Source organism: Lonsdalea quercina subsp. quercina, assembly GCF_000688695.1.
Lineage (GTDB): Bacteria > Pseudomonadota > Gammaproteobacteria > Enterobacterales > Enterobacteriaceae > Lonsdalea > Lonsdalea quercina_D.
Genome location: NZ_JIBQ01000015.1, coordinates 1 through 57,671, shown reverse-complemented (window position 1 = coordinate 57,671; position 57,671 = coordinate 1). Strand labels below are relative to the sequence as shown.

Sequence of the window (57,671 nt, the reverse complement as noted above, 5' to 3'; positions counted from 1 at the left end):
AGATGCCGCGCAGCGCGTCTTTCGCGCGCTTAGGGGTTCAAAAACAATGTGCGCATTTAACCTCATCCTAATAAATGGAATTTAAATAAAAACCAAACAAACTAAAAATCACACTGTTATTTCTCATCCCATAAATAAAGTCTCAACGAAAATGGACTATAACTCACAATATATTTATTCATGACTGAGTCCTTTTATACTTCACCTTACTCAGTGCTAATTACCTGCCGAAAATAGGCTTATATCTTTATTATTATTTGCCGCCGTACATTTTTTTATATTTGCGGTAATGAAATAAGGCTATCACCCTATTTTTCGAAAAAATATGACAAAAAATCGTTAAACATCGTGTGGAGCATATGAAAAAATTATCCCGAGCTTCGCTGTTCTTTCAGCTATTGAGCGGCCATTTTCGTTCTGAAAAAATAGAGTTTAAGAATAAGATAAAAGCGAAATTTTTGTTGCGATCGCTGATGCTGCCGTTCCCCACCTATTACTTCTTGGGCAGGATATGCTCGATGCCTTGCATGCAGAGATTGATTAAAACGCATCCCTGCCTGCCTACGAAAATTCATCGCCCTTATTTGCATGTCGGACTCAATGCGGCTGAGCGCGCTAAAGCGATTTGTCACCATTATACCTTTGTGGAAAGCCTGTCTTCGCCACGTCTGCATGATGCCTTTCTGAGCGAAACGCCCTTCCGACTGGCTGAATTTTACGGCAAAGGTGGCGAGAAATTCACCATCGTCAGCAGCGTGTGGCGTTATGACAAGGAGGGTGAAACGACCCTGCAAATTGTGATGGATGAAACGCCGTTAATCTCATTATCGTTCAGTATCATTAATGTCTTGGGGCAACCCGCCATTGTCATTGGCGGTCTGCAGGGTCAGGGCAAAAAAACGACCCGGGACCTGATCAAGCAAGCGACGAAAGCCTGCTACGGCTTATTCCCTAAGCGCATGCTGATTGAAAGCCTGCTGACGTTGGCCGAACTGGCGGGGATTCGCAGCGTGCTGGCCGTCGGCGATGGCAGTCATGTTTATCAGAGCCGACGCTATCATCGCAGCAAAAGAAGCGTACTGTTTTGCAGCTATGACGAATTCTGGACCTCGCTGGACGCGACCCAAACGCACGACAACCTGTACCAGCTGCCGCTGCACATCGCCCGTAAACCGCTGGAGGAAATACCCAGCAACAAGCGGGCGCAGTACAAGCGCCGCTATCAGTTGTTCGATGACCTGCACACGCAGTTGGCGGACAACCTAGGCGCCGTCACGCACTACAAAACGGACCCTGTGGAGCCACGGCTCATAAAAAAAGCCAGTGCAAACGCACTGGCCTGAATAAACGGGTGTCGAATCAGTTCGACGTTAACGCCAGCCTCTGCTGGCGTTATCACATTCTTAACCTCTCGGATCCTGGAAATGATGACCGCCGCCATGACCACCGCCGCCACCGTGACCGCCGCCCCACGGGGGTGGGAAGATGCATCCGCTCAGGGTTGTCAGCAGCGCCAGTACACTTACCAGTTTTAATACTCGTTTCATTTTAACCTCATCTGACTACTGTTTCGCTGCATCATAGTGAAGCCATCCCCCGGCCAACAAGCGTCCTATTCTTAAAAACCTGCCTATTAATAACGGGTTAGACTATTTACCTTCTATCACCACAAAACAAACAATTTCCTTACATTACAGCCCTTAAAAACAGGCGGTCCGCGAGCGGTTTTAGCCGCCGACACGCCATAACACGAGAAAGGCGGCAGGGGGATGATCCCCTGCCGCCTTTTCTCCGCCGCTCATATCCAGGCTGGGGTTTATGGCTGTTGGACGACGTTGTAGAGCACGTTGCGACGCTCTAGCATCTGGCCGCCGTCACGCGTCAGCGGCACCCAACCTACCGAACCACGATTCGTCGTCGGCGAGGCGAAGAGGAGATTGAACGGTATGGAGACATAGAACCCTTTGGTGAAGCTCCCTTCCCCATACTCTTTGGCGCTGACGTTGGTTTTTGTCGCAAAGGCGCCCGCAACAATACCGCTGTCAAAGCGGCGAGACAGATCGACGGTAACGCCTTTATCTCCCGCCAGATAGCGACCGACGCTGACCTTCGCCAGTCCGCCTTTGATAAACGGCAGCTCCCAGTAGGTGGTCAGATGGCCGGTGGCCACGCTGTAGTCCGCGAGACGCATCGTATCGTTCCAGTCACGTTGCTTGACGTAATTCACATCCAGCCCGACCGCCCAGCTTTTGCCGTATGGGCGATACAGCATTTCGCCGCCAACACCCGCGTACATCATCTCCAGATACCCGCCGTAAACCTGCGTGTACCAGTCCCGCGCCGGATGATCGGTGCGCGACAGCTGAAGATTGGTCAGCAACACGTCAGAGGAGGTGACATATTCACGTATCCAGGTGCGGACGCGCGGTAGCTTGGTGTCCTGAGGCGGAGCCGTATAGTTGAACTTGTCGTAGTTGTTGAACAAGTTGACGTTGACCGTACCGCCAACGCTCCAGTGATCGGAGAGGTACAGATCGGCGTTAGCGTTTGCCGAGACCTGATACATATAGAATGATTCGGCCCCACCGATAGACTGCGACAGCGCTGGCGCAAGGGAGTAAGTCAGCCGCCGGGGCTGGGTATGCAACACCTCTTGCCCGCGTGGCGGCGCGACCGGCTCAGCATGATAAGCATTCGGCTCCGGCTGCCCTAACGGGGTCGACGCTGTTTGCAGCTGACGGAAAGCGTTCGCGTCAACACGGGTGCTGTCGGTCGGCAGATGACGGCTTTCCCTCACGATGTGATATTCGCTGACGCTGTCCGGCACATGGTTGGCGAGGACGGTCGCCGCCCGACTGCTGTACTCCGCGCTATCCGGATATTTGTATTGCGGGCTGACGACGGTGACCTGTTTCGCGTCCGCGTAGATATCCGGTTGACCCAGACCCGCTTTCTCGTCCAGCTCCTTCGCCACGCGCTTCCAGTCAGTACCGCCCTGCGGATTGCTGACCGGCGCGTAGACCGGCGGCGCGTCGTCCACGAAATGCGGCCTCAGCTGATTGAAGTTGGTCCGGAGCGTAAAGCCCCACATCAACGTGTTGCCGCGTTCCCAGGAGAGCGACGTATCCAGAATATCGCCGACCCGATAGACCATGCCCACGTTGATCGGCGAGTCCTGCTTGATACGCTCGCTGCGCCCGCGATCTGCGGCTTCATCGCTGTAGTTGTTGCCGTCGTACTCCAGCTTAAGACGTAACGGATCCCACGGCGTCTGGTACTCAATCCCGCCGAATATCGCCGCCGGGCCGTGGAAGAAATTGTTCACCTCGAACTGCCCGGTTTCCGTAGAACTGGTGCGCTGGCAGAAGCTCTCCGTCAGCTTACAGGCGGGATTAGTGATATTGCCACTCTGGGCCATATTGCCCCAGCCGACGCCCAGCGTCAGGTCGAACGGTCCCCAGCGTTTGCTGGCCGCGAGATATTCGCTGTCGAACAAGCCGGTTCCCGCGATATCGCGCAGTCCAACAGAAACCTGGGGCAACCAGCGGTCTTCCTTCCACAACCGCGCCTTAACGTCGAACCCTTTGTCTTTATACGTTTGCGTGCCACTGAAGTTGGGGTCGGCGCTGTAAAGCCGGGTACGAATGTCGGTATAACGCACCGTGGTTTCCAGCCAGTCGAGCAACTGCAATGAGACGGAGTAACGTCGATATTGATCGTTATCGCGGTAGCTGGCGCTGAACTCGCCGGTTTCGGCCATGCGGGCGGTCGGCATTTGCAGCAACCCTACGCCGCCAAAGTCGGTTTGAGAGACGCCTGCTGGCTGGTAATAGTGATTCTGGTTAGTCGCATCGGCCATCTCATGAGCCGTGCCGCCTGCCCCATCCGCCAACGCCGACGTGCTGAAAACGCTGCCGATCGCCAGAGAGAGGCAATTCAGTCTGAAAGTATTGTTTTTAGCCATTAGTGTGGGATCCGGTTCGCAAGATAATCGGCAATCTGCTCATTGAGAGAGGACATCTCTTCGGGCAAAATCGCGGGATCAAAGCCAATAAACAGCGTTTCGCCCGCAGCGGGTTCGATATGTTGACGATTCCATATCGCCAGCGGCACCTTGCGCCACGTCCCCGTTCCAGAAATCAAATATCCCATGTTTTTATCGCCGCCGGGAAGAAAACGTCGGCCCTGTATATAGTTTTCAACCGACCAGCCGGAGCGCAGCGGAAGATCTTTGAACACGTGGGTCGTACCGATATCGATATCTGTTCGAATCAGTCCGAACAGGAACAGCTGTTTTGAATAGGGGGCAAGATAGAGCTGATATTCTCCCACCAGCGGGCGGTTGCTCTGAAGGTCCAGGCGCACTCGGTCCGGGTCAAGCGCCGTCGGAATTCGGCCCGCGATAGGTACCTGCTTGAGCGCCTGCGCGACATACCACGCCGCGATGGCGTAGTCGCCATCACCGCGATCGCGCCACCACAGCTGTAGACGATAGAGGTGATCCTGCAGCGTCTGGCCTTGCGCGGCCACGCGCGATGTCATCGCCGGGTTGGTGATTAGCGCATTCTGCCAATTAACGTCGGCGGGGAACGGCGTTTTCTCATAAAACTTATCCAAGCGAACGCCGTCTTCCAACACCACGGGGTCCAACGTGCGATCGCCATATTTTACCGTAAGCTGCGCTGCGCCCACCGTTCCGGTCATCAACATCAACATGGCGGCCAGCCGATTGTGTAGCAACATAGAAGCGTCCTTACAGTGACTGAGCGTAGGATTTCAAAGCAGTAAACTGAACCAGCGCCATATCCGGCCCCATGTATTGACGACTCTGCATCACCTGACCGGTGTTCGCATTCAGCCAATACTGGTTGGTATAGCGTTTGTTCAACGCGGGAACGGTCACGAGCTCGTCGAAGCGCACGGTTTGATAGGTTCTGCCGAGGATGACCAACGGCTCGCGGCCGCGGTTTTCGAATGAAGAGTTCAGTTCATAACTGCCCCGCATCACCTGCGACCAACTGACCTCGGTGCGCCAATGCATGGGCGTCCCCGCCTTCAGCAATCCTAAATGCAGCGGATCCTGCTGCTGATTGGCGACATGCTGAATGTCTTCGCCGAATCCCTGCGTTTTCACCACACGCCCATCACGGGTCGCGACCATGTTTTTATCCGCGGCCACCCACTTCAGCACGCCGTTTTCAACGAACGCCAGCACCATAAAGGCGCGAGGCGCTTCGCCGACTTTGATATAGGCGGAAGCATACGGCACCTTCGCCACCTGCTGCGGCGTTAGGTCGGTATCATCCTGCCCCCAGAAGGCCAGCTTCATTGTTTGACCCAACAAAGCGAATTGTTGCGAACACCCCATCAACATCAAAGAAAGTAGTGGAATAGTCATCAGCGCACGGGTTCTGCTACCTGATAGAATTTTTATCATCGCTCTGGTTCTCGCCTGAATCCCCTGAAGCAAAAGAAAGGCCACCTAAGTGGCCTTATTATTATCTCAATCCCATTAACCCTGGGTTGATGTGACTGTAGAGGTACTTGTGCCCGTGCTGTTGGACGTGCTGCTATCATTCGCAGTCGCCACGGTAGCAGCAGCAACGGCAGCCGCCGCTACGCCGACACCAACCGCCGTAGACGTACCGACGGCAGCTGAAGCGGCGCCAGCGCCACCCGCACCACCGAGCAATTCGCCCACAGCAGCATATGCACTGGAGGACATGGCCAAGGCCAGTACCGCAGTCATTAACGTTTTTTTCATCACAATTTCCTTCTTTCCTAGGAAGTACTACAGGACAGGAGAAGACCAAACTGACGGCCTTTCCTGCCCTACTTTTCAGCTGATTTCTCAGCCAAATCGGGCATTCACTGTCCTCAAACTCGGGGTATCACCATAATGAAAACGACGTTACATCATGATGCATGTAACAACTGCGTAGCCTTGAATTAAATAAATACAAAAATAGAGATGCGTGTTAACAACATACAGGAAGGGAATGACATTTCTCTGATTAGTTTTACTGCGTATTATTTTTTCGGAGCTGTCCGATAAGAAACGAGGGTAACGGCAAAAGGTGAAACAACCGGGCGATAGACGCCCGGCTGGAGAGTATCAACGCAGCGTTTAGTCCAACCATTCGGTGTGGAATACGCCTTCTTTATCAGTGCGTTTGTAGGTATGAGCGCCGAAATAGTCACGCTGAGCCTGAATCAGGTTCGCTGGCAGCACTTCAGAACGGTAGCTATCGTAATACGCGATGGCCGCCGAGAAGGTCGGCACCGGGATACCGTGCTGTACGGCGTAGGCGACCACGTCGCGCAGCGCCTGCTGGTATTCGTCCGCGATCTGCTTGAAGTACGGCGCCAGCAACAGGTTAGCGATGGCCGCATTCTGCGCGTAAGCGTCGGTGATTTTCTGCAGGAACTGGGCGCGAATAATACAACCAGCACGGAAGATCTTGGCGATTTCGCCGTAGTTCAAATCCCAGCTGTTCTCTTCTGACGCCGCTTTGAGCTGAGAGAAGCCCTGTGCATAAGAGACGATTTTGCCCAGATACAGCGCGCGACGAACTTTCTCGACGAACTCCGCCTTGTCGCCCGCAAAAGCCTGAGCGGCAGGGCCGGACAGCACTTTAGACGCGGCAACGCGCTGCGATTTCAGAGAGGACAGGTAGCGAGCGAAGACGGATTCGGTGATCAGCGACAGCGGTTCGCCCAGGTCCAGCGAGCTCTGGCTCGTCCATTTGCCGGTGCCTTTGTTCGCGGCTTCATCCAGAATGACGTCGACCAGATATTTTCCGTCTTCATCTTTTTTGGTGAAGATGTCGGCGGTGATCTCGATCAGATAGCTGCTCAGCTCGCCTTTGTTCCACTCGGAGAAGGTTTTCGCCAGCTCCTCGTTGCTCAGGTTAAGCGCCTGCTTCAACAGGGAATAGGCTTCCGCAATCAGCTGCATATCGCCGTATTCGATGCCGTTGTGCACCATTTTGACATAGTGACCCGCGCCGTCGGCGCCGATATAGGTCACACAAGCTTCGCCTTCCGCGCGTGCGGCAATTTTTTCCAGGATAGGCGCAACCAGTTCGTAAGCTTCTTTCTGACCACCAGGCATGATGGACGGGCCTTTCAACGCCCCTTCTTCACCGCCCGAAACGCCGGTGCCGATAAAGTTGAAACCTTCGGCAGACAGTTCACGGTTACGACGGATGGTGTCTTTGTAGAAGGTGTTGCCGCCGTCTATCAGAATGTCGCCTTTTTCCAGATAGGGTTTGAGAGAAGCGATGGTTTTATCCGTGGCTTCACCCGCTTTGACCATTAACAGGATACGACGTGGCTTCTCCAGGGATTCCACGAATTCCTGAACGGTGTAGCAAGGCACCAGTTTTTTACCGGGATTCTCTGCAATCACCTCATCGGTTTTATCAGCAGAACGGTTAAAGACTGAGACGGTATAGCCACGGCTTTCGATGTTCAGCGCCAGATTGCGCCCCATCACCGCCATACCGACAACGCCTATTTGCTGTTTGGACATTAAAGCAACTCCTGTTTGAAGGGTAACCTACCCGAGTCGCGGCTGGCGCGCCACAGGCAATCAAAAGCAGGCTGATATGGTAACTCAGCTCTTATCGAGTGGGTAGTAATTGGTTCGATAGGATAGGTCCCGCCCGGCACAAAACGGGCTCGGGCGGGAAGCTGTCGTCAGGCTGAGTGTTTTGCCAGCAGCTTTTCGATATTTTTCTTGAATGCCTTGCCCAGACTCGGATTACGCAATCCGTAGGAGACGAAAGCCTGAGCATAGCCCAGCTTACGACCACAGTTGAAGCTGCGGCCGGCCATCTCTACCGCGTCTACCTGCTGAGTTTTGATCAGCTCGGCAATCGCGTCCGTCAGCTGGATACGGCCCCACGCGCCCGGCAGGATGTTATTGATGATAGGCCAGGCATCCGCTGTCAACACGTAGCGGCCAACCGCAGACAGGTCTGAGCCTTCCACGCGCGCCAGCTTGGGTTTTTCGATCATCGACGTGATGGCCGACGTCGCGCCCGGCTGGGTCAACGGCTGTTTGCATTCAACCACCGAGTATTCCGGCAGCGCCTCATACGGGCGATGTTTCACCAGAACCTGGCTGTGGCCGGTCTCTTCGAAACGCGCCACCAGACGAGCCAGGTTTTCCGTGGACTGATCCGCTGAGCTTTCGTCCAGCACGACGTCCGGCAGGACGACGACGAACGGCGCGTCGCCTACGATCGGGTATGCGCAAGAAACCGCATGCCCCAATCCCAAGGTCTGCCCCTGACGCACATTCATGATGGTCACGCCCGGCGGGCAGATGGCCTGCACTTCCTCCAGCAGCTGACGCTTGGCGCGCTCTTCCAGCAAGGACTCCAGCTCGAACGACGTATCGAAATGGTTTTCGATGGCGTTTTTCGACGCGTGGGTCACCAGCACAATCTCTTTAATGCCCGCGTTGGCGCNCTCTTTTACGATTTTCTCGATTACCGGGCGATCCACCAGCGGCAGCATCTCTTTAGGAATTGCTTTGGTTACCGGCAACAGGTTCATACCCAGCCCGGCAACGGGAATCACTGCTTTTAATGTCGTCATCTATCGCTCTCTTAAACAGTCAGCCATTTCCGTGGCACTTCCCTAGCCGTGCCACACACTCTCTTAACCTTATACCTAATCTGAGCCAAAGAGATCGCGGGTAAAGACTTTTTCCACAACATCAGACAATTCCGGTGCCATGCGGTTGGACAGAATCACGTCGGAAATCTGTTTGAACTCTTCCAGATCCTTGATGACCTGAGAGTGGAAGAAGTTGTCTTCTTTCAGCGCAGGCTCGAAGACCACGACCTCGATCCCTTTCGCCTTGATACGCTTCATCACGCCCTGAATGGCCGAGGCGCGGAAGTTGTCGGAGCCGCTTTTCATCACCAGGCGGTAAACGCCCACAACGGTAGGATTACGCTTGATTACCGCATCGGCGATGAAATCTTTACGCGTGGTATTGGCATCCACAATCGCGCGGATCAGGTTGTTGGGCACCGCTTCGTAGTTAGCCAGCAGCTGCTTGGTATCCTTCGGCAGGCAGTAACCGCCGTAACCGAATGAAGGGTTGTTGTAGTGCTGTCCGATACGCGGATCCAGCCCCACGCCTTGAATGATCTGCTTGCTGTCCAACCCCAACGTCTGGGCGTAGGTGTCCAGCTCGTTGAAGTAAGCCACGCGCATCGCCAAGTAGGTATTGGCGAACAGCTTGATGGCCTCAGCCTCGGTGGAGTCGGTAAACAGCACCTGGATATCGGTTTTAATCGCGCCTTCCACCAGCAGATGCGCAAAGGTTTCTGCACGCTCTGAACGTTCGCCGATAACGATGCGCGAAGGATACAGGTTATCGTACAGCGCCTTGCCTTCCCGCAGGAATTCCGGCGAGAAGATGATGTTGTCGGTCTCGAACTCTTCCCGCAGCTGACGGGTATAGCCGACGGGAACGGTCGATTTGATGATCATCACCGTATCAGGATTGTGCGCCAGCACATCACGGATAACCGCTTCGACCGAACTGGTGTTGAAGTAGTTGGTCTTGGGATCGTAGTCCGTCGGGGTGGCGATGATGACGAAATCGGCGCCTTCATAAGCCGCTGCGGGATCCTGCGTGGCCCGGAAATTAAGCGCCGGATTACGCAGGAAATCTTCGATTTCCTTGTCGACGATAGGTGAAACACCTTTGTTGAGCATGTCGACCTTTTCGGCAACGATATCCAGCGCAACCACTTCATTGTGCTGCGCCAGCAGCATCGCATTCGACAAGCCGACGTAGCCGGTACCTGCAATCGCAATTTTCATTTTAAATCACACTAATCCAACGTGGCATATAACTAAAATCACAGAAGAAATGGCCGTGCGGCAGTGAGAACCGGCCGCCCGCGCTTCATCGCCTCGATCAGAGGCGGTAGAAACCGCGATACCAGTCAACAAACGCCTGCACGCCTTCGGCGACTTCCACCTGTGGGCGATAACCTGTCGTCGCAAAGAGGTCGTCGGTATCGGCATAGGTCTGATACACGTCGCCTGCTTGCATCGGCATGAAGTTTTTCTTCGCTTCGATTCCCAGCGCATTTTCCAGCGCCGTCACAAAATCCATCAGCTTCACCGGACTGCCGTGACCGATGTTGTAAACCCGGTAAGGCGCGGAGCTATTGGCCGGCGAACCGCTTTCCNCCCGCCACGACGGGTCGGGCTGTGGAACAACATCCGCGACGCGCAGCACGCCTTCCACAATATCGGTGACGTAGGTGAAATCCCGGCGCATGTCGCCGTGATTGTAAATATCGATCGGCTCGCCGTTCAGCATGCTCTTTGTGAACTTGAACAGGGCCATATCCGGCCGTCCCCACGGACCGTACACGGTGAAAAAGCGCAGGCCGGTGGTCGGCAGGCCGTACAGATGCGAATAAGCATGCGACATCAGCTCATTGGATTTTTTGGTGGCCGCGTACAGCGACACCGGGTGATCCACGCTGTCCGCCGTCGAGAACGGCGTTTTATTGTTCAGCCCGTACACGGAGCTGGATGACGCATAGACCAGATGACCCACGCCATGATGGCGGCACCCTTCCAGCACGTTGACGTGACCGGTCAGGTTGCTCTGCGAATACGCCAGCGGGTTTTCCAGCGAGTAACGTACGCCCGCCTGCGCCGCCAGATGGATCACGCGATCGAATTTCTCCGCCGCAAACAACTGATGTACTGCTTTATCATCCGCGATATCCAGCTTCTCGAAACGGAAGTTGTCCAGCGGCTGCAGTTTGGCCAGGCGCGCCTCTTTGAGAGAGACGGCGTAGTAGTCGTTGAGATTATCTATCCCGACGACCTCATGCCCGGCGGCACACAGCGACTGGCAAACATAAAAACCGATAAATCCGGCGGCTCCGGTGACAAGGAATTTCATCAGATGACTCATTGTTGTGGGTGAGATGAATCTGCGAATGATACCACCGAACGGTTTGATGCCGAATCGGAACATTGGAAGGTCTTGCTTCGATAACTCATTCACCCGGTTAATAAAAATGCAGTCTGCAGCGACGCCCCCGCAAAGGCGTCTTTCATAGCCTGCCCTGATGATTCTCGACTGTTGCCGCTCGCCCGCCGTCGTTGATCCCCGGCGCGTTACTCACTCAGATAGCGAGGGATAGGGCCCAGCGCCCAGGTTTTTCCGTCAATATCCGTCTGATTTCCCTGCCAGTCCGTCTGCACCTTTTTCCCACCGTCCAGCGGCACTTCTTTCTTGTCTGTGCCCACCGTCCACCCTACCAGCAGATCTTTGCTGCCGTTGGAGAAGCGATAGACTTTGACGTCCGGTGCATCCACCACGGCATTTTTGAAGCGCATGCCGGTCAGCATGTGATTCATCACCGCCATCGCGCTATACGCGGGTTTTGGCGTGTAGTCCTGATAAAGCAGACCAAAATTATGCTCTTTGTTGGTCCCATTCGCGCCATCGTTCACAAAGTCATACCAAAACGTACTTCGAATGATGTTGAGACGCTGGGCTTGGATTAAAGTCCGGAGCAGGAAAGCGGCCTGGGCGGATTCGCCATTGGCGTAAGGGAGCGTCGTCGAAGGCCAGCCGATCTCGGTGACATAGACCGGCGGGAAGCGACTTGCCGAGCGTTTTTCCAGCTTGATGTGGCTTTCCATCAGCCGCGACACGCTGCCGACGTTAACGCGTCCTCCCATCGGGGTGAACGGCGAGTTTTTCGCAGGATAGCCCTTATCCGGGTCGAACGGCGACATGTAAGGGTGAATGCTGAAGGCATCCATATAGGATTTACCGCCGTATTTGAAGATACCGCCCACGCAGTCGCCGCCTGCCCCGCCGCCGGATCCACCGCCGCCGCACGCAATCACCGTCGAGTTTTTATCGACGCCTTTCACAGCGGTGTAGACCTGTTTCAAAAACGCCGTATACCCTTCCCAGTCCTTGGTGCCAAAGGTCTGTGGCCGCGGTTCGTTCCACACTTCCCAGTGTTTTACCGTCTCGGAATAACGCGACACGGTATTTTGGGCGTAGTTGGCAAAGTGCTCGGCGTTGCCGGCGATAGGACCGGGGTAGACGCGCTCATTGGCGTAATCCAGCACCACCAGCGGTTTTAACTTCAGCTCACTCGCCAGTCGAATGTAGTTGTCCACGTAGCTGGGATAAGCGAAACGGGCTTTGCTTTTTTCCACCGTGCTCCACGGGATCTCATCGCGGATCCAGCCGATACCCGCCGCCTTAATGAGCGGCATCGCTTTATCCGCATCCCAACGACCTTGACCGAAATGGGTATTCACGCCCACCGCATCGTTGAGCGGTCCGACGGGCGGAATGAGTGCGACGTTACGTTCGTCGAGCTTTTTATCATTGCCGTCGATGACGTTGATTTTATACAGGCCCAGCGCCGGAAACGTGATATCGACGGTAGGCGAAATTTCGCCGCCGTTATCACTGCTTTTCAGGACTTTTTTGAAAAAAGGAATCGCCAGCAGATGACCGAGATCGTCATATTGATAGGCCTCGACGACCGCCCCATCGTCGGGTAGTCCCTGCAACACAAAATGCTTGGGCGTGAGATCGCTGTATATATATTTATTGTTATCGCTGAAGTAATCCTGTTCGTTTTTCCCCGCGGCCTGCGCGGCGAAAGACGTAAAAGCCAAGGAGGACAATAAATATAAACACACGGACGTTTTTTTGAAGTTCTGCATATTGGCCTCTCACCTACCCAATAGTGGTCCGCATAGGGCAAAAGCGGATCAATGAAACGACATTGGCAATGACGCATTACCGCAGCACGGCGCCGCATGTCCCTCGTTCAGTCTTGCATTTTCAGGCTGGCGCTGCGGGATGCGACAGCCTGCTGTGCCAAACCGACATGAGGGCCGGCAATCCCCCCGTCGCGTCAGCTCGACTCAACGCGACGGGTGGAAAGGCGCCGAATCCTTACGCGGTCTGCTTTACTCGGAAAGCAGCGCCAGAATTTCATCCGTTTTCTGTTTCATCAGCGCGATGTCATTTTTCGACTCGACGTTCAGGCGTACGACCGGCTCCGTGTTGGAAGAGCGCAGGTTGAAGCGCCAGGCGCCGAAAGACATGCTGATGCCGTCCGTCTCGTCTATCGACTCCGCCTTAGCGGCATAGTGCGTTTTGACTTTGTTGATCGAGGCGGCTGGCTGCTGCAGGGTGACGTTGATTTCACCGGACGAGGGATAGGCCTCGATGCGAGAACGCACCATCTCCGCCAGCGGCTGCTGTTTAACACAAATTAATTCCGCTACCAGCAGCCACGGGATCATCCCGCTGTCGCAGTAGAAGAAATCGCGGAAGTAGTGATGCGCACTCATTTCCCCACCGTAAATCGCGTCTTCAGACCGCATGCGCTCCTTAATGAAGGCGTGACCGGTTTTCGACATGACCGGCTGGCCGCCGGACGTGGTGACGATATCCTCGGTATTCCAGCTAAGGCGCGGATCGTGAATAATTTTACTCCCGGGATTTTTCTGCAAGAACGCTTCGGCCAACAGCCCAACGATGTAATAGCCCTCGATGAAGTTGCCCTGATTATCGAACAGGAAGCAACGGTCGAAGTCGCCGTCAAACGCGATCCCCATGTCGGCGCCCGCTTCACGCACGGCATTCACGGTGTCTGCACGGCACTCCGGCAGCAGCGGGTTGGGGATACCATTCGGGAAGTGACCGTCAGGCTGGTGGTGCACCTTGATGAATTCGACCGGGACGCTCTTCTGTTTAAAAATCGCCTCGATGGCGTCTATGACATGCCCTGCCGCGCCGTTGCCGGAGTTCACCACCAATTTCAGCAGCGTCAGGTTGTCGAAGTTGATGTAAGACAGAATATGCTCGACGTAGGCAGGAAGCATATTCTCTTTACGGTAGCCGCCGCGCGCGCGTCCGTCGTTGGAAAATGCGTTGCTTTCCGCAATACGCTGCACTTCGCGCAAACCGGTATCGCCGCTGATCGGGCGCGAATTTTCGCGCACCAGTTTCATCCCGTTGTAATTGATCGGGTTATGGCTGGCGGTCACTTCAATACCGCCGTCCGTTTTTAGATGCGAGGTAGCGAAATAAATCTCTTCCGTGCCCGAAAGGCCGATATCGATCACATCGGTGCCCGCATCCTGTAGCCCTTTGGCCAGCGCCAATTTCAGGCTTTCGCTGGTCAAACGGACGTCGCTGCCCAGCACGATAGTTTTGGGCTTCAAATACTCCCCATAAGCGCGGCCGATCCGGTAGGCGATATCCTCATTCAGCTCTTCGCCCAGCTGTCCGCGGATGTCATATGCTTTGAAGCAGGTCAACTGATCCATTACCGATACCCTCTCTTAAACACGACCATAGCGATCTTTCAATCTGACGATGTCGTCTTCCGTTATGTGATGCCCCGAACGCACTTCAATCATGATCAGGTCGATCTGTCCGGGATTTTCCAGCGTATGTACGCTATTTGTCGGGATCACCGTGGACTGGTTCTCCGACAGATAAAATTCTTTGTTATCCACGTTCACTTTCGCCGTGCCGCTGACCACAACCCAGTGCTCCGCGCGGTGGTAGTGCCGCTGTAGCGACAGCCCTTGTCCCGGATGAACCACGATGCGTTTCACCTGGTAATGGTCGCCGGCGTCGATATTGGAGATGTTGCCCCACGGGCGGAAAGAGTATTGATGTTCGCGGAAATGGTGGTGGCCACGCGTTTTCAGCTCCTCGACCACCTTCTTGACATCCTGAACGCGATCTTTGCGGGAGATCAGCAGCGCATCGTTGGTATTGATCACCACGACATCGTCCAGTCCAATGGTGGCGACAAGCGCAGATTCCGAAGAGATGTAATTGTTACGGGAGTCGAAAGAGATCACCTCGCCCACGTTGACGTTGCCGTTTTCATCTTTCGCGGAGACATCCCAGAGCGAAGACCATGAGCCGACGTCGCTCCAGCCCGCATCGATAGGGATCACCACCGCGTCGCTGGTTTTTTCCATCACGGCGTAGTCGATGGAGTCGCTCGGGCACTGCGCGAAGCTCTCGGCGTCCACCCGAATGAAGTCCAAATCTTTCTGGCTGCGTTCGATGCTTTCACGGGTGATCCGATAAATGTCCGGGCTGTGTTTCTCCAGCTCTTCCAGATATTTGCCCGCCTTGAACAGAAACATGCCGCTGTTCCAGCTGTAGCCGCCGTCGGCGACATACGCTTCGGCTTTTGCCAGATCCGGTTTTTCGACAAAGGCATCGACGCGGAAACAGGAGTCCGATAATCCTTCGCCCTTTTTGATATAGCCATATCCGGTTTCCGGGTACTCCGGAATAATGCCGAACGTCACCAGCTGATTATTTGCCGCGTAGTGCACCGCATCGATGATAGCGGCATGGAAATGATCTTCTTTCTTTATCAGATGGTCCGCTGCCAATACCAACAGCAAACTTTCCGGATCGCTCTGATTCGCCAGATGGGCGGCTAACGCAACCGCAGGCGCGGTATTTTTTCCCACCGGCTCAAGAATAATATTATTGTCAATCTTGTCGATTTCCCTTAATTGCTCGGCGACCAGAAAACGATGATTTTCATTACAAATGACCAGGGGCGGCTTGACCGAAATATTTTCGATCCCTTCAATTCTTGTCACCGTATTTTGCAGCAGACTTCCTACAGATTCGCCAATCGTCAAAAACTGTTTAGGGAATAATTCGCGGGATAAAGGCCATAGACGACTGCCTGTTCCGCCTGCCATTACGACGGGAATAATAGTTAACATAGCGTATCCTGGAAAATATCTGAGTGGAAAAGAAGGCTACTGATTTTTCAGCGTCCGACATTTTGGGTGTCTACCCGCAATAAAAGCCGAGATCAGCAGAAAAGTATCTCTGAATTTGAATGCGCACAGATCGGATAACACTCTTTTTAAAAAGACGTAATACCCTCTCACGCTGGGATATTGACGCGTCGAAATCGCCAGATCCCAGATTCTTTCTTTTCTTCTGAAGTCATTCATCGCCCCTTCCGTTCGGGACAAGGAGTGCATCAAATAGCAGGTGGTGCTCAGCGTGATCGCTACGCCTTTATGAGCCAGAAGATGTATGCGGCGAAAGAAGCTGGTGTCGACGCCATAGAGCGCATAGTGCTCGTCGAATAATGAGAGCCCATGCTGGCGAAACTTGTCGACCAGCGAACGACGGATGATCAGTCCCGATCCGATAGACACCACAGAGAAAGGATCCAGCTCTTCGGCATCGGCGACTACGGCATTGTGCGACATGGGGTAATAGGTTTCTTTATCGAACACCGAAATAATTTTCGGGCATTCGACATCCGCCTCCCCTTTCAATAGGGCCTGCTGAAATGTTTCGTTAATCGTAGTGTCGTCATCCAGCAGAACAAATTTTTCCGCTTCCGGATAAGATTGAATATAACGATTGTAAATCACGCTTAACGAAGGATTATCCAGACAATTATTCAATTCGATTTGTCCGAAACACTGTTGGAAAGCATTCTCGGAAGTCGAATCAAGTTCAATCGACTGCGGACCATTATTATGAATAATCAGCTTTGCGGTTTTAAAATCATAATCCGCCAGCGTAGATAATGTCGTGGACGCGGCGACCTGTTTATTATAAAGCACTACGACAACGACATAATTGCAATGCATTATAGGTTCCTTTATCACGATGCGTTTTCAACCGACGGCTGAATCAGGGCCGCATAAAAATCATTAATGAAGTCATCCTGATGACGCTGGATTAATGCCTTGAGCGACGTCCGGTAATTATCTTCCCCGCTCGATGTCATATGCTGCAACGTCACTCGGCTCATTTCGTCAATATTATGACTATTGAAGAGGAAGGTGGCGTTGAGATAATCCTTAATTCCATCAATTCGGGACGCAATTATTTTTTTATTCAGCAGCGCCGCTTCGATCAGCACCAGTGGTACGCCTTCAAACTTGGAAGGGATAACAATCAGATCCGCCTGCGACATAATCGCCAGCATATCGTCGCGATTCCCCAGCAGCTCGACGTGGTTATGCAGCTGATTCGTCGTAATAAACGCGCGAATGCGCGCTTTGTCTTCCCCCTCGCCCACCAGAAAACATTTTACATTCGGCTGCTGGGCGATCACGGTCTTCAACGCGGTGAGATAGTCAATTTGCCCTTTCTGCTTGTCCAGCAGTCGCCCTGGGATCACCAGGGTAAACGTGCCCGGCGGCACATCGGACAGCGGCGTGACGGCATTCGCGACATCCGCCTCCGGCTTACGATCGATGTAATTCGCGACCACATCGACAGGCGTGTCGCGGCCGCTTTTTTGCTGCAGAGAGGCTTTGACGGAGTCGCTAATAGTGATGTAGCGCGCGGGCAGCCGATAAAGAATGGCGCAGAGCGCATCTTTAAAACGGTGGGTCGCGCTTTTACCGTACAGCTCGACGTACCCGTGCGCCATCGGGATGTACGAGGTCACGGGGACCGAAATCAGACGAGCCGCAATGCTGCCTAGATTACCGATTTCGATGCGCCCCTGAGAAACGACGACCGAGGTGGCATGATATTTCTGCAGAATGCGCTTTATTTTCAGTATGTCGCCCCACATAAACCAGGTCACCAAAGAGGCGAATTTGACCGTCTTGATCGGCAAAGTGATGATCTGGTCAAAATGGCCGTGCTCCCGGCAGTACGCCAGGGCCTTGGGGTTATGCTCATTCAAAATCAGCACGCAGGGGAACTTGTCTGACACGCCGCAGGCGGCGGCGAGAAACATTTTCTCGTGGCCGCTGAAGATGTCAGTATCGCAATAAAAAACTCTCATAAAATTCACCGTAAAGAACCTGACGAATAAGCCTGAGAGACTTTCGTCCCAGGCTGTTGCCTACTCACCGCGAGCGGTTATTTGCGCAGCAGACCTTTCAGGTAGTATTTGGTGGCGCCTAAAAAGACGCGCGTATCTGTCAGCGTCAGTAGTTCCGAGAAGCTCAACTTCTCCTCAGCCGCCAGTTTGTACTGGAAGTACAGCGTCTTAATCGCCTTCTCATTCAACAGCGCCGCATGCTTGTTGATGAAGAATTCATAGCCGTTTTTGAGCTTTTTAGATTTGGTGATGCGGTTAAAGCCGTGGTCGAGATACTGAATATAGGTGGCCCCGCCGATGCGATACCCGTTGCCGAACTTCGCCGCCAGACGCAGCCAGGTATCGTAGTCCTGCCACGCCGGCGAGGCGTTGTCGAACCCGCCGATCTCACGCATATTCTCAGTGGTGGTGAACACCTGATTGCCGATCACATTAGACTGGCAGAGGTCATCCAGCGTAATCACGCCCGCTTTATCGAACTCGATGAAGTCGCCCTTGTCCCCCCGAAACACAATGCCGGACGAGATGTAGGGATAGCGATTTTTTTCGAAGAACGTCACAAAGGTCTCGACTCTGTCCGGCGTAAATTCGTCGTCGTCATCCAGCCCGGTAATGTACTCGCCCTGCGCGTATTTAATGGCCGTATTCCGGCAGCCGCAGGCGCCTTTAGTATTTTCGTTTTTGTAGAACCTGACGGCGGTATCGCCGCCGACCAGTGACTTTACGACCTCTTCGGTATCATCGCTGGAACCGTCATCGACGACGATCACTTCAATATTTTTGTAGGTTTGATTTTTGACGGACTCAACCGCGCGCTTGACTAAAGAAGAGCGATTATAGGTTGGTATATAAACAGAAACCAAAGGACTCATATTCGATCCACCTCGATGAATTCATTAAAAATAAAGAACCGGATACGTTCTTTATGCCAAGACATCAGCGTTATTATTTCCCTGTAGCGCGGCGTTATATCAGCGCCTTTTTCTTTCTCCGCACGATCCCTGCTATCGTCGTGCGTAATGATTTATCCACCAGCAGTATGGCGACGGTGTAACTTGCCATCCCGCAGAGAATGGAAATAGCCAGCACCCATTCCGTGCTCAGAGTGTGCCCCAGCGCCGTCTTGATCCAGTACACCAGCCCCACCATCAAAGCGCCTGATACCAGAATCGGCAGGATCCGTTTGAAAAAAGCGATGAGAGAGAAGCCAATCAACGACCTTACGCACACGATGACCGGGATGAAGTTGAGAATGTTGGCAATGAAGTAGAGCTGGGAGAAGGTGACGATGTCGTACCGAGCCCCAATCATGAACGCAGACACCTGCAGAATGGCGCCAAGCAACCCCAGTATCATCAGGGTGTCCGTGCGCCCTTTCGACATAAACAAGGTACCGGAGGTGCTGAGAATCGACTGAATAATCGCCGTCGGCGCCAGCCAGACCAAAATCGTGGCGGTCAGCGCCCATTTGTCGCCGAAGACGATGAGCACGAACTCCTTGCTCAATATCGCGATCCCCATCATCAGAGGGACCACAAGCAGCAGGATGTAGTAGAGGACGTTGTAATAGACTTCGCGTATTTTCTCCGGCTCGTCCTGGTAGCGGCTCAGCACGGGGAACAGCGCGCGCGACGCGACGAACGTCAGGCTTTGCAGGGGAAACAGCATGATGCGATAGGCCAGCGAATAAGCGCCCAATATCAGCGAGGAAAAGTAGTGACCGATGATCATGCTGTCCGCGTTGCGGGAAAAGTAGTTGATGAAATTGAACGCCGTGAGGTTGGCGCTAAAACCGAAGATACTTTTCAGCTCGGCCTTGTCCCAGATATGAGCGAATGAGGGGCGCCAGGAAGACGCCAGCCAGAGCTGGATCGTCGACATTAAATTCAGCACGATGACCTGAGCGACCAGACTCATGACGCCATACCCCATCACCGCCAGCGTGACGGCGACGACGAATGAAAACAGCGACGAAGTGATTTCGATGAAGGCCACTTTCTTGAACTGCGACTGACGCTCCAACAGGGCCAGATGCGCGGCGGAGCTGCTTCCCAGCGGGAAACTCAGCGACAGCAGGCACAGGATCAGCACCAGCTTGTCCTGATTGAAGAAGCTCGACACCACCGGAGAAATCAGAACCACCACCAGACAGACGCCAAGTCCCATAAAGATGTTCAGCCAGAACACGGCATTGATGGTTTTGTCCTGCAACTCTTTACGTTGAATGATGGCGGCAGAAGTCCCCAAATCGCGGACCAGCGTCGCCAGGTTGACGACGACTAACGCCATCGCCATCAGGCCGTACTCCTGCGGCGGGATCATCCGGGCTAATACCACGATATTCAATAGCTGGACGATGATCTTGAACCCTTGCGAAAACCCAACCCACTTTGTGTTAGAAATTAGTCCCATAGCGTTTTTTCTTTATTAATTATGAATAACAGCACAGAGCCTGACTTCTGACTCTATCTCCCTTCAACCGGACAGGTTGAGTCATGTTACGTGCTTGAATAACGCCAAACGTCTTGCAACCACGACGCCGTCGGACAAAGCAATGTCGTCTCCGTCAGGCAGGCGTAACCGGACAACAACAGCCGTGTCTCGCTGTCCGGCGCTTGCTTCTATTATTCGTTTACAGAGACAGGTGACAGTGCGGTCAATGCCGCATCCGTTCGGTCTGATTAATAGGCTGATTTATTGACGAAGCCTTTAAAGATGGTCAAGAAGATGATTTTGATGTCCAGCCACAGCGTCCAGTTCTGGATGTAGCTGAGATCGAACTCCACCCGTTTTTCCATCTTGTCGAGGGTTTCAGTTTCTCCGCGCCAGCCGTTAATCTGGGCCCAGCCGGTAATGCCGGGTTTCATCTTGTGGCGCAGCATGTAGCCCTTGATCAATTTCCGGTATTGCTCGTTGTGCGCCACGGCATGGGGACGAGGACCAACGATGGACATATCGCCCAGGATGACGTTGAAGAACTGCGGCAGTTCATCCAGCGAGGTACGGCGTAAGAACGCACCGACCGGCGTGATACGCGCATCCCCTTTCGTGGCCTGAATCACCTTGTCGCCATTTTCCATCACGCTCATGCTGCGGAATTTCCAGATCTCAATCGGCTTNCCGTCAATGCCGTAGCGTTTCTGGCGGAAGATCACCGGTCCTGGCGAAGTGACCTTCACGGTAATCGAAATCAGGAGCATCAGCGGTGAAATCAGCAATAGGATTATCGAGGCGATGATAATGTCTTCGATTCGCTTGATAAGGACGTTAAGACCACTCATCGGCGTATCGTAGAGGGAGATAACGGGGATTCCATTTATCATTTCACTGCGTGACTGCAACATGCTGAACATGAGAATGTCCGGGATCAGCAAGACGGTGCAGGTGGTGTCCGAAAGCTCCTGCAAAATGGTGTCGATAAGCTCGGAGTCTTTCATCGGCAAAGCGATATAGACCTTATCGATCTCACCCCGCTTGGCGCTCTTGATCAGTTCATCAACCCCGCCGAGCTTTCTGACGTTGGCGGCTTCATAGGACTCCGCCACCGCATCTTTTTCCGGCAGGTAGTAGCCGATCATGTTTAATCCCAGCCACGGCGCCCGGAGGATGCTTTCAATCATGTGCAGACCTGCCATCGAGTCGCCGATAATCACGACACGGCGCGTGTTGTAACCGAGCTGACGCAGGTATCTGACCGCGACTCGAATCAACAGACGCGACAAGATAAAGGAAATCAGCGAAATACTGAGCCACAGCGCATGGTAGTAAAAACCGATAAACTTGGTGGGAAAAATAGACAGTATCCCGGCGCTGAAAATAACGCTCAGCACCCAGTTGCGCATCAATAGTTTGATTTCGCGTCGGAAACTGACGCCCCGCCATGAACGATAGAAATCAGTAATCCCCCCGAATAATTGAAAAATAGAAAGACTAATAAAGGCAAGCAACCAATGCTGAAGATCAATCTCACCGTTTACGAAAAAAGAGACAAGAAATGTACTCAGCAATATGGTTACTATATCGGTAAAACGCTGCAACATGGATATCATGGAGGCGTTTGTATAGACGATGTTACCTGGTTCTTTTAACATCATTTTTCTCATATAGATTTAGTTTGATGAGTCAGTCTCAATAAATAATCTTTTTGCTCTCGTCAAAAAGCTCCCATTTATTTTTTACATAGTTATCAAATTCAAGCTGAAACCGGTTCACGGAAAACCGTAAGGCATTTTCCCGGCAATCCTCCGCAAGTAATTTCCCATCCAGTTGTTCAAAATCGTTCACAGCCTGGCACAGCGATGCCGCCGTTTGCTGTTCGAAAAACAGGCCTGTCGGTTTATCTACCCCTAACGGACGCACGGTTTCTAACGCACCGCCTTTTCCGAAAGCAATCACCGGCGTGCCACAAGCCTGAGCTTCAACGGGTGAAATACCAAAATCTTCTTCCGCTGCGAAAACAAACGCTTTAGCTCGCTGCATATAGTCAATGAGGGCGGCATCGCTCTGATAACCCAGCAGTTCGATATTCGGTTTCGCCAGAGCTTTGATTTTTTCCATATCGGAACCGTCGCCAATCACCAGCAATTTTTTGTCTGGCATCTTTGCAAACGCTTCTACGATTAGATCAACCTTTTTATAAGGAACCAGTCGAGATGCCGTTAAATAGAATTCCTCTTTCTTATCTGAAAACTCAAAGCTTGAAATATCAACCGGCGGATAAATCACATCAGCTTCACGGCGATAGATTTTATTTATTCTTCGGGCGATAAATTGAGAGTTCGCCACAAAGTGGTCTACGCCGTTGGCAGTACGGTAATCCCAAAGCCGCAGCTTGTGCAATAGGACTTTGGCGATAAAACCTTTCATCCCTTTATTCAGTCCGGTCTCTTTAAGATATTGATGCTGTAAATCCCAGGCGTAGCGCATAGGTGAATGCACATAACTAATATGTAATTGATCTGGCCCGGTAATAACCCCTTTCGCCACTGCATGGCTGCTGGATAAAACGACGTCATAAGCCGATACGTCTAATTGCTCAATCGCCAACGGCATAAAAGGCAGATATTTCTGATAGCTTTTTTTGGCCTTCGGGAACTTTTGAATAAAGGTGGTCGTCGCCTTTTTATTCGCAATTAACTCACGGCTTTTTTCATCAAAAAAATCAATGACTGAGTAAAGTTCTGCTTTGGGATAAACTGCCAGCATTTCTTTGAGCACTTTCTCTGCGCCTGCATAGGTCACCAGCCAGTCCGTCACGATCCCTACTTTGTAGTTATCTGACATATTCATCTCCCTAAAAATAAAAAAATAATCAGCGTTTAACTAAAACGCCATCAATAATATGACTGAGTTGTTCTGCGGATTTATTCCAGGAGAATCTTTCTATATTTTCATATCCCTTTTGAATAAGAGAACTCCTCAAATCAGGATCAGAAATCACCGAAGTGATCTTTTCACCCATATCCTTAATATTTAGCGGTGAAAAAAACGTCGCGCTGTCGCCTAACACTTCCGGCATCGACGCTGCGTTAGAGGAAATCACCGGACAGCCGCACGCCTGAGCTTCCAGCGGGGGAATGCCGAAGCCTTCATACAGCGATGGGAAAATAAAGGCCGTAGCGTTGCGATAGAGCGCCAGCAAATCGTCATCGCTGACGCGGCCGACGAATTTAATTCGGCTTTCGTCAAGATCTTGCAGATAACTCTGTTTTTTAAAACTCCCTGAGCCGCCGCCAACCACTTTCAACGTAATGTCTTTATTGTCCAGCTGGCTGAATGCTTCAATCAGACTATGGAAGTTCTTGTGATAATTCGGAGACGATACGGCCAGCAAATAGGCGTCGCGACTATCTTCGGCGCTGACTTTACCGTTTCCGTTGAATTTACCGCTGACCGCATTGTAAACCACGGCGATTTTATGAGGATCGATGTGATAGTGTTTTCCCAGTTCCAGCTTCGAAAATTCACTCACGGTGATCAACTTATGAGAATTTTTAATCATCAGCGGGACTAAGGTGTTATACAGCAGCCTGAATTTTTTTGAGTAGCTCTGCGGATAGCGTTTATACGTGACATCATGATGTGTCACAATTTTGTTCTTATAAAAAACGGGGGCAGTGCTGCACAAATTGATTAATAAAGGCGCACCGTTCCGCTTGAGATAGTTGGGGAGATCGTATTGCTCCCAAATATGGCCGCTATTTTTACCGATAATTTTGACGTTGAGCTGTTTCGCGACATCCTGTCTTAATATATTGCGCGGTGACAGGAACACCACGTCATCTCTCATCGTATTCAGAGACAGGCTCAGTTCTTCTGCAAAGCGCTGCACCCCGGTAATATCTTGAGTCAGAAACCTGGCATTGACGAAAATCACATAATCACCTTGATTGTCTGGTTGAAGTTATCGATATCATCCCTAACGATATTGTTTGTTCGTGATGATGTAGTAGTACGTGAGGATAATGAAGCTATCGACGGTGAAGAGCGTGACGGTCTGTGTAAAACAGATCAGGATGCCCATGTCATAGCTATCCCATTTCAATAAGACCGAAGCCAGAAAGAGGGTCGCCAGTCCAAATAGGCCCATTTCCACCAAAATACCCGACAGCCCAATATTTGGTTTCAATCCCTTAGGCTCGAAGAAACCAATGATCGGCTGGCTGGTGTTGAAACACTGATACTCCCTGTCACAACCAAACAGCAGGTTCGGCAGCTTCATATCCGTTAATAAATAGGACGGCGAAAAACGGTGAGCGAAGGATTCATGATCGTAAAAGTAATCCGGCGCTCCCACATTCAGGTAGTTAGCCAGGCACACAGACAGAAATATGAACGCAATAATCGTGATGTTGACGGGTATTTTTCGAATGTAGTGCCGCAGCAAATACAGGAATAGGAAGATAAACAACACCAGAGAGACTTTGGACAGGCTGAACATAAAGGCCAGAATAAAAATCAGTATCTCTTTTTTCGTCAGCTTTTTATCTCGCGCCCTGATGATGAAGGTAATCAGCAAAAGCGATACGAAAAAGCCAGCCTCTCGGGATAACCCCGACATACGCGGCAGAAAGAACACGACATATTGGTTGGTGTATGTCTCCGTCGCGTAGGCTCCCCAAAGGAGGGTCGATATCGCGCTGGGGCCAAGCATGGCGGAATACTCTTGCCCAAACTGAAAAGCGATAAATTGCAGCACGCACCACAGCGCCGAAAAAATCAGGCAGACGAAAATCTTATCGACGATCGGCCTACCCACTTTGATCAGGTAAATCACGCCAAGACTAATAGCGGTGCCTTTAACCGCGATATCAATTCGTCCAATCAGCAGACAAAAGCTCAGAAAGAGCAGAATGAACAGCGTGGGTTTTAAATTGACCTTTTTAAGTAACGCGAGGAAGTGAAAATCCAAAAACACCAGTGGCAGCCACAAGTACACGGTCATGTCACTGATATAGGGGTTCAACGGCGTAGCGACAAACAAGGCAGCGATCAGCCAACGCAATGTCGATGTCAGAGCACCTTCCCTAGATTTCACTACCGGGGCGTTACTTTCGATTGCTATAGACATTAGCGAGTACGCTCTAAATAAAATGAACTACAGATAGGTGGATGGCAGGCGTCGAACGACAATATCGCGGAAATGAGGCCGGGAAGTCCTTGGACACGAGACTTCCGGGCCATTCGACGTCGAATATACGCCCGGCGCTGAATCAGCGGTCGTTACTTATCCGACTTATATTCATACGCGTAGTAGTGGTAACTGCCATCTCCGTAGTAGCTGGCCGCGCGTTTGACGACGGCATTCAAGATCACGCCTTTGATGTCTGCGCCATTCTGTTCGAAGCGACGGATGCTGACTTCGATCTCTTTCGGCGTATTCACCAGGAAGCGCGCCACCAGCAGCGACGTCCCTACCTGACGGCTGATGATCGCCGCGTCGGTCACGGCCAGGATCGGCGGCGTATCCAGCAGAACGATGTCGAAGTTTTCACTCGCCCACTCCAGGAAACGGGAGAAGTTGTTGTGCATTAACAGTTCCGACGGGTTCGGCGGGATCTGGCCACGCGGAATAAAGCTCAAATTTTCCTGCGCTGTCTGCCGCACCGTGGTTTCCGCGGAGAGCTGTCCAGACAGAATATCCGACAATCCCTTATCACCGCTCGTCCCCATCAATTGGTGGGCGTAACCTTTGCGCATATCGCAGTCCACCACCAGAACGCGCTGACCGGACTGGGCGACGACGGCGCCCAGGTTGGCGCTGATGAAGGACTTGCCGATCCCGGGGCTGGCGCCGGAAATCATCAGCACATTATTTTTCGCTTCCATCATGGCGAAGTGCAGGCTGGTGCGCAGACTCCGGATTGCTTCGATAGCCAGATCGGTCGGATTACCCATCGCCAACAGGGCGGGAACCATTGGGCTGCCGCGTTTATGTCTGACGGCCGTTTCGCGATCTTTCTTCTGCTGCCATTCAGACAGCGGCACGCTGGCGTATACGTTGACGCCCAGCTCTTCCAACTGTTCAGGATTTTCGATCCCTTTATGCAGTACGGTTTTAAGCACGACGAAAGCGACGGACACCATGCTGCCGAGGATGACGGACAGCAATACCATCAGCGCTTTCTTCGGTTTCACCGGACTCATTTCTACCATCGCAGAGTCGATGATTCGCACGTTGCCGACGGTGCTGGCCTTGTTGATGCTCAGCTCTTGCTGTTTATTCATCAGCTGGACATAGACTTCCTGACCGACGTTGACGTCACGCGTCAATCGCAGAATTTCCTGTTGCGTCTTCGGCATGCTGTTGACGCGTTTGTTCAGTTTGTCCCGCTCATCTTCCAGCGTTTTGCGTTTTTCCATCAGGGCGCGGTACGCCGGATGCTCCTTGGTGTAGAGCTTGGAAATTTCCGCCTCTTTGAAGGTAAGCTCGTTCAGCTGAGATTCCACGCCCACAATCGTATCCAGTACGGACTTCGCTTCTAGCGAGAGATCCACAGAGTCATTCTGTTGGCGGAACAGATTCAGCTTGTTCTCCGCCTCATCCAACGAGGTCCGCACGATGGGTAACTGACCTTTCAGGAATTCCAGACTTTTCGCCGCTTCCGCCGATTTACGTTCAACGTTCTGCTGCAGATAATTATTGGCGATGCTGTCCAGAATCTTTTGAGTCTTCTCCGGATTAACGCCTTCCAGGGTCAGCGATAATACGCCGGTATCTTTGCCTTTATCCGCCACCGCCATCGCATTCAGCGTTTTATTAATCGCCGTCAGCTCGTCCAGTTTGCGCACATTGAATTCCGTTCCTTCCGGCGCCTCAATATCACTCACCAGAATAGAAACCCTATCGCGACTTTCCAGCTGCCCGACTTTCCCCGTAATATCAACCCGGCCGTCACTGTCGGTCAGGCGATAACGTCCGCCCTCTAAAACTTCCAGCGTCAGCATCTTGTTCATTAATATGCCGGGAACTTGCAGGCGGGAAATGGCGATATTTCCGGGTTTCTGATTAATAATCCGCGCAACGCCCTTACCGATGCCCGGAAAATACTTTTGCTCCACCTCCGTGTCCAAAGATAAATCTTGAACGGTTTTTCCAATCACCATGCGGGATTTGATTAATTCAATCTCGGCGGCGGATTGCGGCTTGGCGTCCGGCAACATGCTGGAGACATCTTTTAAAAGGCTGTCCCCCGCATCCTGTTCCACCTGAATTAACGCATCGGCGCGATAAATAGGCGTCGCCATTAATACATAGAGAATGCCGAGAACAGTAAAAATGGTGGTGACGCTGATAATAAGCCAGCGGTTATCCAGCATTGTTCCCAGTAAACGGCCCAAATCGACATCGTCTGATTTATCAATTTCAGATGTTTTCACGGCAATTTTCTCTGACATCTTAATCCCTGCAGGTTAACGGCTCAGTGCCTGCACCCATTGATGGGCAGACTGTTCTAATTGGGTGTATACCATTTCAAACGTTTCACGACTTCTACGGTAGGGGTCGTCTATTTCCTGCTGGTTCAGCCAATGGCCGAACAGCATGGTTTTCCCCCTCACTTCCGGCGCAAGGCGGCCGACAGCATCAATATGACCCTTCTCCATCACCAGAATGAGGTCAAACTGACGGCACAGTGCGCCCGTGAGTTGCCGAGCGCTATGCCCCTCCAGCGACAAACCATGCTGGGCCGCGACTTCATTTGCCATTCTGTCGGCGGGGTTGCCGACCAGCGCCCCCAACCCCGCCGAGGCCACGGTCTTTCCCGGCAGCGCATGCTTCAACAGTCGCTCTCCGGTCGGAGAGCGACAGATGTTGCCGACACAAACCACGAGAATGGAATCAAACATCGCTCCCTCACTCCTACGGCCAGTTTCGGATACGCAATGAACCTTCGCTGAGGTCGTTGAAGCCGCCAATCGTCGGCACCAACTGTGTGATCAGACGATTCCAGCGAGCCACCGGCGCGGTCGTCACATATACCACGTCATAAGGCTGCAATTTGAATTCTGATCCCATAACCAAAGAGGTCGCATCCGAGGTATTCAACTGGTAAATGTTTGCCAGCTTCGGCCCCTGGGTTCCATGCAACGGACGGATGACGAACACCCCGGTCGCGTCGGCAAAGGATTGATTCATCCCTTCCGCATTGCCCAACGCTTCGGTCAGCGTCATGCCGCTGCGGTCCATTTTCAGCGTGGTCTGTTTATTAACTTCGCCCATCACGAAAATTTTCAAATCGTCATCACGCGGGATAAACAGTATGTCGCCTGGATACAACAGGCGGTTCTGGGACAAATCGCCGTTTTGCATCAATGCCTGCAGTGAAATCCGTTCATCTTTCCCGTTATGGGTCAGAATCAGGTTCCGCCAGTCGGCGTTGGTCGTCAGCCCGCCCGCGCTATTGATGGCGTCAAGAATGGTCAACGGCACATTGGTAATCGCCTGCTGACCGGACTTGGAAACTTCGCCCGTCACGTAGGCTTTCTGCGAGCGGAAGGCCGCAATGCTGACTTCAACCTGTGGCGACTCAATGTACTGCGCCAGTCGGCGCATGATCTCGCCGCGAACCTCGCTCACCGTCTTACCCGCGACTTTCACCTTGCCGATATAAGGGTAGAAAATGGTGCCGTCAGAGTGAACCCAGTTGCCGGTATCGCTGGCGCTGCGATACGTCCCCGCCGGGGTCGTCAGTTCAGGATGATCCCAGACCGTCACCATCAGGACATCGCCCACGCCTATGCGGTATTCGTAACTTTGCAGCTCTTGCTCCAGTTGCGGGTTCGACTGTGCAATCACAGGTTTGGTCCGAAGACGGTCAATTAATGAAGGGGTAATGGGGTATACATTCACCAGTTTGCTGATATTGAAATCGTCATCCGGCTGTTCCACCACTTCTTTATCGGAGATCGAGAGGTGCGAACCCGGAATAACCGTACACCCTCCCAGTAATATCGTCGAAACAAGCAGCGGAACCAATCTCATTTTTAGGTTTATCATCCTGTTATGCCATCGCTTTTCAATAATGGAAGTAAAGGGCGCACCAGTTATAAGGAAAAACTTTCATGTTTGTGAAATAAGGAAGTTTTATTAGCGTTAAGGTTGGAAAATATCAGATTACGGCATATTTCTGCCCAAAACATCACTTTCCTTCTTCGTATCATCAATTGTGTTCCCACTCCGTTCATTAACCCTAATAAGGTTGTGTTTGTTAGTGGCTCTCAATGAAGACACGCGCATTCACGACCCGAACAAAACATTAGAACACCTTAATGATAATCCTTAAAAAGTAATTAAAGTTACCGACGGAAGTTAATTAACTCGTCACCTTCAAGTACGCTACCGCCCTTGGCTTGCAGCAACCAATCCGCTAACAACCGTTCATTTTTTAAGGCAAACATGACTTCTGTGTGCTATCTGGAAAATCAATAGGAAAAATACCCAAAAGTAGAATTCGAATTATGAATAAATAACCCTTATTCACGCGCCGAAAGCATAGGGAAAAATAATTCCTAATGACAAGGTGAATATCTACGACAACGCCATTTTCGGAAAATGGCTATAACGCCCCTCGTTATTTTTGACAGCCCCTCCTGATTCGATTCAAAAACACGATATTAAGTCCATATTTAAGCTTGAAAGAGGCGGGCTTATTAGCCATAACTAAATAAATCCTTAAATAATATTTATTACCGGAAGATAGCACCTTCGGTTTTTCTTTCCCCTAGGTATATTCCTATAACCACGCCTCATACGCGTGATGAATCAGCCCGAAAAGGCACAATGTCTGGTGGCATGGGGTGTGTCCTGATAACCTATCCGGTTATTAAATGCATGATGTTAAAAGAGGTAATCTCCTATTATGGAATGGATGGTCGATCCAACAATCTGGGCCGGTCTGGCCACATTAGTGGTGCTGGAGCTAGTGTTGGGCATTGATAATCTGGTGTTCATCGCAATTCTTGCTGAAAAACTGCCTGAAAAATTAAGGGATCGCGCACGGGTCGTCGGCTTGTCATTAGCGCTGCTGATGCGGTTCGTCTTGCTCTCTTCCCTCTCCTGGCTGGTCACGTTAACGTCGCCGTTGTTCTCCATGCTGGGACAGGAATTCAGCGCGCGTGATCTTATCGTGCTCATCGGCGGTCTTTTCCTGCTCTTTAAAGGAACGATGGAGCTCAACGAACGGCTCGAAGGCAAGGACGAGAATCAGCAGAATCAGCGCAAAGGCGCGCGCTTCTGGCCTGTGGTCGCGCAAATTGTTGTACTGGACGCTATCTTCTCACTGGACTCGGTGATCACCGCCGTCGGTATGACCGACCATTTACTGGTCATGATGGCCGCAGTGACCATCGCCATCGGCCTGATGCTGCTGGCCAGTAAGCCGCTTACACGTTTCGTCAGCGCCCATCCCACCATCGTGATTCTGTGCCTCAGCTTCCTTTTGATGATCGGGTTTAGCCTGGTGGCGGAAGCATTCGGCTACAACATCCCTAAAGGCTACCTCTACGCGGCTATCGGCTTCTCCGTCATGATCGAAATGCTGAACCAGGTAGCGATGTTTAATCGACGTCGTTTCCTCTCCTCCGCCATGCCGCTTCGTCAGCGCACGGCCGAAGCCGTACTCAAACTCCTGCGCGGCGAGCAGGAGGACGGCGATAGAGAAACCACGACAAACGCCGATAGCGCCGATGCCGACAGTCAGCAGGTCTTCAACCAGCAAGAGCAGCGGATGATTGAGCGCGTACTCGGGATGTCTCAACGCTCCGTCGGCAGCATCATGACTTCCCGGCATGATATCGAAAACATCGATATCAATACCGCCCCCGAAAACCTCCCTGCCCTGATGGAAAAGAATTCGCATACCCGTCTGGTCGTGACCGACAGCAATGTGTCGGATGAACCGCTCGGCGTCGTTCATGTGATTGAGCTGCTGCGCCAGCAGCTGAACAGTCAGCCGCTGGATCTGCGGGCGCTAATTCGCCAGCCGCTGGTCTTCCCGGAACAGCTCTCGCTGCTGTCTGCGCTGGAACAATTCCGCGAAGCGCATACGCATTTCGCGTTTATCGTGGATGAGTTCGGCTCGGTCGAGGGTATTGTGACCCTGAGCGACGTGATGGAGACCATTGCAGGCAATTTGCCGCTCGAAGGGGAAGAGCTTGACGCACGCCACGATATTCAGATGAATGAGGACGGGACGCTCATCGCCAACGGCTATCTGCCGGTCGAAGATTTATTGATGTATGTCCCGCTGAAACTGGAAGAAAAGCGCGAGTTCCACACGCTGGCGGGCCTGCTGATGGAACATACGCAAAAAATACCGGCAGAAGGCGACGAGGTGCGTATCGATAACGTGTTGTTCCGTGTGTTGTCCGTCGAGAGCCATCGCATTATCAAGGTGCTGGTGATCCCTCAGGACGAAGACGAAATGGAATACGAGGTCTAATCGAAGTCTCAGCCCGCGTCGCTCATCGAGCGGCGCGCTCCCCTGGCGCTTATTCTTCCCATGACTCTCCCCCAGCCCTATGCCTGCAACGACAGGACATACCGGTCTCCCAGCTTCACATGAACCATCCAGCCAAAAATCCCTCCGCACGTCGTAGCAACCACCCCATTTTGCTACATTGCCTTTACTCCACTCGCGGATGAGGAATCCAACGTATGGCAGTCGAACTATCAGGGGGGTGTTTCTGCGGTGACATCCGGTTTAACGCGCGCAATCCCACCAGTGCGCACACCTGCTCCTGTGATATGTGTCAGAAACAGACGGGCGGCCAAACCGTGGTATGGCTGGCGTTTGCCTCTGCAGACGTCGACTGGACAGGCCAAGGCGGCCCGCCCTCCGTGTATCGCTCTTCCGATATCTCAAGCCGGGCGTTTTGCGCCCGCTGCGGCAGTTCGCTAGGCGCAATTGACGATGCGCCGACCGTCGCTCTGCTATCAGGGGTTTTCGACCAGCAGGAAGACACAGCGCTGATGCCCACGTCCCACTCTTTCGAGGATATGAAGCCTGGGTGGTGGCGGAAGCTCTGTCCAGACGCGATGGCATGAAAGGAAAAGCACAGCAGACGCGTTGCGTGCGGATCGCCGTGCGCTATCCGAGAGGCAGGTTATCGGTGTGATGCAGGCGAGCGGAAAAACATGGAGGCCACGCCGTCACCGGCTGGCCTCACGCGCATCAGTTAGCCTGATTCTTCTTCGTCCAGTCGTTGATCTGCTGCTTCAATTCATCCTGCAGCCGCTTACGCAACATCTGATCGATGGGTAACTGATAGTTCAGGTTGTTGAAGGGACCATACAGTCGGAAAGGAATCCGGGCATTTTTCAGCAGCTGGACCACGCGATCATCGCCCTGCCAACCATCGATGACCTGCACATTGAGGTTGATGTCGCAGCGCTGCGCGGGTAAATCCAGCATCCCTTCGCCGCCAACCGCCAGAATTGACGAACGCCCGTCCAGATTGAATATCCGCAGTTTCCCGGCGTTGAGGCGAGCCTGACCGGTGATTTGCTCCATCTCGGTGAAATGCTCGTCGCCGCTTTGTCCCCGAACCCCGTTGCTGTTGCGTTCCAGTGCCTGCTGGATCATCCGCGGGATGTTCAGCCCGTACAGTCGCAATCTGCTTGCCTGTAGCGCCGCGTTGCCCTGCCATTGAGACAGCATTGCCGACACGGTCAGGCTGTCTCCGCTAAATTTACCCTGCATGGTAAAGGTGCCGGTCAGGGTTTCCGGCAGCGTCAGCACCCGCATCAGATCGGATAACTCGATATTCTCCAGTTCAGGCTGCGTATTGATGGCCGGCGAGGCGTCGATGTCCAGCGTTCCCGGCAGAGAGAAACGGCCTTCGCCAACTCGGCCGCTCAGCTCGGCAATCGTCACTTTGCCCCGCTGGTTGACGCCGCGCAGGTTGAACTGGTTCATCTTGACGCCGCGGAAGATCAGGGCATCGGCTTGCAAGGCGATATGCGAGGTGAAATTGCGCAGCCCGTTATAAGACTGCTGTAGCGGGATATCGTTGGAGATGACCGGCTTCACGGCTGGCGCTTTTTCTGCGCTGACGGCATCGCCCTCGCCCTTGGCCAGTCCCAGCAACGTGTCCAGATCCAGCTGTCCCGAACGCAGGTCGAGCGTATAATCAGGCACGCTACCCGAGGTGAAGGCGGCCGTTCCGCTTAACTGGCTTTGGTTGGCGCTCAGAGCAAACTGACTGACGGTGATCTTTTCCGGCTGACGTTGATAAGCCGCCTGCATTGAACCGCTGCCGGTGATACCGCTTGCGGGCAGTCCGGCGCCTTGTAGCTGATAATCTAAACGATCGATGCGGGCGCCGACGCGTTGAGGAAACTCGCGCATGTCCAACACGGACGAGCCAGAGAGGGAGAGATCGCGCTGGTCGCGGTTGATGCGGGTCGAAAGCGTCACCTGCGCCTCATTCGGCCCGCCACGCGTCATTCGCAGGTTGATGTCACGCAAATTGAGCTGTTCGCCGTTCTGCTGCTGAAGGATCAACAGGCTGTCCGCCACCTCAATACGCCCGATATCAAAACGCCAGCCGCTGCCGATATCGGGTTCGGACACTCCCGGCGGGGCAATCGGCTGGTTGGTTTTTTTCGGCTGACTTTCCGGGGTGAGCCGAAGCACCGCCCCTTTGAGCATCACCTGTTTCACTTCCAGCCGATGGGACAGCAAAGGCCACAGCCTGACGTCCAGACGCATGTTTTCGGCACTGACGATCGGCGCCTGCGCGCCCGGCGCACTCAGCGACATGCCGCCGGACAAGATGCTCAGCTGCGGCCAGACGTGCCAGCGTAGATCGCCGTCCAGCGTCAGTTGATAGCCGCTTCTGGCCGCCACCTGGCGGGTCATGTAGCCGCGAAAATCATTCGGGTTGATGAGCACGACCAACGCACTCATACCAGCGGCCAGAACCACCAGCAGAATAACCAGCGCGGTAAAGAGTCTTTTCATGCCATCCTCATTGATATTCGGGCTGCATCGGGCGGCGACGTGTGTGGCTTAGTCTTCGTCGATTCGGCTAGCCACCGCGCCCTGCTGATCTTTGTACTTGGCGTCCTGGCGGCGGTTATAAGGCCGGGCCGCCGGGCCTGACAGCGGTTCGAAGCTGAGCGCGCCGATCATCATGCCTGGTCGCAGCGCCAGCGGGAGCTTCCCTGAATTATAGAACTCCAGCACAATCCGCCCCTGCCAGCCTGGGTCGATGCGGTGCGCGGTCACATGCACCATCAGCCCCAGCCGCGCCAGCGAAGAACGGCCGTCCAGCCAGCCGACCAGATTGTCCGGCAGCGTCACCGACTCCAGCGTCACCGCCAGCGCCAGTTCTCCCGGATGCAGGAAAAAGGCTTCGCCTTCCGGCAGATTGATTTCGTCGCTCATCACGCGATCGAGCGCCGCGCTAACTTCGTCTTTCGGCCCGCTCAGGTCGATATAAGCGGCGGTATGACCGCGGAATACGCGGAACTGATTTCCCAGACGCACATCGACCGTCGCGCCGCTGATGCGTTCGACGGGGGGACGTGGCGTAATCACCAACCGGCCGTCATCCAGCCAGTTTTCAATGTCGCGATCGCACAGTCTCATCATTTTCTCCGCTCAGGATTTAGACAGGTAAATCCGCTGCCGTCGGCGCTGAGTCACCGAGGCGGCAGCGCCTGCACGTAACTGTTTATTCAAAGAACTGACTGATTTTCGCCTTCAGAATATCGATGGCGATGCGGTTTTTACCGCCGCGCGGCACGATAATATCCGCATACTGTTTAGACGGTTCAATGAATTGCAAAAACATCGGACGTACGGTTTTCTGATACTGCGCCATCACGGAATCCATCGAACGACCGCGATCGTTGACGTCGCGACGCATACGGCGCAGCAAACAAATATCCAGCGGCGTATCGACAAAGATGGAAAAGTTAAGCTCGCCCCTCAGGCGGGCATCGGTCAGCAGCAGAATGCCTTCCAGAATAATGACTTTCTTCGGTTCGAGACGCTTCGTTTCTTCCAGGCGGGTGTGCTCCACGTAACTGTACTGAGGCAGCGCGATTTCCTCACCGCACTTCAACATTCTCAGATGCTGTAACAGCAAATTGTGGTCCATGGCGCTGGGATGGTCATAGTTGGTTTTCACCCGCTCTTCCATCGTCAGATGGGTTTGATCCTTGTAATAGCAGTCTTCCGGAATGACACCAATATGTTCATCGCCCACCTGTTCGCGCAACTCACGGTAAAGGGTACTGGCTATGAGACTTTTACCGGATGCTGAGGCTCCGGCAATCCCGATAATGACACACTGGTGAGACTTGTCAGTCATGGCAATAAAGACCTGGTTTACGAAAAATAAAAGAAGGGACACACCGCTAAGGGTGTCTGAACGCCGCAATTATAGGGAGTTAGCCGCTCTCACGCCAGCACTAAGCGGGAGGGGAGTTCGCGTCCGAGCAGGACGCGAACAGGAATGGAGCGTTATAACGCGCGAAACGCGATTTCCGTGGGGATCACTTGGCCTTGCCAATACAGCTGCGCGGCGACCCGCCCGGCCAGCTCGCGATAGAGCGAGGTAAACTCGCTGCCGGGCTGGCTGACCACGGTCGGTTCGCCACGGTCCAGATCTTCCCGCAAAGAAATGTGCAGAGGGAGTTGCCCCAGCAGCGCACAGTGATATTTTTCCGCCAGCTTCTGCGCGCCGCCCGTACCGAAAATAGGCTCCAGATGGCCGCAGTGGCTACAAATATGCACGCTCATGTTTTCCACGATGCCCAGAACCGGCACTTTCACCTTCTCGAACATGGCGATGCCTTTCATCGCGTCTACCAGCGCGATGTCCTGCGGCGTCGTAACGACCACCGCGCCGGTTACCGGCACGTTCTGCGCCAGCGTCAGCTGAATATCGCCCGTGCCCGGCGGCATATCCAGCACCAGATAGTCGAGGTCGGGCCATAGCGTATCTTGCAGCAGTTGCAGCAGTGCCTTGCTGGCCATCGGCCCGCGCCATACCATCGCATTGTCGTCCGTCACCAGATAACCGATGGAATTGGAGGCGATGCCGTGCGCCGCGATCGGCGCCATGTGCTCGCCGTCCGGCGAAGTCGGTCGTTCATGAGTCGTCCCCAACATAGTGGGAATCGAAGGACCATAGATATCCGCATCGAGGATCCCGACATTCGCCCCCTCCGCCGCCAGCGCCAGCGCCAGATTCACGGCGGTGCTGGACTTGCCGACGCCGCCTTTGCCGGAACTGACCGCAACGATGTTCTTCACCCCTTTGACACCAGGCTGATTGTTCGCTCGACTCAACGTGGCCACCGCGTGGGTCAATCGCCACTCAACGCTTTTCGCGCTGGTAAGACGCAGCAGCTCATCGCTGACCGACTCCTTAAGGACCTCAAGGCCGCTCAGCCAGACAAACGGCATAACGAGTTCGATGTGCAGCACGTCATCCAGCAGCGCGCAGTGATGCAGCGCGTTGAGCGCTATCAGATCTTTGTTCAACGTCGGGTGTTTAAAGGCGGCAAGAACGCGGCTCACGGTCTCGTGCAGCGCGTCAGGGCTGTGCCCGGGGAGGTTATCGTTCATCCCGGCTCCTTGAAATTTTTGTCATTAATCAGAACACGGCTTTAAGCATAACAGAACGCCGCTAACCGGCGTACCGCCACGGAACAAAGTCTTTTCAGACAGCATCCAGACGCCTTTTTTCATTGTCCCGCGAGCGCGAGGCCGCCTCCAGAACAGGTTTACGCGCCGCGCCGCTATCGGTTAACATCGTGGCTCCTTCTCATTCATTCAATAACAAGCAAGTTCCCCACTATGACTCAAGTCGCAAAGAAAATTCTGGTCACGTGCGCGCTGCCTTATGCTAACGGTCCTATCCACCTCGGCCACATGCTTGAACACGTTCAGGCGGATATCTGGGTTCGTTATCAGCGAATGCGCGGCAACCAGGTTAATTTCATCTGTGCGGATGACGCCCACGGCACGCCTATCATGCTGAAGGCTCAGCAGCTAGGGATTGCGCCGGAGGAGATGATTGCGGCCGTCAGTCAGGAGCATCAGCAGGATTTCGCGGGCTTCAACATCAGCTACGACAACTATCACTCCACGCACAGCGAAGAGAACCGCGAGCTGTCCACGCTGATTTATGGTCGTCTGAAAGAAAACGGCTACATCAAGAGCCGCACGATCTCCCAGCTGTTCGACCCGGAAAAAAGCATGTTCCTGCCGGACCGCTTTGTGAAGGGAACCTGCCCGAAATGTAAATCGCCGGATCAGTACGGCGACAACTGCGAAGTTTGCGGCGCCACTTATACCCCGACCGAACTGATCGATCCGAAATCGGCGATTTCCGGCGCGACGCCGGTGATGCGCGACAGCGAACACTTCTTCTTTGATCTGCCCGCTTTCAGCGACATGCTGCAAGCCTGGACCCGTTCCGGCGCTCTGCAGGATCAGGTGGCGAACAAAATGCAGGAGTGGTTCGAGTCCGGTCTCCAGCAGTGGGACATCAGCCGCGACGCGCCTTACTTCGGCTTCGAAGTGCCGGATGCGCCGGGTAAATATTTTTACGTCTGGCTGGACGCGCCAATCGGCTACATGGGTTCATTCAAGAACCTGTGCGACAAGCGCGACGATCTGAATTTCGACGACTACTGGCGCAAAGACTCCGACGCCGACCTTTACCATTTCATCGGCAAGGATATCGTCTATTTCCACAGCCTGTTCTGGCCCGCGATGTTGGAAGGCAGCAACTTCCGCAAACCGACCAACCTGTTCGTCCACGGCTATGTGACGGTCAACGGCGCGAAGATGTCTAAATCTCGCGGCACCTTCATCAAAGCAGACACCTATCTGAAGCATCTGGACGCCGACTGCCTGCGTTACTACTACGCGGCCAAGCTCTCTTCCCGCATCGACGATATCGACCTTAACCTGGAAGACTTCGTGCAACGCGTGAATGCCGACATCGTCAATAAAGTCGTCAACCTGGCCTCACGCAATGCGGGCTTCATCAACAAGCGTTTCGACGGCAAGCTGGCCGATACGCTGGCCGATCCGGCGCTGTACAAGACCTTCACCGACGCGGCCGACAGCATCGCCGACGCGTTCAGCAACCGTGAATCCGGCAAAGCCATTCGTGAAATCATGGCGCTGGCTGACCTCGCCAACCGCTATGTGGACGAACAGGCCCCGTGGGTCGTGGCGAAGGAAGAAGGTCGCGACGCCGATCTGCACGCAATTTGCTCCATGGGCATCAACCTGTTCCGCGTATTGATGACCTACCTCAAACCGGTGCTGCCATCGCTGTCTGACCGTGCCGAAGCGTTCCTGAATACGGATCTGCAGTGGGATGCGATGACTCAGCCGCTGCTGGGCCACCAAATCAATCCGTTCAAGGCGCTGTTCAACCGTATCGATCCGAAGAATATCGAAGCCATGATTGAAGCCTCTAAGCAGGATATCGCCGCCGCTGCGCCGGTTAGCGGTCCGCTGGCGGATAATCCGATTCAGGACACCATCACGTTTAACGATTTTGACAAGGTCGATATGCGTATCGCGTTGATTCAGAAGGCGGAGCTGGTGGATGGTTCGGACAAACTGTTGCGTCTGTCTTTGGATCTGGGCGGCGAAACGCGTCAGGTCTTCTCGGGGATCCGTGCAGCCTATCCGGATCCAAGCCAACTGGAAGGCCGCCTGACCATCATGGTCGCCAACCTTGCTCCGCGTAAAATGCGTTTCGGTATGTCAGAAGGCATGGTGATGGCGGCGGGTCCCGGCGGAAAAGAGATCTTCCTGCTGAGCCCGGATAGCGGCGCGCAGCCAGGTATGTTGGTGAAATAACGCCTGTCAGGCTGGGCTTCGGCTCAGCCTGCTTTTATCTCTTCCTTCTCCCTCGATTTTTCCTTTCGCTTAAACAATCCTGCGGCCTTGCGTTTCCCCCGCTTACCGCTGCGCTTTATCCCCTCGAACATCATGGCGGCGTTGGCCGGTCTACCATCGGTCATGACATTTGTGTGACGCTTCTGGCGGATAAACGGCGATCGGAGAATTCCTGATTTATTTTTTTGCTGAAGCGTAATACTTTGTTTTTCGATATTTTTTGTTAGTTTCTTCAACCTAACGCTTTAAAGATCTAGGACGCTGCCGCCAGATGCGGCTATGCTTTTTGAGCCAATCAGATTGGCAGGGATTTTACTCACATCACGGAGGACGTTTATGTCTCGCATGACCCCGCTGTTTTTAACCGTATCCTTACTCACCGTCGCCGCTAGCGCCTGCGCAGCCAGACCGCTGACCAGCCAATCAACTATCATCAATGCGCTGAATCAGGGTAGCGAAGTGGCCGTCAGTATCGACCTTTCGCAGTGTACGCCGCAGAATGGCGCCGTCGCCAGCCAGACCCGAGGCGGCCTGCGCATTCAGGCTTATCGTTTGACGGGGGACAGTACGCTGTCGTTCAGCGATGAACACTTTACGGTGGCGAACGACGGCAAACCGATTCAGCAATTTATGCGCTATCAAGTACTGCCGGATAACATCGTCAACTTCACGACCTACATGTACGATCTGCCCAGTTTGCAACAGCGCGGCACTACGCTGAGTTACCGCTGCAACGTCGGTCAGGGCGTTTCCTTCTTCGCTGAATAAGCATCAGTCGCGCTCCCGCCGCACTGAGCGGGAGCGCGCGTTTCCCCCCATTCCGCACTCTGCTTTCCCACCCGTCCTGCTCCCGGGCGTAGCGAACAACCCGTTATAAGATACAACCAAAAAACATAACGCGGGCTCTTTGCTCCTTTCACCGTTGTCGCTATGATGCCTCATCCAGACAAATAGACATCCAGACATAAAGATATCCATAAACTGGCGACACGATTTCCCCACCAAGGAGCCTCAGATGAAGAAGTTTCACGCCGCACTCGTGGCATTAAGCATGACGATCGCGCTGCCTGCGTTGGCAGAAAACGCCCCCACTCTCGCCCCGCTGCCTGCCGCGCTAGCCAACCATAACGGTCCGGTGCGTATCGCCGTCATCCGTAATCTGGGCTCAGATGACAACACCACCCAGTTCGTTTCCGGCGTGCTGGAAGAAGGGAAAAAACTCGGCTTCAAAGTCAGCACGTTCTTAAGCAACGGCGACGACGCCCGCTTCCAGGACTTCGTCAATCAGGCCATCAGCCAGAAATACGACGGCATTATTCTGTCTCAGGGGCGCGACCCGTACTCTACCGAGCTGCTGCAGCGCATCGTCGATAGCGGCATCAAAGTCTCGGTATTCGACACTGCGGTGAACCGGGCTATTCCCGGTGTGACCGTCACCCAACAGGATGACGCCTCGCTGACCAAAGCCTCTTTCGGCCAGTTAGTGAAAGATTTCAACGGCAAAGCCAATATCATCAAGCTGTGGGTCGCCGGGTTCCCGCCAATGGAGCGCCGTCAGGCGGCCTACCAGCAACTGCTGAAAGCCAATCCAGGCATTAAAGAGCTGGAATCCATCGGCGCCGTCTCCTCCGACGTGCAGGGCGATACCGCCAACAAAGTCGGCGCGGTATTGGCGAAATNCCCGCGCGGGAAGATTGATGCTATTTGGGGCACCTGGGATGCCTTCAGTCAAGGCGCTTACAAAGCGCTGAAAGAGAACGGCCGCACGGAGATCAAACTCTATAGCATCGACATCTCCAATCAGGATCTACAGTTGATGCGAGAAGCCTCCAGCCCGTGGAAAGTCAGCGTCGCGGTGGACCCGAAACTGATCGGTAAAGTGAACCTGCGACTGGTCGCTAACAAAATCGCCGGCGAGCCGACGCCTGCCACCTACGAATTTAGCGCCGCCACCATTCCACAGGCGCTGCTGGCAAGCCAGCCAGGTCCGGTCAACGTCGCCAGCCTCGGCAAGATTATTCCGGGCTGGGGCCAGACGGATGATTTCATCGCCCCGTGGTTTGCTACACTGGCTGCAAAAGCGAAATAACGGAGGCAAGTTATGGCATCAGCACCTTTGCCCACCCCCGATTACAGCCGCAATATGCGGCTAATCGGCCACAGCGATCAGGGCGGCCGCTCTGATGGCGTGCAGGTGATGGTTCATCGGGGCTACGCGTATATCGGCCATATGGTGTCGCAGGGCGTTTCCATCGTTGACGTTCGCGACCCCATCAACCCCAAAACGGTGGGCTTTATCCCCGCCCCTCCTGGTACCTGGAATATCCATCTGCAAACACACGACGACCTGTTATTGGTCGTCAACGCCCGTGATTTGTTCGCTGATGCGAACTTCGCCGAGGAAAAGGTGTATTACACCCGCTCCGTCGCCGAAACGGTGGATACACGGCAACAAGGCAATACCTGGAGCGCCGGCCTGCGGATCTTTGATATCTCCCGTCCGGACAAACCGCAAGAGATCGGCTTCCTGCCGCTGAACGGCATCGGTATCCACCGCATCTGGTACGTTGGCGGACGCTGGGCCTACGTGTCCGCTCTGCTGGAAGGCTACAGCGACTACATTTTCCTGACCATTGATCTGGCCGACCCGCAGAAGCCGGAAGTCGCAGGACGTTACTGGCTGCCGGGCATGCACNCCGCCGGTGGCGAAACGCCTGACTGGCCGGAAGGGAAACGCTACGCGCTGCACCACGCTATCGTCAGCGGCGATACGGCCTACGGCAGCTGGCGCGACGGCGGACTGACGCTGCTGGATGTCAGCGATCGCACGCAGCCGCAGCTGATCAGCCACCGAAACTGGAGCCCGCCATTCGGCGGCGGCACGCACACTGCGTTGCCGTTACCGGATCGCGATTTGTTGATCGTGCTGGACGAGGCGGTGCTGGACAATCAGGAAGACGGGGAAAAACTGATCTGGGTCTTCGATATTCGCGAACCGACCAACCCGGTCAGCATCGCGACCTTCCCCCAGCCGAACGAAGTGGATTATGTGAAGAAAGGCGCGCATTTCGGGCCACATAATTTGCACGAGAACCGGCCGGGCAGCTTCATCAGCTCAACCCTGATCTTCGCGACCTATCAGAACGCGGGCGTACGCGTTTACGACATCAGCAATCCATATCGCCCCAAAGAGACCGGCGCGCTGGTGCCCGCCGCGCCAGAACAGATGATGGACAGACGTCCTGGACGTCCGCGCGTCATTCAGTCTTGCGACGTATTTGTGGATGCAGAAGGGATGGTGTACAGCACGGACTATAACGCCGGGCTGTCTATTATCGAATATCGCGGATAGTGCATAAACCCGGTGCGGAAGGCACCCGAACCGGGTTTTCTTTCATGACTTCAGGTTCAAAGCTTCAGCCTTAATCCAGCGCCAGAATCGTCACCCACATCGGTCCTTGTCCTACCGCGTAGCGCGATAGCGGCTGCAGATGTCCGCCCTCAGCGTTGATCTGATAGACCTCGATATAGTGCGACTTCTGACCCGCCACAATCAGGAACTGACCGCTGTTATCGATATTGAATCCACGCGGTTGGATCTCCGTCGGCTGATGACCGAGGAGCGTCAGATGACTGCCATCGTCCGATACCCCGAGGATGCTGACTACGCTGGCGGTGCGATCGGTGGTGTACAGGAAGCGGCCGTTCGGGGTGATATGGATATCAGCCGCCCAACGCGTTCCGGTGAAATCCTCCGGCATCACATCCTGCGTCTGCACGCGGGCGATGTTGCCATGAGCATCCTTGAGTTCGAAAACATCGACCGTGCTGTCCAGTTCGTTGACGCAGTAGGTGAAACGCTGGTTGGGGNGGAACACCATGTGGCGCGGGCCTGCACCCGCAGCAGCAGGCAGGTCCGCGGGCTGATGCTCGGTGAGTTTTCCTTCTGACGACAGGTCGTACAGGCGGATGCGATCTTCTTTCAGACACGGCGCCCACAGCACCTGGTTATCTGGGTCGATGTTGGTGGAGTGACAGCCTTCCAGGCCATCCAACTGCTGGATAAACTCCCCCGCCACGCCGTCGTCGCCGATCGGGCTGACGCTGACGCAAGCATTGCTGTATGAGGCACAGAACAGAAAGCGGCCTTCGTGGTCGGTAGACAGGTGTGTCGGGCTGCCGGGCAACGCAGCCGCCCCCGCCTCCGTTAACGTTCCATCCGGCGCAATACGGTAGCTAATTGCGCGGAACGACGGACGGACGCCGACGTAAAGATGCCGTTTATCGGGCGCCACCACCATGGGCTGTACCTGCCCAGGAGCCTCAACGACCTGTAACAACGTTAACGCGCCTTCGCTATTCAGCTGCCACACGTGGATGTGCTGGCTTTCGGGACTGGCGGTATAAACCACTTGCTGCATTAGACTCTCCTTTAAACGCGGATTGCGCTTCTTAGCACTCAGACATCAATAGTAGACCGGAACGCTGCATCGCTCCTCACCGCAATGCGGGCGGTTATCACAGGGTTCCCCTTCGGTGAGGGTCGGTTAACCGTCCGACGGGATTAAAATTGCGCCTACAGCGACTCTTCCTTACGGTGTACCATTTGAAAAAAGTTTACCTATAACCGAGAGAAATCACGATGTCCTATCGCGCAATCGCCCTCGATCTGGATGGCACCTTACTCACTGCAAAGAAAACCATTCTGCCCGCTTCGATGGAAGCGCTGGCCCTGGCCCGCCAAGCCGGGATCAAGGTACTGATCGTTTCCGGTCGTCATCACTCGGCCATCCGCCCTTTTTATCAGGCGCTGGAGCTCGATACACCTGCTATCTGCTGTAATGGCTCTTATCTGTATCATTATCAGACAAAGAGTACCTCGGAAGGCCATCCGCTGACGACGGAACAGGCCAAAGGCGTGCTGAAAAAACTGCAGGAGTTTGATATTCACGGTCTGATGTACGCCGACGACCAGATGCTTTATGAAAAACCGACCGGTCACGTCGTCCGTGCGCTGGCCTGGTCTGACACGCTGCCAGCAGATCTGCGTCCAAATTTCCGTCACGTGGATAATCTGGAGGAGGAAACCGCACGCGCGCAGCAGATCTGGAAATTCGCCACTCACCACCCGGACAACGCCCATCTGAATGGTTTCGCGCAACAGGTGGAGGAAGAGCTGGGCGTCACCTGTGAATGGTCGTGGAAAGATCAGGTCGACGTGGCTCAGTCCGGCAACAGCAAAGGCAAATTATTGCGCCGCTGGGTGGAACAGCAAGGGTTGCAGATGCAGGATATCGTCGCTTTCGGCGACAACTTCAATGATATCAGCATGCTCTCCACGGTAGGTCTGGGCGTCGCGATGGGCAACAGCGCCGATGCGGTGAAAGAGAGCGCGGATGTCGTGATCGATCACAACGAAGAACCGGGTATTGCGGAACTGATTAGGAAACGTATTCTCTGATCCCGCGGCGCGCAGGCTGCCATACCGGCAGCCTGTCGCAGAACACGGATCACGGCGTGATTGAAACGCTTTTTATCTGAGCGAACAGCCGTTGATCCGGGCGTAATCCCAACTCATCTCTGGCCCAAGGGGTAATTTTCGCCCAGAGGACCTGACCACCGACCAGCAGTTTGACCTCAACCTGATCGCCAACCTCCAGACACTCCGCCACCCTTGCCGCCAGCACGTTGCGAATACTGGTTGCCGTGGGTCGTTCCATCGCCAGCGAGACATCCGCCGCGTTAATGCGGATGCGTTGGGCGCTGTTCAACGGCGCATCAATTTTCTGCACCCACAAATGCTGGTCGCCCAGCGAGAGCGCGGTCATCGGATAACGTGGATGATGCTGCAATAGGCTCGTCTTCAGGATAGTGCTTTGCTCTTCCCTCGGCAGCCAGGGCCGCAACGCGCTGCTGGCCCATACCGTCTCCAGCTCGCCTTGCGTTTTGACTTTGCCTTGATCCAACACCACGACGCGGTCCGCCAGACGCCAGATTTCTTCAAGGCTATGGCTAACATAGAGGATGGGCGTTTTAACCTCTTTCCCCAAACGCTCGAGATAAGGCAACAGTTCTCGTTTGCGCAGCGCGTCCAACGACGCCAGCGGCTCGTCCATCAGAAGCAGATCCGGCGCCGTCAACAACGCCCGGCCGATACTCACCCGCTGTTTTTCTCCCCCCGAAAGGGTCAGCGGATGCCGTTTAAGCAGATGTTCGATTCCCAGTAGCTGCACGATATCGTCAAACTGCCCACGCATGGCCTGCGCCATGCCGTAGCGCAAATTACCCGCGACCCGATAATGGGGAAAGAGTCGCGCATCTTGGAAAACATAGCCGATACGGCGCTGCTCGGGCGGCAGAAAAATGCCACGTTCGATATCCGTCAGTACCCGATCATTGAGCTGAATATGCCCGCGGTCGGGCCGGGACAGCCCGGCGATGGCGTTAATCAACGATGTTTTTCCTGCGCCGGATACGCCAAATATGGCGGAAATACCGCTGGCGGGCAGGGTCGATGTGACGCTGAGCGACAGTTCGCCCAACCGTTGAGAGAAATCCAGTTGCAGCATTATCCCCCCAGCCGCCGCCGGCTCCAGCCGGTCAGCCATTCCGACAGCAACAGCGCCAACAGCGACAGCACGATGGCGATGAAGCACAGCCTGGCGGCCTGCATTTCCGCGCCGGGCGTCTGGATCAGCGTATACATCGCGAGCGGGATAGTGCGGGTTTCACCGGGGATGTTGGACACAAACGTAATCGTCGCGCCGAACTCCCCCAAAGAGCGCGCAAACGCCAGTACCGTGCCGACAATAATGCCGGGCAACGTTAAGGGCAGCGTGACGGTGAAAAAGACGCGCCATGGATGCGCGCCCAACGTGCGGGCGGCCAGTTCAAGACGCGGATCCACCGTTTCAAGCGATAGACGAATTGCCCGCACCATCAGCGGAAACGCCACCACGGCGGAGGCCAGCGCCGCACCACGCCAGCTGAAGCTGAAGCTGACGCCGAACCATTCGTATAGCCAGGCGCCGATTACGCCTTTGCGTCCCATCCCCACCAGCAGCAGATAACCGATAACCACCGGCGGCAAGACCAAAGGCAGGTGAATGAGACTATCCAGCAGTGACTTGCCGGGGAAGCGGCAGCGCACCAGTATCCAGGCCATCAGGATCCCCAACGGCAGGCTACAACTGACGGCCAACAGCGAGACCTTGAGACTCAGTTGAATCGCCTGCCACTCGTAGTCGCTCAGCCACATTAGCGCGGAGTGAAGCCGTAACGTTTAAAGATGTCGGCGGACTGCGGGGTTTTCAGGTAGTCGGAAAAGGCTTTGACCGCCGCCGTATCGTGACTTTTAACGATAGCGACCGGATATTCCACCGGTTTATGGCTGCTGGCCGGGAAAGTCCCCACCACCTTCACTTTGGTGCTGGCCACCGCATCTGAGCCATAAACGATCCCTAGCGGGGCCTCTTCACGCTCGACCAGCGCTAACGCACCGCGCACATCGCTCGCACGGGCCATCAACGGCGATAAGGTGTCCCAGGCTTTCAGGTTTTGCAGCGCCTCTTTAGCATAGAGGCCAGCGGGAACATGGTCAGGATCGCCGACGGCCAGGCGACCGCCTTTAAGCAGACTCGTCCAGTCGGTGGAGGCATTGATGGCGATTGTTTTCACGTCGGCGCTTTTGGGTGCGATCACAACCAGTTCGTTACCCAGCAACGTATAACGGCTCCCGTTATCGATCAGCTGTTTGTCCTTTGCGTAGTCCATCCACTGCTGGTCGGCGGAAATGAAGATATCGGCGGGGGCGCCCTGCTCTATCTGCCGCGCCAGCGTTGACGAAGAGGTATACGACGCCACGATGGAAACCTGTTTTTCTTGCTGATAACGCTCGGCGATATCCTGCAGCGCATTAGTCAGCGACGCGGCAGCGAACACCGTCACCTTGTCAGTCGCCGCGGAGGCCGTGGCGATCATTCCCAGGCTCAATGTGAATATGGCCAGCCATTTTTTCCATGAATATTGCATGACGATGTTCCCCGTTATTTTTTCGTTGTGTAGGGGATAATATAACGGTAGTTACAAAATGACATCCGCTTTGTGGAAGCCGAATTGACGAAATAATGACAGGGAAAAATCCGGCGAACGCCGGATTTTCAAAGAAAGGGGATCAGGAGGCTTTAGGTGAAGATTTGGACTCATGATGACCGAGTGCAGAGAAGACGTTGAACACTTCTCCCAGACCGTAGATGCACCCCAGAATCAAGGCCATCATGACCGGCACCATACATACTGCAAACAGCAGACTACTCAGCAACTCCAACATGTCGACCTCACTTGAAGCAATGGCTGTCGTGGCGAGACAGCGATCCAGATTTATCAGGCTACCGTCAACGCTAGCCCGTGTTGGTAAATAGTTTACCCGAAAAGGATGAATTAATGCGGCCTTTCGTGCGATTTGCCCGCTAAAGGAAAAATGGTGACAATACCTTTCCACGCGCGTCTCTCAATGGAACCTATCGTCATGCAAGCAGAAATTCTTCTTACCCTGAAACTGCAACAGCGTCTGTTTGCCGATCTCCGCCGTATCGCGCTGCTTAAACAGATCAAGCAGACGGGCTCCATCAGTCAGGGAGCTAAGCTCGCGGGCATCAGTTATAAAAGCGCCTGGGACGCCATCAATGAAATGAATCAGCTTGCCGACCAACCCCTCGTGGACCGGGTGACCGGCGGCAAAGGCGGCGGCGGCGCGGCAGTCACGAGCTACGGGGAACGATTGATCCAGCTGTATGACCTTTTGGCGCAAATTCAACAAAAAGCCTTTGATGTTTTGCAGCAGGACACCCTGCCGCTCGACAGCCTGCTGGCCGCCATCGCCCGCTTCTCGCTGCAAACCAGCGCGCGCAACCAGCTGTTTGGCACGCTGATCAGCCGGGCGGAACAGCCGGTGCAGCAACATCTGGAGGTGATGCTGGCCGACGGCAAGACACGGATTCAGGCCGCCGTCACCGCCCAAAGCGCGGAGCGTTTGCAACTCACGCAAGGCAAAGAGGTGCTGGCGCTGATCAAAGCGCCTTGGGTCAGCGTCACTCCGCAGGATCAGGTAGCGCCAGACGTCAATAACGTGCTGCCGGGCAAAATCACCCATTTGCAAGCCGGTCACGACCATAGCGAAATTCTGGTGACGCTAACCGGGGGAGAAGTGCTGTGCGCGACGCTTTCTAACGCCGCCGTGGCACGGTATGCGCTTCAGCTCGACCAATTCGTCAACGCCGGTTTCAGCGCCGAACAGGTGATTATCGCCACGCTGTGCTGAGCGGCAAATGCGCCTAGAGCTCGCGCGCTGGCATGAAGAACGCGCAGGAATACTCTCGAAGGAAACCACTATGTCATTTTTGCAACTGCATCAGGCCCGCTATCGTCTCAGCGACACCCGCACATTCTGGCTGGATGAGGTCACCATCCGCCAAAAAGAGAGCTGGGCATTCGTCGGCGCCAACGGCAGTGGCAAGTCGGTGCTGGCAAAAGCCATCTCCGGCGAGTTGACGCTGTTGGAAGGCCAGCGGCAGTGCGACTTTCAGCGCATCGCGCGGCTCTCGTTCGAACAGTTGCAGCAGTTGGTGAGCCAGGAGTGGCAGCGAAACAATACCGATATGCTGAGCGAAGGTGAAAATGATGCCGGCCGTACCACCGCAGAAGTGATACAGGACGCCGTCAGCGATGACGCGCGCTGTTCAGCACTGGCCGAACAGTTCGGTATCGCCCACCTGTTGCAGCGGCGTTTCAAGCATCTGTCCACGGGGGAAACGCGTAAGGCGATGCTGTGTCAGGCGCTGATGCCGCAGCCTGACCTGTTGATTCTGGACGAACCTTTCGATGGGCTGGACGTAGCATCCCGTCAACAGTTGAGCGACCTGCTAGCGCAACTGACGACGCAGGGCTACACGCTGGTGGTGATCATCAACCGCTTCGAAGATATTCCCGCGTTTGTTGAACACGTCGGCGTGCTGGCGGATTGTTCGCTCACCCGACACGGCAAACGCGAACAGATGATGGCGGATGAGCTGGTCGCGCTGCTGGCTCACAGCGAGAAACGCCACGATGTCCAGTTGCCGGAGACGGAGTCGCCGCGACCTCAAGGAACCGCCGCCACATCCACACAGCCCTTGATCAGGCTTAATCACGGCGTTGTGAGCTATGACGACCGCCGAATATTGGACGATCTTAGCTGGACCGTCATGCCGGGCCAGCACTGGCAGATTATCGGGCCTAACGGGGCCGGAAAATCGACGTTGCTGAGTCTCATCACCGGCGACCACCCTCAGGGCTACAGCAACGATCTGACGCTGTTCGGCCGCCGCCGGGGCAGCGGAGAAACCATCTGGGACATCAAAAGGCATATCGGCTACGTCAGCAGCAGCCTGCACATGGACTACCGCGTCAGCATCAGCGTACGCCACGTCATTCTTTCCGGCTTTTTCGACTCCATCGGCGTTTATCAGACGGCTTCCGATCGGCAAAACCAACTGACAGCGGAGTGGCTATCATTGCTGGGACTGCCGGACGCGGCGGCGGATGCGCCCTTCCAGTCGCTGTCGTGGGGACAGCAGCGGTTGGTTCTGATCGTCCGCGCGCTGGTAAAACACCCCGCTCTGCTTATCCTCGACGAGCCTTTACAGGGCCTGGACCCGATTAATCGTCAGCTGATTCGCAGCTGGCTGGACCGACTGATTGGGGAAGGCGACACGCAGCTGCTTTTCGTCTCACATCATGCGGAAGATGCCCCGCGCTGCATTACGCATCGCCTGCGATTTGTGCCGGAAGGCTCAACCTACCGCTATCAGCAAGAAACATGCTGAATCGTCTCCCGGTGACCCGACGCTGACGTCGGGTTGCCCCACGTTGCGTTCCCTCGGTAAACTCATCGAGGTGATAGCGATTTCACGTTTTTACTTTTCAGCTTATTCTGTAGGTAAAAGACTTAATTGTTTCGCGGAAGTTTGTACACTGTCTTCATGATGAGAGCATCAGGCTCAACGAAGCTCATTGTTCCCCTTTTCAATCGATTTTACGTCGGGCTTTGCGTGCTCCCTCTTTCCCCTATTTTTTGACTAGAGGTCATTATGAAGGTACTGGTTACAGGTGGAAGCGGTTACATAGGAAGCCATACCTGCGTGCAGTTGATCGCCTCGGGACATCAGCCCATCATTCTCGATAATCTTTGCAACAGCAAAGCGAGCGTCATCCCTACCATTGCGCGACTCAGCGAACAGGTTCCCATCTTTTATCAGGGCGATATTCGCGACCGACAGCTGCTGGATGAAATTTTTTCTGAGCACGCGATAGATGCCGTGATCCACTTCGCCGGTCTCAAAGCAGTGGGCGAGTCGGTACAAAAGCCGATCGACTACTACGATAACAACGTCTACGGGACGCTGACGCTGGTCGAAGCAATGAAAAAAGCTAACGTTAAGACGCTGATCTTCAGCTCTTCGGCCACCGTTTACGGCGATCAGCCTCAAATTCCCTATCAGGAAAGCTTTCTCACGGGAATGCCCGCGAGTCCCTACGGGCGCAGCAAACTGATGGTGGAGCAAATCCTGCAGGATCTGCAACGCGCCGAGCCGGAGTGGAGCATCGTTCTACTGCGCTATTTCAATCCGGTCGGCGCGCATCCGTCAGGCGAAATGGGAGAAGATCCTCAGGGGATCCCCAATAATCTGATGCCTTATATTGCGCAGGTCGCCGTCGGTCGCCGCGATTCCCTCGCGATATTCGGCAACGACTACCCCACCGCCGACGGCACTGGCGTACGGGACTATATTCACGTCGTCGATTTGGCGGACGGTCATATCGCCGCCATGAATACGCTGCATCGCCAGCCCGGCGTTCACATCTATAATCTAGGGGCGGGCGTGGGTTATAGCGTGCTGCAGGTCGTCGAATCATTCAGCAAAGCCTGCGGCAAACCCATCCCTTATCACTTCGCGCCGCGTCGCGAAGGCGATTTACCCGCCTACTGGGCGGATGCGGAAAAAGCGGCACGCGACCTCAACTGGCGCGTGGCACGGACTCTGGATGAAATGGCCGCCGACGTCTGGCGCTGGCAGTCCTCTCATCCGACGGGGTTCCCTGACTAATTTCGACGGCAGTGGCGTCTCTCCGCGCCGCAACACTCAGCGGGATGCGCCGTCAGTCGCGAGGTGGAGAGTGCAATGCATAGTGAAGTTTCCTCTACGCTGGCCCCGGATGGTCAGCCTTTTCAACTGAATCAGCTGCGAAACGCCTCCGGTATGAGCGTCACCGTGATGGACTGGGGCGCGACGTGGACATCCTGCCTTCTGCCGTTGTCACCGGATGAGACGCGCGAAGTTCTGCTCGGCTGCGCGCCCGAACATTATCCCCATCAGAGCGCCTACATGGGCGCATCCGTCGGCCGCTACGCCAACAGAATCGCTAATGCGACCTTGGACAACGAAGAGCACCACATTCTACTGGCGGCCAACAGCGGAAAACATCAGCTGCATGGCGGTCCTGTCGGGTTTAATGCGCGTCGTTGGCGGATTGTTCAACACAGCGAGAACGCCATTACCTATCAGCTCCACTCTCCGGCGGGAGACCAGGGTTTTCCCGGTCATCTTACGGTAGAGGCGCATTATCATCTCACCGATGACAATCGGCTGACGATCGCCTATCGCGCGGAGGTCGATCAGGCCTGTCCGGTCTGTCTGACCAACCATGCCTATTTCAACCTCGACGGAACATTTGAAGATGTGCGCCGGCATCAGCTCCAGCTGTTCGCCGACCATTTCCTGCCCACCGACGCGGAAGGTATTCCTCTTGGCGAGCTCAAACCCGTGGCCGACAGCAGCATGGATTTCCGTCTGCCGAAAACGCTGCTGCAGGATTTTTTGACTGACGACGACCAACGCGCTGTCGGCGGCTATGATCATGCCTTTTCGCTGCGTCAGGATGCGCCTTCGCCCCATCCTGCCGCCGTCCTGTGGTCCAGCGACAAGCGAGTTCGGCTGGACGTTAGCACCAGTGCGCCTGCGTTGCAGGTTTATACGGGTAATGCGCTTGAAGGCACGCCAGACCGTAATGGCGGCAGCTACCCCAACTATGCCGGCATCGCGCTCGAAAGCGAATTTTTGCCCGATAGCCCTCACCATCCCGAATGGCCGCAGCCAGACTGCTGGCTCAAACCGGGAGAAACTTATTTGTCGCTTACTGCCTATCGGTTTTTCTTCGAGGATGCGCCGAACGTGATCTAGCGTCTCGATAGCCGATTGCTGGACTAATGTCCGCGACCTTAGGTCAGATCAAAAATCATCGGCAAATTATGGGTACACTATGCGCAGCCCTGGCCGACGACAGGTGGCTCGAATAGTCGCCAAAAGATACTATATGAATCGTCGGTTTTAATGCCGAGCGCTGGCCGCTTTTGTGGTCATCGGTCCCCTGACACGCAGGCATTTGGGGAAAGTGACAGGCTGAACCGATCAAGCTAGCGGTTTTATGCCGCAATTGCGCGCAATAAACTGACAGTGAGACGACAAGCGATTGCCGATGACTGTTCTACAGCCCTATAATGTGGCCAGTCATTACAGAAATCTTAGGATCTGAAGGAGTTAAGCTATGGCTGTAACTAAGCTGGTACTGGTACGACACGGCGAAAGCCAGTGGAACAAAGAAAACCGCTTCACCGGCTGGATGGACGTTGAGCTGTCTGAAAAAGGCGTCAACGAAGCCAAACAGGCTGGTAAATTACTGAAAGAAGAAGGTTTTTCTTTCGATTTCGCTTACACCTCCGTGCTGAAACGTGCCATCCACACATTGTGGAACGTGCTGGACGAACTGGATCAGGCCTGGCTGCCAGTAGAAAAAAGCTGGAAACTGAACGAACGCCATTACGGTGCTTTGCAGGGACTGAACAAAGCCGAAACTGCTGAAAAATACGGCGACGATCAGGTGAAACTGTGGCGTCGCGGCTTTGCCGTGACTCCGCCGGAACTGACTCGTGAAGACGAGCGTTTCCCGGGCCACGATGCTCGTTACTCTTCTCTGACCGACGAAGAGCTGCCGCTGACTGAAAGTCTGGCACTGACCATCGATCGCGTTGTACCGTTCTGGAACGAAACCATTCTGCCGCGTCTGAAAACTGGTGAGCGCATTGTTATTGCTGCCCACGGTAACTCTCTGCGTGCGCTGGTGAAATACCTGGACGACCTGAGTGAAGACGAAATTCTGGAACTGAACATCCCGACGGCGGTTCCGCTGGTTTACGAATTCGACGAAAACTTCAAACCGACTAAACGTTACTACCTGGGCAACGCGGACGAAATCGCCGCGAAAGCTGCAGCAGTAGCTAATCAGGGTAAAGCGAAGTAATTCGTTTTCACTCCATAAAAAAACCCGGCTTAGGCCGGGTTTTTTATTGCCAGTCTTACCTCGTTTCCTCCGGGAGGGATTTGAGACTGGGATGAATTGCTCGACGGTAAGCGATAGTGCAGATGCTGTCTAAACCGCGAAGGCATCATCTGACAATTAGCTGGAGGGCTTAGGGTAAGCAGGATTGGGAGCATGCCGCCCCGAGTGACGGCGACAAGAACCGCACATCTTCACGACCCTCTTCCAATGCCCAACGTAAAACCACCGCCGTTGAGGCGGTGGTTTACCATCCAGACAGACGATTAGCCGCGGCGATGACGAACGGCGTCGGCTAACTGACGCAGCAGCGTCGCGGTATCATCCCAACCGATGCAGCCGTCGGTGATGCTTTTACCGTAGACCAATGGCTCGCCGCTATCCGGGTTTTGATTACCTTCCACGAGATGACTTTCAATCATCACCCCCATAATGGCTTTTTCTCCACCGGCAATCTGCGCGCAAACGTCGGCGCCGACTTCCATCTGTTTTTTGAACTGTTTGCTGCTGTTCGCATGGCTAAAGTCGATCATCACCTGCGGCGTCAGCCCGGCTTTTTCCAAACCGACTTTCACTTCCTGCACGTGCTTCGCGCTGTAGTTAGGCTCTTTACCGCCACGCAGAATAATGTGGCAATCGTTGTTGCCGCTGGTATTCACGATCGCGGAGTGACCCCACTTGGTCACTGACAGGAAGCAATGCGGCGCCTGCGCGGCGTTGATCGCATCAATGGCGACCTTGATGGTGCCGTCGGTGCCGTTTTTGAATCCAACCGGGCAAGACAGACCGGAAGAGAGCTCACGGTGCACCTGAGACTCGGTGGTACGAGCGCCAATCGCGCCCCAGCTCATCAGATCGGCAAGGTACTGCGGCGTGATCATATCGAGGAACTCACCCGCCGCCGGCAAGCCGGTGTCGTTGATGTCCAGCAGTAGTTTGCGGGCGATGCGCAGACCGTCGTTGATCTGGAAGCTATGATCCATGTACGGGTCGTTGATGAGCCCTTTCCAGCCCACCGTCGTGCGCGGTTTCTCGAAGTAGACTCTCATGACGACTTCCAGCTCGCCATGCAGTTCCTGACGCAGTGCCTGCAACCTGGCGGCATACTCTTTCGCGGCTTTGACATCATGGATGGAGCAAGGACCGATGATGACTAACAGACGATCGTCGCCGCCGTGCAGAATTTTATGAATGGCTGAGCGAGCCTGAGACACCGTTTTGGCAGCATTCTCCGTCGCGGGAAATTTCTCCAGCAACGCGACTGGTGGCAACAACTCTTTGATTTCTTTGATTCTTAAATCGTCGTTTTGATAACTCATAGCAATCCCAATAATTCCTGAACGGTAGGCTTGGCCTGTGGTTCATGCCCACAATTCAGTCAGCCACAAATAAAAGCAGGAAAACCCGCGGATGGCGCATTATAAAACAAGCTAAGGACTAAAATCCCTGAATAATTCACCCCACTCCGAGGAGTACGACGGCGCTCACGGTGTTTTCCAGCAACGAATTCCCTTGAGTGAGGCTAATGTAGGTTTTTTTATCCCGTATGACATACAGTTAAAACAGACCTGCAAACAGGAACTCATTCGATGACCCAATCCCGCTCCAACGAACAGAACAATAGTCAACGGCTGCTGGCGGCGTTTACGATCACCGCCCTTTTCATGGTTGTGGAGACGGTCGGAGGGCTGCTCTCAGGCTCTCTGGCGCTGCTGGCTGACGCCGGACATATGCTGACGGATACCGCCGCGCTGCTGGTCGCTTTGCTGGCTGTACGCTTCGCTGCACGGCGTCCCACGTCCAACCACACCTTCGGCTTCCTGCGATTGACCACGCTCGCGGCTTTCGTGAACGCCATCGCGCTATTCATCATCACCCTATGGATCTGCTGGGAGGCCTTTCAACGCTTTAACCATCCCCAGCCGATAGCAGGGGGACCAATGCTGATTATCGCCGTCGGTGGTCTCTTAGTTAACCTGTTCGCATTCTGGCTATTACATCGCGGCAGCGGCGAAAAAAACATGAACGTCCGAGCGGCGGCTCTCCACGTATTGGGAGATATGTTAGGGTCGGTCGGCGCGATTGCCGCAGCGCTAATCATCATGTTGACCGGTTGGACGCCAATTGACCCCATTTTGTCTTTGGTGGTGTCAATGCTGATATTGCGCAGCGCCTGGGCGTTGCTGAAAGAAAGTCTTCATGAGTTGCTGGAAGGTTCGCCTGCCCAAATTGACGTGGACGCGTTAAAACAGAGTCTGAGTGCCGATATCCCGGCGGTGCAGAACGTGCATCACGTCCACTTATGGCAGGTTGGAGAAAAACCGCTGCTGACGCTGCATGCGCAGGTGACGCCCCCTGACGATCACGATGCCCTGTTGCAACAAATTCAGGACTACCTGCTACAGCGCTATCAGATCGATCACGTGACCATCCAAATGGAATATCATCACTGCGATCACGGCCACTGCCATATTCAGCAAGTGGCCGGCGAGCACCATCATCATCACCACCACTAATGGTGCTCAGTCGCTGTTAGCGGGCTCGGGCTAAAGGGCGTGACTGGTTTTCACGCGCGCCCTTAATCCACAGCCAGGAACCGTTGAGGGCTATCAGGGTCAGGATGGCGTATTGCAGCGACATCGCATAGACGCCTTGGTAAGCAAAAATCACCACGCTGATGACATCGATGACCACCCAGACCAGCCAGTTTTCAACGTATTTTCGCGTCATCAGGATCATCGCCACAATGGACAGCACGGTCATGGTGGAATCCCAGAAAGGAAAAGCGTCAGGCTGTAGCTGAGGTCGCTCGACGCTGATTCCGATGCCTTTCATCAGCATCACTGCGATCTCCGTCAATAGCGCGAAAAGCGCGTCGATGTACACCGTCATCAGGCCAATAGCAATAACGCAGGCAGCCCCCCACCCCAATGCCTGCGACAGAGACAGCCAGCGTATACGCAACTCGGATTCGTCGGCGCTGGTCTTCCGGCTCCAGGCATACCAACCATAGATATTCGCCCCGAAGAAAAAGATCTGCAGCAGCAGGCTGGCATAAAGCTGGATCTGAAAGAAAATTAGCGCGAACAACGTGACGTTGATCAGCCCGAAAAGATAATTGCTCGTCTTCTCCAGGCTGGCTAACCAGATACACAGTAGGCCGAATAAGGTTCCCAGGGCTTCAACCCACGAGAGGTCGTAACCGTTCGCCCCCAAAGGGATATGAACCAAAATATTGCTCGTACTGAAAAAATCCATCTTCACCTCGTCTGCCCCGGGAAATACGTTATCGTCATGGCATCTGACTTTATAGTCAGATGATGTTTCAAATACTAAACAAAACAATCCCTTCATTCCATTAAATTCCGCTTTTATGCGTTATATATCGAACAAAGGTTCAATTTATTAAAACCAATAGCGTAATTCATAAGGATAGACGGAGTGCAGTCGCTTGGGCGGGCGATAAATGAACAAAGAAAGTAAAAAGAGAGGGGGTCAGAATCCAATAGAGGCTTCTGTTGAACGTGTGCGGGAAATTATTGGATTTTGATGGCCAGAACCAGAACGCAGCTTCTCACCCGCACGACGCGTGCGAACTGTGAGTTTTGATGTGTTGATTAGAATTAGGAAAACAAACTTAGAATGGTGGGTCGTGCAGGATGTACTCGGCCTCTGGCCTCGCCCTTCGGGCCAACGCTACGCGTTGTTGTCTCGCTTCGCTCGGCTCGAACCTGAACGCAGCTTCTCACCCGCACGACACGTGCGAACTGTGAGTTTTGATGTCTTGATTAGAATTCGGAAAACAAACTTAGAATGGTGGGTCGTGCAGGATGTACTCGGCCTCTGGCCTCGCCCTTCGGGCCAACGCTACGCGTTGTTGTCTCGCTTCGCTCGGCTCGAACCTGAACGCAGCTTCTCACCCGCACGACGCGTGCGAACTGTGAGTTTTGATGTGTTGATTAGAATT

At 54.1% G+C, this 57,671-nt stretch carries 48 protein-coding genes and 2 other RNA genes; 14 read left to right on the top strand and 36 right to left on the bottom strand.

Going from position 1 to position 57,671, the window contains the following annotated elements:
- The first annotated feature begins 359 nt into the window (after window positions 1–359).
- Window positions 360–1,343, top strand: a complete 984-nt coding sequence (locus tag SB13_RS14115; RefSeq protein ID WP_072000260.1) for a VirK/YbjX family protein — start codon at window positions 360–362, stop codon at window positions 1,341–1,343.
- A 60-nt stretch (window positions 1,344–1,403) separates the two neighbouring features.
- Here SB13_RS14115 and SB13_RS17935 read toward each other — a convergent pair whose 3' ends face one another.
- The 22 genes from SB13_RS17935 to SB13_RS14005 all read right to left on the bottom strand — a co-directional run bounded on the left by SB13_RS17935 (window position 1,404) and on the right by SB13_RS14005 (window position 29,391).
- Window positions 1,404–1,547, bottom strand: a complete 144-nt coding sequence (locus SB13_RS17935; protein ID WP_200873537.1) for a hypothetical protein — start codon at window positions 1,545–1,547, stop codon at window positions 1,404–1,406.
- Between the two features lie 269 nt (window positions 1,548–1,816).
- Complete coding sequence (locus tag SB13_RS14110) at window positions 1,817–3,964, bottom strand: YjbH domain-containing protein (protein ID WP_026740971.1); 2,148 nt, start codon at window positions 3,962–3,964, stop codon at window positions 1,817–1,819.
- Window positions 3,964–4,743, bottom strand: coding sequence for a capsule biosynthesis GfcC family protein (locus SB13_RS14105; protein WP_026740970.1), 780 nt, complete (start codon window positions 4,741–4,743; stop codon window positions 3,964–3,966). The genes SB13_RS14110 and SB13_RS14105 overlap by 1 nt, the downstream gene beginning before the upstream one ends.
- A gap of 10 nt (window positions 4,744–4,753) precedes the next feature.
- Window positions 4,754–5,398, bottom strand: a complete 645-nt coding sequence (locus SB13_RS14100) for a YjbF family lipoprotein (RefSeq protein ID WP_327062246.1) — start codon at window positions 5,396–5,398, stop codon at window positions 4,754–4,756.
- 729 nt (window positions 5,399–6,127) lie between these two features.
- Window positions 6,128–7,534 (bottom strand): NADP-dependent phosphogluconate dehydrogenase, encoded by a 1,407-nt coding sequence (gene gndA / locus SB13_RS14090; protein WP_026740967.1) that lies wholly within the window; start codon window positions 7,532–7,534, stop codon window positions 6,128–6,130.
- Between the two features lie 167 nt (window positions 7,535–7,701).
- Entirely contained in the window at window positions 7,702–8,607 is a 906-nt protein-coding gene (locus SB13_RS14085) for a sugar phosphate nucleotidyltransferase (protein ID WP_026740966.1), read from the bottom strand.
- Window positions 8,608–8,682: 75 nt separating this feature from the next.
- Window positions 8,683–9,849 carry a nucleotide sugar dehydrogenase gene (locus tag SB13_RS14080; RefSeq protein WP_026740965.1) on the bottom strand — a complete coding sequence of 389 codons (1,167 nt, stop codon included), beginning with the start codon at window positions 9,847–9,849 and terminating at the stop codon, window positions 8,683–8,685.
- A gap of 97 nt (window positions 9,850–9,946) precedes the next feature.
- A complete protein-coding gene (locus SB13_RS14075; RefSeq protein ID WP_026740964.1) occupies window positions 9,947–10,954 on the bottom strand; it encodes an NAD-dependent epimerase in 1,008 nt (335 codons plus the stop codon).
- A gap of 218 nt (window positions 10,955–11,172) precedes the next feature.
- Window positions 11,173–12,753, bottom strand: a complete 1,581-nt coding sequence (locus tag SB13_RS14070; RefSeq protein WP_051616318.1) for a GH39 family glycosyl hydrolase — start codon at window positions 12,751–12,753, stop codon at window positions 11,173–11,175.
- A 249-nt stretch (window positions 12,754–13,002) separates the two neighbouring features.
- On the bottom strand, window positions 13,003–14,370 hold the full coding sequence (gene cpsG, locus SB13_RS14065) for a phosphomannomutase CpsG (RefSeq protein ID WP_026740963.1): 1,368 nt from the start codon (window positions 14,368–14,370) through the stop codon (window positions 13,003–13,005).
- Window positions 14,371–14,385: 15 nt separating this feature from the next.
- Entirely contained in the window at window positions 14,386–15,810 is a 1,425-nt protein-coding gene (locus SB13_RS14060) for a mannose-1-phosphate guanylyltransferase/mannose-6-phosphate isomerase (protein ID WP_026740962.1), read from the bottom strand.
- Window positions 15,811–15,846: 36 nt separating this feature from the next.
- The gene (locus SB13_RS14055) at window positions 15,847–16,701 is read right to left on the bottom strand and encodes a glycosyltransferase family 2 protein (RefSeq protein WP_026740961.1); all 855 of its coding nucleotides are present in this window, start codon (window positions 16,699–16,701) and stop codon (window positions 15,847–15,849) included.
- A gap of 14 nt (window positions 16,702–16,715) precedes the next feature.
- The gene (locus tag SB13_RS14050) at window positions 16,716–17,855 is read right to left on the bottom strand and encodes a glycosyltransferase (RefSeq protein WP_026740960.1); all 1,140 of its coding nucleotides are present in this window, start codon (window positions 17,853–17,855) and stop codon (window positions 16,716–16,718) included.
- 77 nt (window positions 17,856–17,932) lie between these two features.
- On the bottom strand, window positions 17,933–18,766 hold the full coding sequence (locus SB13_RS14045) for a glycosyltransferase (protein WP_051616316.1): 834 nt from the start codon (window positions 18,764–18,766) through the stop codon (window positions 17,933–17,935).
- 94 nt (window positions 18,767–18,860) lie between these two features.
- On the bottom strand, window positions 18,861–20,306 hold the full coding sequence (locus SB13_RS14040) for an MOP flippase family protein (protein WP_026740959.1): 1,446 nt from the start codon (window positions 20,304–20,306) through the stop codon (window positions 18,861–18,863).
- A gap of 269 nt (window positions 20,307–20,575) precedes the next feature.
- Window positions 20,576–21,985 carry an undecaprenyl-phosphate glucose phosphotransferase gene (wcaJ, locus tag SB13_RS14035; protein ID WP_026740958.1) on the bottom strand — a complete coding sequence of 470 codons (1,410 nt, stop codon included), beginning with the start codon at window positions 21,983–21,985 and terminating at the stop codon, window positions 20,576–20,578.
- A gap of 37 nt (window positions 21,986–22,022) precedes the next feature.
- Window positions 22,023–23,177 carry a glycosyltransferase family 4 protein gene (locus SB13_RS14030; RefSeq protein ID WP_026740957.1) on the bottom strand — a complete coding sequence of 385 codons (1,155 nt, stop codon included), beginning with the start codon at window positions 23,175–23,177 and terminating at the stop codon, window positions 22,023–22,025.
- Between the two features lie 28 nt (window positions 23,178–23,205).
- The gene (locus SB13_RS14025) at window positions 23,206–24,270 is read right to left on the bottom strand and encodes a glycosyltransferase family 4 protein (protein ID WP_026740956.1); all 1,065 of its coding nucleotides are present in this window, start codon (window positions 24,268–24,270) and stop codon (window positions 23,206–23,208) included.
- A gap of 42 nt (window positions 24,271–24,312) precedes the next feature.
- Window positions 24,313–25,464, bottom strand: a complete 1,152-nt coding sequence (locus SB13_RS14020) for a hypothetical protein (protein ID WP_026740955.1) — start codon at window positions 25,462–25,464, stop codon at window positions 24,313–24,315.
- Between the two features lie 152 nt (window positions 25,465–25,616).
- On the bottom strand, window positions 25,617–27,791 hold the full coding sequence (wzc, locus tag SB13_RS14015; RefSeq protein ID WP_026740954.1) for a tyrosine-protein kinase Wzc: 2,175 nt from the start codon (window positions 27,789–27,791) through the stop codon (window positions 25,617–25,619).
- A 15-nt stretch (window positions 27,792–27,806) separates the two neighbouring features.
- Window positions 27,807–28,241: an arsenate reductase/protein-tyrosine-phosphatase family protein gene (locus SB13_RS14010; protein WP_026740953.1), complete on the bottom strand. Its 435-nt coding sequence runs from the start codon at window positions 28,239–28,241 to the stop codon at window positions 27,807–27,809.
- A gap of 13 nt (window positions 28,242–28,254) precedes the next feature.
- Window positions 28,255–29,391, bottom strand: a complete 1,137-nt coding sequence (locus SB13_RS14005; RefSeq protein ID WP_026740952.1) for a polysaccharide export protein — start codon at window positions 29,389–29,391, stop codon at window positions 28,255–28,257.
- An 862-nt stretch (window positions 29,392–30,253) separates the two neighbouring features.
- Between SB13_RS14005 and SB13_RS14000 the strand changes: the two genes are divergently transcribed.
- Together SB13_RS14000 and SB13_RS13995 are read left to right on the top strand one after the other, a co-directional pair.
- Window positions 30,254–31,834: a TerC family protein gene (locus SB13_RS14000; RefSeq protein ID WP_026740951.1), complete on the top strand. Its 1,581-nt coding sequence runs from the start codon at window positions 30,254–30,256 to the stop codon at window positions 31,832–31,834.
- A 215-nt stretch (window positions 31,835–32,049) separates the two neighbouring features.
- Entirely contained in the window at window positions 32,050–32,439 is a 390-nt protein-coding gene (locus SB13_RS13995; protein WP_026740950.1) for a GFA family protein, read from the top strand.
- 127 nt (window positions 32,440–32,566) lie between these two features.
- On the opposite strand, the gene asmA is transcribed toward SB13_RS13995, so the two are convergent.
- The 4 genes from asmA to apbC all read right to left on the bottom strand — a co-directional run bounded on the left by asmA (window position 32,567) and on the right by apbC (window position 36,976).
- The gene (asmA, locus tag SB13_RS13990) at window positions 32,567–34,357 is read right to left on the bottom strand and encodes an outer membrane assembly protein AsmA (RefSeq protein WP_026740949.1); all 1,791 of its coding nucleotides are present in this window, start codon (window positions 34,355–34,357) and stop codon (window positions 32,567–32,569) included.
- Window positions 34,358–34,405: 48 nt separating this feature from the next.
- Complete coding sequence (gene dcd, locus SB13_RS13985) at window positions 34,406–34,987, bottom strand: dCTP deaminase (protein ID WP_026740948.1); 582 nt, start codon at window positions 34,985–34,987, stop codon at window positions 34,406–34,408.
- A gap of 85 nt (window positions 34,988–35,072) precedes the next feature.
- Window positions 35,073–35,714 (bottom strand): uridine kinase, encoded by a 642-nt coding sequence (udk, locus tag SB13_RS13980; protein ID WP_026740947.1) that lies wholly within the window; start codon window positions 35,712–35,714, stop codon window positions 35,073–35,075.
- A 152-nt stretch (window positions 35,715–35,866) separates the two neighbouring features.
- Window positions 35,867–36,976 (bottom strand): iron-sulfur cluster carrier protein ApbC, encoded by a 1,110-nt coding sequence (gene apbC, locus SB13_RS13975; protein ID WP_026740946.1) that lies wholly within the window; start codon window positions 36,974–36,976, stop codon window positions 35,867–35,869.
- Window positions 36,977–37,207: 231 nt separating this feature from the next.
- Between apbC and metG the strand changes: the two genes are divergently transcribed.
- A complete protein-coding gene (gene metG, locus SB13_RS13970; protein ID WP_026740945.1) occupies window positions 37,208–39,235 on the top strand; it encodes a methionine--tRNA ligase in 2,028 nt (675 codons plus the stop codon).
- A 23-nt stretch (window positions 39,236–39,258) separates the two neighbouring features.
- Here the strand turns inward: metG and SB13_RS13965 are convergent, their stop codons facing one another.
- A complete protein-coding gene (locus SB13_RS13965; protein WP_026740944.1) occupies window positions 39,259–39,510 on the bottom strand; it encodes a hypothetical protein in 252 nt (83 codons plus the stop codon).
- A 100-nt stretch (window positions 39,511–39,610) separates the two neighbouring features.
- Here SB13_RS13965 and SB13_RS13960 point away from each other — a divergent pair, with 100 nt between their 5' ends.
- From SB13_RS13960 to SB13_RS13950, 3 genes are all read left to right on the top strand, one after another.
- Window positions 39,611–40,042: a VirK family protein gene (locus tag SB13_RS13960; RefSeq protein WP_026740943.1), complete on the top strand. Its 432-nt coding sequence runs from the start codon at window positions 39,611–39,613 to the stop codon at window positions 40,040–40,042.
- A 247-nt stretch (window positions 40,043–40,289) separates the two neighbouring features.
- Window positions 40,290–41,363, top strand: coding sequence for a sugar ABC transporter substrate-binding protein (locus SB13_RS13955; protein WP_026740942.1), 1,074 nt, complete (start codon window positions 40,290–40,292; stop codon window positions 41,361–41,363).
- A 12-nt stretch (window positions 41,364–41,375) separates the two neighbouring features.
- Window positions 41,376–42,626: an LVIVD repeat-containing protein gene (locus SB13_RS13950; protein ID WP_026740941.1), complete on the top strand. Its 1,251-nt coding sequence runs from the start codon at window positions 41,376–41,378 to the stop codon at window positions 42,624–42,626.
- 70 nt (window positions 42,627–42,696) lie between these two features.
- Here the strand turns inward: SB13_RS13950 and pgl are convergent, their stop codons facing one another.
- Complete coding sequence (pgl, locus tag SB13_RS13945; RefSeq protein ID WP_026740940.1) at window positions 42,697–43,695, bottom strand: 6-phosphogluconolactonase; 999 nt, start codon at window positions 43,693–43,695, stop codon at window positions 42,697–42,699.
- A gap of 221 nt (window positions 43,696–43,916) precedes the next feature.
- Here pgl and SB13_RS13940 point away from each other — a divergent pair, with 221 nt between their 5' ends.
- On the top strand, window positions 43,917–44,735 hold the full coding sequence (locus SB13_RS13940) for a pyridoxal phosphatase (RefSeq protein ID WP_026740939.1): 819 nt from the start codon (window positions 43,917–43,919) through the stop codon (window positions 44,733–44,735).
- Window positions 44,736–44,784: 49 nt separating this feature from the next.
- On the opposite strand, the gene modC is transcribed toward SB13_RS13940, so the two are convergent.
- From modC to SB13_RS17430, 4 genes are all read right to left on the bottom strand, one after another.
- Complete coding sequence (gene modC, locus SB13_RS13935; RefSeq protein WP_026740938.1) at window positions 44,785–45,843, bottom strand: molybdenum ABC transporter ATP-binding protein ModC; 1,059 nt, start codon at window positions 45,841–45,843, stop codon at window positions 44,785–44,787.
- Window positions 45,843–46,532, bottom strand: a complete 690-nt coding sequence (gene modB, locus SB13_RS13930; protein ID WP_026740937.1) for a molybdate ABC transporter permease subunit — start codon at window positions 46,530–46,532, stop codon at window positions 45,843–45,845. Before modB ends, modC begins: the two co-directional genes overlap by 1 nt.
- The gene (gene modA / locus SB13_RS13925) at window positions 46,532–47,305 is read right to left on the bottom strand and encodes a molybdate ABC transporter substrate-binding protein (RefSeq protein ID WP_026740936.1); all 774 of its coding nucleotides are present in this window, start codon (window positions 47,303–47,305) and stop codon (window positions 46,532–46,534) included. Before modA ends, modB begins: the two co-directional genes overlap by 1 nt.
- A 142-nt stretch (window positions 47,306–47,447) precedes the next feature.
- A complete protein-coding gene (locus SB13_RS17430; protein WP_036150030.1) occupies window positions 47,448–47,603 on the bottom strand; it encodes an AcrZ family multidrug efflux pump-associated protein in 156 nt (51 codons plus the stop codon).
- A 198-nt stretch (window positions 47,604–47,801) separates the two neighbouring features.
- Between SB13_RS17430 and modE the strand changes: the two genes are divergently transcribed.
- The 5 genes from modE (at window position 47,802) to gpmA (ending at window position 53,668) form a co-directional block, all read left to right on the top strand.
- A complete protein-coding gene (gene modE, locus SB13_RS13915; protein ID WP_026740935.1) occupies window positions 47,802–48,593 on the top strand; it encodes a molybdenum-dependent transcriptional regulator in 792 nt (263 codons plus the stop codon).
- Between the two features lie 70 nt (window positions 48,594–48,663).
- Window positions 48,664–50,136, top strand: coding sequence for a molybdate ABC transporter ATP-binding protein ModF (gene modF, locus SB13_RS13910; RefSeq protein WP_026740934.1), 1,473 nt, complete (start codon window positions 48,664–48,666; stop codon window positions 50,134–50,136).
- A gap of 264 nt (window positions 50,137–50,400) precedes the next feature.
- Window positions 50,401–51,417, top strand: a complete 1,017-nt coding sequence (galE, locus tag SB13_RS13905; RefSeq protein ID WP_026740933.1) for a UDP-glucose 4-epimerase GalE — start codon at window positions 50,401–50,403, stop codon at window positions 51,415–51,417.
- A 75-nt stretch (window positions 51,418–51,492) separates the two neighbouring features.
- On the top strand, window positions 51,493–52,551 hold the full coding sequence (galM, locus tag SB13_RS13900; RefSeq protein ID WP_026740932.1) for a galactose-1-epimerase: 1,059 nt from the start codon (window positions 51,493–51,495) through the stop codon (window positions 52,549–52,551).
- A 364-nt stretch (window positions 52,552–52,915) separates the two neighbouring features.
- Entirely contained in the window at window positions 52,916–53,668 is a 753-nt protein-coding gene (gene gpmA, locus SB13_RS13895; RefSeq protein WP_026740931.1) for a 2,3-diphosphoglycerate-dependent phosphoglycerate mutase, read from the top strand.
- Window positions 53,669–53,970: 302 nt separating this feature from the next.
- On the opposite strand, the gene aroG is transcribed toward gpmA, so the two are convergent.
- Window positions 53,971–55,023 (bottom strand): 3-deoxy-7-phosphoheptulonate synthase AroG, encoded by a 1,053-nt coding sequence (gene aroG, locus SB13_RS13890; protein WP_026740930.1) that lies wholly within the window; start codon window positions 55,021–55,023, stop codon window positions 53,971–53,973.
- Window positions 55,024–55,293: 270 nt separating this feature from the next.
- Between aroG and zitB the strand changes: the two genes are divergently transcribed.
- Complete coding sequence (zitB, locus tag SB13_RS13885; protein WP_026740929.1) at window positions 55,294–56,220, top strand: CDF family zinc transporter ZitB; 927 nt, start codon at window positions 55,294–55,296, stop codon at window positions 56,218–56,220.
- Between the two features lie 16 nt (window positions 56,221–56,236).
- On the opposite strand, the gene pnuC is transcribed toward zitB, so the two are convergent.
- The 3 genes from pnuC to SB13_RS17420 form a co-directional block, all read right to left on the bottom strand.
- Entirely contained in the window at window positions 56,237–56,962 is a 726-nt protein-coding gene (gene pnuC, locus SB13_RS13880; protein ID WP_026740928.1) for a nicotinamide riboside transporter PnuC, read from the bottom strand.
- A gap of 385 nt (window positions 56,963–57,347) precedes the next feature.
- Window positions 57,348–57,473: non-coding RNA, RtT sRNA (locus SB13_RS17425), on the bottom strand.
- 45 nt (window positions 57,474–57,518) lie between these two features.
- Window positions 57,519–57,644, bottom strand: a non-coding RNA gene (locus SB13_RS17420) — RtT sRNA.
- Between the last annotated feature and the right edge of the window lie 27 nt (window positions 57,645–57,671).

What these genes read in the sequence shown, in the direction of transcription:
- SB13_RS14105 (WP_026740970.1), bottom strand. Translation starts at nt 4,743, where the DNA reads ATGTTGCTACACAATCGGCTGGCCGCCATGTTGATGTTGATGACCGGA.
- zitB (WP_026740929.1), top strand. Translation starts at nt 55,294, where the DNA reads ATGACCCAATCCCGCTCCAACGAACAGAACAATAGTCAACGGCTGCTG.
- SB13_RS17935 (WP_200873537.1), bottom strand. Translation starts at nt 1,547, where the DNA reads ATGAAACGAGTATTAAAACTGGTAAGTGTACTGGCGCTGCTGACAACC.
- SB13_RS14000 (WP_026740951.1), top strand. Translation starts at nt 30,254, where the DNA reads ATGGAATGGATGGTCGATCCAACAATCTGGGCCGGTCTGGCCACATTA.
- galE (WP_026740933.1), top strand. Translation starts at nt 50,401, where the DNA reads ATGAAGGTACTGGTTACAGGTGGAAGCGGTTACATAGGAAGCCATACC.
- gndA (WP_026740967.1), bottom strand. Translation starts at nt 7,534, where the DNA reads ATGTCCAAACAGCAAATAGGCGTTGTCGGTATGGCGGTGATGGGGCGC.
- asmA (WP_026740949.1), bottom strand. Translation starts at nt 34,357, where the DNA reads ATGAAAAGACTCTTTACCGCGCTGGTTATTCTGCTGGTGGTTCTGGCC.
- wzc (WP_026740954.1), bottom strand. Translation starts at nt 27,791, where the DNA reads ATGTCAGAGAAAATTGCCGTGAAAACATCTGAAATTGATAAATCAGAC.
- SB13_RS13960 (WP_026740943.1), top strand. Translation starts at nt 39,611, where the DNA reads ATGTCTCGCATGACCCCGCTGTTTTTAACCGTATCCTTACTCACCGTC.
- pnuC (WP_026740928.1), bottom strand. Translation starts at nt 56,962, where the DNA reads ATGGATTTTTTCAGTACGAGCAATATTTTGGTTCATATCCCTTTGGGG.
- SB13_RS14110 (WP_026740971.1), bottom strand. Translation starts at nt 3,964, where the DNA reads ATGGCTAAAAACAATACTTTCAGACTGAATTGCCTCTCTCTGGCGATC.
- SB13_RS14050 (WP_026740960.1), bottom strand. Translation starts at nt 17,855, where the DNA reads ATGAGAGTTTTTTATTGCGATACTGACATCTTCAGCGGCCACGAGAAA.
- SB13_RS14005 (WP_026740952.1), bottom strand. Translation starts at nt 29,391, where the DNA reads ATGATAAACCTAAAAATGAGATTGGTTCCGCTGCTTGTTTCGACGATA.
- SB13_RS14060 (WP_026740962.1), bottom strand. Translation starts at nt 15,810, where the DNA reads ATGTTAACTATTATTCCCGTCGTAATGGCAGGCGGAACAGGCAGTCGT.
- gpmA (WP_026740931.1), top strand. Translation starts at nt 52,916, where the DNA reads ATGGCTGTAACTAAGCTGGTACTGGTACGACACGGCGAAAGCCAGTGG.
- SB13_RS14030 (WP_026740957.1), bottom strand. Translation starts at nt 23,177, where the DNA reads ATGTCAGATAACTACAAAGTAGGGATCGTGACGGACTGGCTGGTGACC.
- modF (WP_026740934.1), top strand. Translation starts at nt 48,664, where the DNA reads ATGTCATTTTTGCAACTGCATCAGGCCCGCTATCGTCTCAGCGACACC.
- aroG (WP_026740930.1), bottom strand. Translation starts at nt 55,023, where the DNA reads ATGAGTTATCAAAACGACGATTTAAGAATCAAAGAAATCAAAGAGTTG.
- modC (WP_026740938.1), bottom strand. Translation starts at nt 45,843, where the DNA reads ATGCTGCAACTGGATTTCTCTCAACGGTTGGGCGAACTGTCGCTCAGC.
- modB (WP_026740937.1), bottom strand. Translation starts at nt 46,532, where the DNA reads ATGTGGCTGAGCGACTACGAGTGGCAGGCGATTCAACTGAGTCTCAAG.
- apbC (WP_026740946.1), bottom strand. Translation starts at nt 36,976, where the DNA reads ATGAACGATAACCTCCCCGGGCACAGCCCTGACGCGCTGCACGAGACC.
- SB13_RS14055 (WP_026740961.1), bottom strand. Translation starts at nt 16,701, where the DNA reads ATGCATTGCAATTATGTCGTTGTCGTAGTGCTTTATAATAAACAGGTC.
- SB13_RS14100 (WP_327062246.1), bottom strand. Translation starts at nt 5,398, where the DNA reads ATGACTATTCCACTACTTTCTTTGATGTTGATGGGGTGTTCGCAACAA.
- SB13_RS17430 (WP_036150030.1), bottom strand. Translation starts at nt 47,603, where the DNA reads ATGTTGGAGTTGCTGAGTAGTCTGCTGTTTGCAGTATGTATGGTGCCG.
- dcd (WP_026740948.1), bottom strand. Translation starts at nt 34,987, where the DNA reads ATGAGACTGTGCGATCGCGACATTGAAAACTGGCTGGATGACGGCCGG.
- cpsG (WP_026740963.1), bottom strand. Translation starts at nt 14,370, where the DNA reads ATGGATCAGTTGACCTGCTTCAAAGCATATGACATCCGCGGACAGCTG.
- SB13_RS14070 (WP_051616318.1), bottom strand. Translation starts at nt 12,753, where the DNA reads ATGCAGAACTTCAAAAAAACGTCCGTGTGTTTATATTTATTGTCCTCC.
- SB13_RS14080 (WP_026740965.1), bottom strand. Translation starts at nt 9,849, where the DNA reads ATGAAAATTGCGATTGCAGGTACCGGCTACGTCGGCTTGTCGAATGCG.
- SB13_RS14115 (WP_072000260.1), top strand. Translation starts at nt 360, where the DNA reads ATGAAAAAATTATCCCGAGCTTCGCTGTTCTTTCAGCTATTGAGCGGC.
- metG (WP_026740945.1), top strand. Translation starts at nt 37,208, where the DNA reads ATGACTCAAGTCGCAAAGAAAATTCTGGTCACGTGCGCGCTGCCTTAT.
- SB13_RS13940 (WP_026740939.1), top strand. Translation starts at nt 43,917, where the DNA reads ATGTCCTATCGCGCAATCGCCCTCGATCTGGATGGCACCTTACTCACT.
- galM (WP_026740932.1), top strand. Translation starts at nt 51,493, where the DNA reads ATGCATAGTGAAGTTTCCTCTACGCTGGCCCCGGATGGTCAGCCTTTT.
- modA (WP_026740936.1), bottom strand. Translation starts at nt 47,305, where the DNA reads ATGCAATATTCATGGAAAAAATGGCTGGCCATATTCACATTGAGCCTG.
- SB13_RS14040 (WP_026740959.1), bottom strand. Translation starts at nt 20,306, where the DNA reads ATGGGACTAATTTCTAACACAAAGTGGGTTGGGTTTTCGCAAGGGTTC.
- SB13_RS14045 (WP_051616316.1), bottom strand. Translation starts at nt 18,766, where the DNA reads ATGAGTCCTTTGGTTTCTGTTTATATACCAACCTATAATCGCTCTTCT.
- modE (WP_026740935.1), top strand. Translation starts at nt 47,802, where the DNA reads ATGCAAGCAGAAATTCTTCTTACCCTGAAACTGCAACAGCGTCTGTTT.
- SB13_RS13995 (WP_026740950.1), top strand. Translation starts at nt 32,050, where the DNA reads ATGGCAGTCGAACTATCAGGGGGGTGTTTCTGCGGTGACATCCGGTTT.
- SB13_RS14020 (WP_026740955.1), bottom strand. Translation starts at nt 25,464, where the DNA reads ATGTCTATAGCAATCGAAAGTAACGCCCCGGTAGTGAAATCTAGGGAA.
- SB13_RS14010 (WP_026740953.1), bottom strand. Translation starts at nt 28,241, where the DNA reads ATGTTTGATTCCATTCTCGTGGTTTGTGTCGGCAACATCTGTCGCTCT.
- udk (WP_026740947.1), bottom strand. Translation starts at nt 35,714, where the DNA reads ATGACTGACAAGTCTCACCAGTGTGTCATTATCGGGATTGCCGGAGCC.